Raw genomic sequence first — 56,976 nt, forward strand, 5'->3', positions numbered from 1 at the left:
CGGGATGGCGGCAGTTTCACCACGCGCCGGGTGGTTGCCATCCAGCACGGGGAGGCAATCTTCTCCATGGCAGCCTCCTTCCAGGTTTGGGAAGAGGGGCTGGAACACCAGAGCGACATGCCCGATGTGCCAACGCCGGACGAACTGCCGAGCGAGCAGGACCTGAAGGAAAAATTCCTCGCCCATGCACCGGAGAATATTCGCCGCTACTGGGAGCGTGAACGGCCCATCGAGATGCGCCCGGTCGACATGACCCATTATTTCAGCAAGAAACCTCTGCCGCCGCAGCAATATGTCTGGGTGCGTGCTTCCGGCCCCTTGCCGGATGACGAGCGCATCCACCAGTGCGTTCTGGCCTATGCCTCCGACATGACGCTTCTGGACACGTCTCTTTTTCCGCATGGCACGTCTGTGTTCAGCCCGAAAATCCAGGCGGCAAGCCTCGATCATGCCATGTGGTTCCACCGGCCGTTCCGGGCCGATGACTGGCTGCTTTACGCCACCGACAGCACCTCAAGTTCGGGATCGCGCGGCATGAATCGCGGTTCGCTGTTCACACGAGACGGGACCCTGATTGCCTCCACCGCCCAGGAGGGCCTGATCCGGCTGCGCAAGGAAAAGTGAAGGTTCCTGCCAATTCTTGCGGAACCAGCTCAAGACACAGCGCCCTCCTGAGGTGGGCCGCAAGGCCCGTCTCGAAGGATCTGCGACAAGACGCTGTCGATCCTTCAAGTCAGCGCTCCTTGCTTAATCAGGATGAGCTTTTAGTTGCGGATTGGCCGGTAAATCATCGCAAGGGACTGGTGAAGCCCGACACCGCCAGAGGATTGTCGGTGAGCGCCTGATGATCCGGCGTATCCGGCAAGAGTGCACCTGAGAAAGCTTCGAACATCCGGCGCACGAAGCCTTCCGGCAGGTCCTTGGTAATGAACACCATGCGCGTGCGCCGGTCGTCATCCGGCCAGGCTTCCAGGGTTGCCGGCGGGTGGAACACGTGCTGCACACCGTGGATCACGACCGGACGCTCGGGATCTTCGGCCAGCTGGACAATGCCCTTCACGCGCAGCAGTTTCGGACCGTGTGCGGAACGCAGCAGATCCAGAAACATCTCCAGCGCCGAAGCCGGAACCGGACGGTCGGTCGCCAGGGTGAAGGCGCGAATGGCATCACTGTGCCGGTTCACGTCATGTGCATGGTCGTGATCGTGATGCCCATGGTGGTGGCCATGCCCGTGGTGATGCCCGTCATGACCGTGGCCGTGATGATGGCTGTCTTCATAAGCTTCCGCATTCAGCCAGGCTGCCACATCAGGGATCTTGCTGGTCGGATCGTAAAGTCCCGCATTGAACAGATTAGCCGGCGTCGCGTCACTCGACCGGGCTTCCAGGCGCCTTGCACCGGGATTGAGCTGGTGAAGTCGCTCCTGCAACGCACCGAATGCCGATTGTGCATCTTCGCCATCGAGAAGGTCCGTTTTTGTGAAAACGATCCGATCCGCGACAGCGGCCTGCTTGCGCGCTTCCTCGTGTTCTGCAAGCGTCGAGAGGCCGTTCACGGCATCGACCAGCGTGATCACGCTGTCCAGCCGGTAGCGCATCACCAGATAGGGATGCAGCATCACCGTGTGCAGGATCGGGGCAGGGTCGGCAAGACCCGTCGTCTCGATGATCACGCGGCTGAGTTTTTCCGATTTACCGCTGTCCAGCCGGCGCAGAAGATTCTCAAGCGTCGTCACCAGATCACCGCGGATGGTGCAGCACAGGCAGCCGGAGGCCAGTTCGATGATGCCGTCGCCGGCCTGATCGACAAACAGGTGATCGAGGCCGATCTCGCCAAATTCGTTGATGATGACGGCCGTGTCCGCCATGGCCGGGTCCTTCAGGATCCGGTTGAGCAGCGTTGTTTTACCAGAGCCCAGAAAGCCGGTCAGCACCGACAGCGGAATGGGAGGTTTCGGACCCTTGCTCAGGGGAGACTCGGAAGGTGATGTTGCTGACGCCATGATTCTGCTCCAGATCCCGCAACTGCCGCTCTTGTGAGCAGTTGCGTGGTTCGCAGAGACATAGGCAGAATGGCACGCCAACGCAATCCGGCGGCACGCATCCTTCAAAGGTCGAAAAAGTGAAAGTTGGACTTAACCGGCGTTCAGGACAGGTTCTTCGGCGTCTTCAGCTGCTTCCGCCTTGGCCTGCTCCTTGTCGAGCGCGACAATCTTGCTGTCGGCTTCTTCTTCAGACAGATCCATCGGTGTCAGGTCCTGGACAATGTCGGTCTCTTCAGCTTCGGCTTCTGAACTCGCTTCAGCTTCCAGGTCCACCTCGATATCGAGATCAACGTCCGCGTCCAACATGGCCGCTTCGTCCGTGTCGACCACGAGCCTGACTGCCTCCGCAGCTTTTCGAAGGGTTGCGACAACCTCTTCTACCGAAACGCCATCTTCCAACTGGTTGGCGGAAAGTTCTGCAAGGCTTGCAAGCGCCCGGATAGTGGCGGTTGATCTCGGTTCAATCATATGGCGATCTCTCGCGTTACAAGGTTCGGCACGTCCTATGCCCAAGATGACGCTGCGGGCGTCACCGCGTTTTCATGCCAACCAGGCGGTTTTCATGAAAATGCTTACGACAGTGTTAAGGAGTAGCGTAAACAAACGGTTAATGAGCCCTTTTCCCGGTTCGGATGTTGACGTACTTAAAGACCTGCAACCTTACGGAACAGGTGCCGGAATCGATCGGACCTGATCTTGCCGAAGATGAAAACGCTAAGACTTATTGCTTGCGTGGACTTGGAGCGGGCACGGGGACCGTGAAATCCAGGCCCTGCCGGAAAATCGAACCGGGCGCGGCCGGTGCAGGATCCGTCGCGGCACCGGGACGGGCTGCCGCCGTTTGCGGAATGCCGCCAGCCACACTGGCTTCCGCAGTTTTCTGCAGTTTCTGCCGCATTTCGATCTGCGCCCGGCGCAGCGGGTTTGCCGTAGGCAGGGGCACATCCTCGGCCGGAATGTCAGGCGCGGCAACCGCGACAGCCGTGCCACTGGCCTTCGGTGCACCCGTGGGATTGCCCAGGCTCACCTGGATCGGGCGATAGGCGATCCGGCGCGGGCCCAGGGTCCGATCCAGGATCTTGGCCCAGTCCGGTTTGCCATTGGCCAAGGTGAAACCGGCCTCATCAACCTTCGCGTTGTTTTTCTGGTTGGCCTTGAAGAACAGGAAGCCGCCTTTTTTCTCCGCTTCCATGTCATAACGCGCCATATAGGCCTTGGCGCCCGGGCTCTTGTTGCGCCGGCAATACCCATTGGCCGGAGGATTGCCGGAAGTCCCGCGCAGGCTGGCAATGTTCTGGCCGCCGCGCTTCTTGAAGCCCTGATCGAACATCTGCCGGGCAAACGCAGTCCGTTCCAACCCGGAGCCGGCCCCCAAGATTACGCCAATAAGGGTTTTTCCGCCCCGGGTAACGGACGAAGCAACATTGTAACCGGAGTTGCAGATATAGCCGGTCTTGATCCCATTGGCGCCGGGAACACGCAGCAGAAACTCGCGGTTGGCGGACCGGAGTGTCTTCTTGCCGAACCGGATGCCCGGGTGTTTGTAATAGTCACGGGACTCGGGGAAATCGCGCCGCAACGCCATGGCCAGGATCGCCATGTCGCGCGCGGTCGTCACCATCCGATTGTCCGGCAGACCATGCGGATTGGTGAAATAGGTGTTGGTCATGCCCAACCGTTTGGCTTCCGCATTCATCATCGCAAGGAATGCCTCTTCCGAACCGGCAATCGCTTCGCCCAGGGCAACGGCGACGTCATTGGCCGACTTGATGATGATGATCTTGAGCGCCGTATCGACCGTGAATTTGGTGCCGACCTTGAACCCCATCTTGCTCGGCGGTTCCGACAAGGAATTCTTGGACTGCACCACGGTTGAGTTCAGGGTCGCCCGGCCCTCCCGGATCGCCTTGAAGGTCACATAGGCGGTCATCATCTTGGTCAGCGAGGCAGGATACCATTTTCGGGTGGCGTTCTTCTGATCGATGATGGCGCCCGTCTTCGCATTGATCAGGACATAAGCGCCGATATCCGCTTTCGCCGGTGCCACTGAAGCGAGCAACCCGAACGCACATACTGCGAAAATCATGGATGTCAGGCGGCCGGTCTGGCTTGCAAACACAGGGATCCCTCGCATGTCATCCCGTGGACAGGGAAATGCACAAACAGAAGATACAGCTCTTGCGACTACTTCCCCCTAAAAAACCGGAACATGTCCATCAGGGCAACCCTTTCCTGGAAACAGTCCCGCGCCGATTTATGCGCCAGCTGCATAATTTTTGTGCAACTGCACAGATAGCGTGCCGTTAAGTTCCGAAAAAATCGAGGCTTTTTCCCGCTGATACACGCGAATGCAGGAAGCTTCGGCCTTGGCCCGGCTCTTGCTAAGATTGCCGAGGTCAACTTGCCGCTTGCGTCAAACCCTTTTCCGGGAGCACCCTGACGGCAACACGAACCAAGAGAACGAGAACGTCGGTGCCGGGGAGGCAAACCAGTCATGTATGATGCTGGCACAGCATCCGTTTCCGGCCCGGCTGCGCTGGCGATGCAACGCGTCAACGGTGTTGCGCGTGTCCGTTTCAAGCAATCTGACGGCAAGAGCAGGCTTGCTGATCTTTATCAGCATGGTGCTGCCAAGATCCGGTTTCCGAAAGTCTATGATGCCCCGCCGACAGCTGTTTTGATCAACACGGCCGGCGGATTGACCGGCGGCGACAGGGTGTCGCTCACATTTGAAGCCGACCGGGACACACACGCGATTGTGACCAGTCAGACGGCAGAGCGCGCCTACCGCAGCGCGCATGGCTCCGCAGAAGTGACAGGTGACTTCACGCTTGGCGAAGGCGCCTTCCTCGAATGGCTACCCCAGGAAACGATCCTGTTTGATGCCTCCGGCCTGAAGCGCCGTCTGAGCGCGGATCTGGCGAAGGACGCCCGGCTGATGCTGGTTGAATCGATCGTTCTTGGCCGCAAGGCCATGGGGGAGGCGGTCCGGTCCGTTCTATTCCGGGACAGCTGGCGCATCCGGCGGGACGGCAGGCTGATCTTTGCCGACGACATCCGACTTGAGGGCGATCCGTCCACCGCCCTGTCCGGACCGGCGACAGCATCCGGCGGACTGGCGCTTGCAAGTTTTCTGGATTGCGCCATCGATGCCGAGGACCGGCTGCCTTTGGCCCGGTCCCTTCTTGAAACCGCATCCGACGGCAGCCTCAAAGCGGCCGCCAGTGCCTGGAACGGTTGTCTGACCGCCCGTTTCGTTGCCCCGGACAGTCAAGTCCTGCGCGCAGCCCTCACACGATTTCTGACCGGATACCGCGGCAGCAACCTGCCGCGTGTCTGGTACTGCTGAACACCAAGGAGCTTTCTTCATGAACCTGACGCCCCGCGAGAAGGACAAGTTGCTGATTTCCATGGCGGCCATGGTCGCCCGGCGCCGGCTGGAGCGGGGTGTGAAGCTGAACCACCCGGAAGCCATCGCGCTGATCACCGATTTTGTGGTCGAGGGCGCGCGCGACGGCCGCAGCGTTGCTGACCTGATGGCCGCCGGTGCCAATGTCCTGACCCGTGATCAGGTCATGGAAGGCGTTGCCGAGATGATCCACGATGTTCAGGTCGAAGCGACCTTTCCGGACGGCACCAAGCTTGTCACCGTGCATGAACCAATCCGCTGAGGCGCAAAAGGAGAAACCCATGATCCCCGGAGAATTGTTTCCCGCCGACGGCGAGATTGAACTGAACGCCGGACTGGAAACGGTCACGCTGGATGTCGCCAATACCGGCGACCGCCCGATCCAGGTCGGCAGTCATTACCACTTCTATGAAACCAACGAAGGCCTTTCCTTTGACCGGGACAATGCCCGCGGCATGCGCCTCGACATACCCTCCGGCACCGCTGTGCGCTTCGAGCCGGGCCAGAGCCGCACTGTCACCCTGGTGCCTTACCGCGGCGACGAAACGGTTTTCGGCTTCAACCAGAAAGTCATGGGCAAGCTCTGAAAAGGCAGCTTCTAAGATGTACCGACTGTTACCCGGTTTGATACTGGCGGTCCTGGCTTTCTCCGGCGCGCAGGCGCAGGACGGGCCCGACTGCAACAACGCCATGACGCAACTGGAGATGAACCAGTGCGCCAACATGGATTTTCAGGCGGCCGATGCGGAGCTGAACGCGGTCTACAAGAAGGCCATGGCGAAAATGCGCGACACCGACAGTTACCTACCGGACGACCTGAAAGGCGCCGCCGACACGCTGCGCGAAGCCCAGCGCGCCTGGATCCCCTATCGCGACAAGGCGTGTGAGGCATACGGCTTTCTTGCCAAGGGCGGCTCGATGGAGCCGATGCTCTATTCCAACTGCCTGACCGACCTCACCAATCAGCGGGTGAAGGAACTTCAGGAGCTTGTGGAGGGCCTGGGCAATTGACCTGTTTCCGGACCCTGGCATTTGCTGCGCTTTGCGCAACCAGTGGCGTGCTCGTCCTGGCGGCAAAGTCGTCCGCCCAGGAAAATATCGACTGCGGTTATCCGCTCAACAACAACGAGCGCACCTATTGTGCCGAAAAGGCCCTGAAAGAGGCCGAGGCACGCATGGCAGCCGCTTACGTCAAACTGCACGCACGCGTCGTCGAACTGGACAACGCCCTGCCGGAACATCTCAAGGGAAGCCCGAAGGCACTGGAAGAGGCGCAGGCCGCCTGGACGGATTATGCCGACAAGGACTGCAAGGCCTATGCCTTTCCGTTCATGGGCGGCACCCGCGGGCAGGATCTTTACCGAAATTGCAAGATCGTCCTGACGATGAAACGCACGGAAGACCTGACCGCCACGCTGGAAGATTACGCAGATTAACAAGACAGATTTCTGATCGCCGATTGGAGACACAATGGCTTACAAGATGCCCCGCGCCGCATATGCGGACATGTTTGGCCCCACAACAGGTGACCGCCTGCGCCTTGCCGACACCGACCTGATCATCGAGGTCGAACGGGATTTCACCACCTATGGCGAAGAGGTAAAATTCGGCGGCGGCAAGGTCATCCGCGACGGCATGGGCCAGTCCCAGGCACCGCGCTCGGCCGGCGCCGTCGACACGGTGATCACCAACGCGCTGATCGTCGACCACTGGGGCATCGTCAAGGCCGATGTCGGCCTGAAAGACGGCCGCATCGCCGGGATCGGCAAGGCCGGCAATCCGGACGTGCAGCCGAATGTCGACATCGTTGTCGGGCCGGGCACGGAAGCAATCGCGGGCGAGGGCAAGATCCTCACCGCCGGCGCGCTCGACGTTCATATCCATTTCATCTGTCCCCAGCAGATCGACGACGCGCTGATGTCGGGTGTCACCACCATGCTTGGCGGCGGTACCGGTCCGGCGACGGGCACCAACGCCACGACCTGCACACCAGGCCCCTGGCACATCACGCGCATGCTGCAATCAGCCGACAGTTTCCCGATGAACCTTGCCTTTGCCGGCAAGGGCAACGCGTCCCTGCCGGCAGCACTGGAAGAGCAGATCCTCGCAGGCGCTTCCGCCCTGAAACTGCATGAGGACTGGGGAACGACGCCCGCGGCCATCGATACCTGCCTGGCGGTTGCCGACGAATATGACGTCCAGGTGATGATCCATACCGACACGCTCAATGAAAGCGGCTTTGTCGAGAACACCACGGCAGCTTTCAAGAACCGCACCATCCACGCCTTCCACACGGAAGGCGCCGGCGGCGGCCACGCCCCCGACATCATCAAGGTCTGCGGCGAACTGAACGTGCTGCCGTCCTCGACCAACCCGACCCGGCCCTACACGGTCAACACGCTGGAAGAGCATCTCGACATGCTCATGGTCTGCCACCATCTGGACAATTCGATCCCGGAAGACGTGGCCTTCGCAGAAAGCCGGATCCGCAAGGAAACCATCGCAGCAGAAGACATTCTGCATGACATGGGCGCGTTCTCGATCATCGCCTCGGACAGCCAGGCCATGGGCCGGGTCGGCGAAGTGGTCATCCGCACCTTGCAGACCGCCCACAAGATGAAGGTTCAGCGCGGGCGGCTGCCGGAAGAAACCGGCGAGAACGACAATCTGCGCGTCAGGCGCTACATGGCCAAGTTCACCATCAATCCGGCGATTGCCCATGGGCTGGATGAACATATCGGCTCGGTCGAAATGGGTAAGCTGGCCGACCTGGTGCTCTGGGATCCGAAATTTTTCGGCGTCAAACCCGACATGGTCCTGAAACTCGGCACGATTGCCGCCGCTCCCATGGGCGATCCCAATGCCTCGATCCCGACGCCGCAGCCGGTCCATTACCGGCCGATGTTCGGCGCTTTCGGCAAGGCCATGACCGAAAGCCGGGTCACCTTTGTCTCCCAGGCCGCCTATGACACCGGGGTCAAGGACAAGGCCGGGCTTGCCAGCCTGGTGCTGCCGGTGAAAAACACACGCGGCGGCATCTCCAAGAAATCGATGGTCCTGAACGACGCCACGCCGGAGATCGAGGTCCACCCGGAAACCTACGAAGTCCGCGCCAATGGCGAACTCCTGACCTGCGAACCGGCGGAAGTGCTGCCGATGGCGCAGCGCTACTTCCTGTTCTAGGCTCCGCGCAAAGACAAACAGGGAGTTCAGGACATGTACAAGATCATCGGCTTTCCGCGCACCCGCGCGATGCGCGTGATGTGGCTGCTGGAAGAGCTGGGCGAAACCTATGACGTCGACCCGGCCTTGCCGCAGTCGGACGCCGCGCGGGCCCTCAACCCGAGCGGCAAGGTGCCGATCCTGTTGGAGGGTGACACGGCGATCACAGAATCCGTCGCCATCTGCACCTATCTTGCAGACAAACACGGACGTTTCACCTTTCCGGCCGGCACGCTGGACCGGGCGAAACAGGACAGTTTCACCCAGTTCGGTGTCGATGTTCTGGAAGGGGCCCTCTGGACGGCTGCCAAGAACACCTTCATCAACCCGGAAGACCAGCGTGCGCCGGCGGTCAAGGACGTCTGCCGCTACGAATTCGCCCGCGGGCTTGAAACCCTGGAAGCACGGCTCGGCGACGGGCCCTATGTCATGGGTGAGGCTTTCACGATTGCCGATATCATCATCGGTCACTGCTCCGGTTGGGCGGTTGCCGCCAAGTTCGACCTGCCCAAGGAGGGCCCCGTCTACGACTATTTCAAACGTTTGCGGAACCGGCCCGCTTTCAAGGCCATGATGGCCAGAGTGAACGAGGGTGCATGATCCGGGTTGAAACCATATTGAGAGCCGGAACCTGGCAGGCGGCGGCTGCCGACCGGATCACTCTTGACCGGGAAGATCGCCATCGCCGCCGGGCGGTTCTGACAGGCGAAGGTGGCCTGACCTTTCTGCTGGACGAGCCGTCCGCCGTGCATTTGCACCATGGTGACGGCCTGGAACTGGAAGATGGCCGCATCGTTGAAGTGCTTGCCGAACCGGAAGACCTGGTGGAGATCGGGGCGCGGGACGGAGCCCATCTGGTCCGGATCGCCTGGCACCTGGGCAACCGGCATCTGCCGACCCAGCTGATGGGCGACACACTCCGGATCCGCCGGGATCACGTGATCGAGGACATGGTCAGGAAGCTTGGCGGCACGCTGACACCCCTGACCGCTCCCTTCGATCCGGAAGGCGGCGCCTATGGACACGGTCAGACACATGGCCACGACCACTCCCATGAGCATGGCCATGCTCATGATCATTCCCACGGGCATTCCCACAGCCATGACTGACCAGGCTTCCCTCTCGGCGCTTTATCGGCTGATGACGTTCCTGTCGCCGGGTTTTCCCGTCGGCGCCTTCACCTATAGCCATGGCCTGGAGCAGATGGTTGAGGACGGCAGCGTTGCCGATACCGCCGGACTGACATCCTGGCTGGAGGACCTCTTGCGCCATGGCGGCGCGCGCGGCGATGCGATCCTCCTGAAGGACACCCTCCATGCGGCGCATCTCGGCAACGCAGCCGCCTTGCAGGATTTGCGCGACCTGGGGCTCGCCCTGCAGCCCTCGAAGGAACGGCACCTGGAAACAAGCGCGCAAGGCACCGCCTTTGTCGCAACCATTCAAACCAGCTGGCTGCCAAAGGGCGACACGCCGGCGGCCGGCCTGTGCCGCTCGATGTTTCAAGGCGATGATCAGGATTGGCCGTATCCGGTCGCTGTCGGGCTTGCCTGCGCGGCACATGCTGTCCCCGAAGCCGCCGCACTGACCGCCTATCTACAGGCCTTCACGGCCAATCTGGTCTCCGCTGCCATTCGCACCGTGCCGCTCGGCCAGAATGAAGGTCAGTCCATCCTTGCAAAGCTGGAGCCCGTGATTTTCGAGGTTGTCGAAGAGGCCAGGGCTGCAAGCCTCAACGATCTCGGCAGTTCGACCTTCCTGGCCGATATCGCCTCCATGGCCCATGAAACCCAGTATTCGAGGTTGTTTCGTTCATGACATCCAAAAACGGCCCCTTGCGCGTCGGTATCGGTGGCCCGGTCGGCGCCGGCAAAACCACGCTGACCGATCGCCTGTGCAAGGCCATGCGGGACAGCTTTTCGCTCGCGGTGATCACCAATGACATCTACACGAGCGAGGACGCGGAAGCTCTGATGCGCTCCCAGGCACTGACCAGCGACCGCATTCGGGGCGTTGAAACCGGCGGCTGCCCGCACACCGCCATCCGCGAGGATGCCTCCATCAATCTGGCCGCGGTGGCAGACCTCACCAGATCGATCCCGGACCTGGACCTGATCCTGATCGAATCCGGTGGCGACAACCTGGCGGCAACCTTTTCGCCGGAACTGGCCGACCTGACACTTTATCTGATTGATGTTGCCGCGGGCGAGGAAATCCCGCGCAAGGGTGGCCCGGGCATCACCCGGTCCGACCTTCTGATCATCAACAAGACGGACTTGGCCCCGCATGTCGGCGCCGATCTTGAGGTCATGGATCGGGACGCCACGAAGATGCGCAAGCAAAGACCATTTGTCTTTGCCAACATGAAAGCGGGCGAGGGCATCGAATCCGTGGTAGAGTTCATCGTCCAAAAGGGTGGGCTGAACGGATAGATCTCAAGTAGTTGCTTCAATGATTGCTGGTAAACAGGACGCCTGCGCGCATAACAACGCGCTTTGGTGTGATGCGGTTCTGAAAGCCGCGGGGGCCAAAACCGAATTTCTGAGCGGCTTCTGGATCGCACGGGAGAAATCCCTGCCGCTTTATCCGAACATCGTCACCTACTCCGGAAAGCCCGGGGCCGATCTCAACGCAGCGCTCGCCTCCCTGCCGAAGGAAACGGCCGTCAAGGACAGCTACGGCAATCTCGACCTTGGCCCCATGGGCTTCAAGAAGCTGTTTTCCGGCACCTGGCTGTTCCGGCCTCCGCAGTCCTCCAAAAAACCGCCGCTTCAATCCGACTGGCACAAGGCCAAGCATCCCGAGGCCCTGAAAAAATGGCTGGCCGGATGGAACTCCAACGAGAGCCTGCACAGCGTGTTCTCACCGAAGCTGCTCGACCTCGGTGCCATTGATTTTGCCAGTGTCGCCAAGGACGAAACCATCCGGGCCGGGGCGGTCTTCAACCGCGGACCGAAGCTGGATGGCAAGGAAGTTGTCGGCCTGTCCAACCTGTTCTGTCGTCGAAGCTGGCGCTACAGCGCCATGCACGACCTGCTGGAACCCTTTGCCCAGATGCCGGTCTGCACCTATGAAACCGACGACGAACTCCTGCCGGTCTATCACCAGCTCGGGTTCGAGGATTGCGGTCAGCTTGCCGTCTGGCTGAAGGCCTGACGCCGCTTGGCAAACAATGAACCCGTTGCGAAATTTGGCTGAGCGTCACCTGTATGAAAACGATCAACGTAGGTGCAGCCCTATCAGGGAATTGCAGGCAAGCCCTCTTCAAAATTGCTTCCACAGCAAGTCTACCGATCCATTTTGCTGCAACCCGGGAAAGCCGGACCGCAAGGGTAATCTTTCTGGATTCATCCAAGCTAACCGACTGGCCGGGGCTGGTCGAAACAATCGGCTCGAAACTTGATTTCCAGAACACCAGTGCCAGAGGATACGATTTTGGGCTCGACGCCTTTCTCGATTGCCTGCGGGATGCAATCGACGGATCTCCGGATGGACTGATATTGGTGTTTCGAAACGCCGATCAGGTTTTGAGACGTGATCGAAAATATCGGTTCTCCCAGTTGATTTCTGTCTTTGAAGACTCCGCTCGTTATTCGTCTCAATTGATTCAGGACGGAGAATGGTGGGATCGCGGTCCGGTCTATTTCAGAGTGATCTTTGAAACCTCAGGCAAATTGCCATTGCCGCAAATCGCGTTTGCTTGAGTTCGCTCTTCAAGAAAGCAAACGCTTTGAAAAACGCAATGTCCGCCTAGTCGCACAACTCATTTGGTAGACAGTTCCGCCTTGATCTTTGCCTCAAATCCACTCACCTTACCCCCTTAAAAATGCGGAGGGATGAGCCATGATGTTTGACGGTGTGAACCTGGTTGCGGTGGCGGCGGCCGCCATTGCTTCCTTCGTCTTCGGGTCCGTCTGGTACGGTCTTCTCGGCAAGGCCTGGATGCGCGCAGCCAGCCTGACAGAAGCACAGACACGGCCCGACCCGGTGACGCTCGGCCTTGCCTTTTTCTGTCAGCTCGTCATGGCTTTCGTCTTTGCCGGCATCATCTACCACACCAGCGAGACCAATATCCGCGCCGGCATCATCTCGGCCCTGATGATCTGGATCGGCGTTGTCATGACCACGCAGATCATCAATCACCGGTTTCAGGGCAAACCCTGGTCGCTGACGTTCATCGATGGCGGTCATTGGCTGGGCGTCTTTGTGGTACAGGGCATCGTGATCGGCTGGCTTAGCTGACGCAAACGTAATTCCCTACGTATTTGAACGCATTAGACCAAGGAATCGGCGACTAAAGCACTAACGTTCGGTTCTGGACGCTAAGGGGGCCCGTAAGCATAATGGCCCCCGGCAAACAGGCCGCGGCACAATCCCTATCTGCCGCTGGTCCCATTGTTGTTTCTGGGAGGTTTCATATGACAGAGTCCGTTTTTCCCGTTCCCGCGGAAGTTGCCGCGCGGGCGCATGTCGACAATGCCAAATATCTGGAAATGTATCAGCGCTCCGTGGAGGACCCGGATGGCTTCTGGGGTGAGCACGGCAAGCGCGTCGACTGGATCAAGCCTTACACCAAGGTGAAGAACACCTCCTACGACTACCACAACGTCTCGATCAAATGGTTCGAGGACGGCACGCTGAACGTCTCGGCCAACTGCGTTGACCGGCACCTGGAAAAACGCGGCGACCAGCCGGCGATCATCTGGGAGGGAGACGACCCGAGCGAATCCAAGGTCATCACCTACAAGGAACTGCATGCGGAAGTAAACAGGTTCGCCAACGTGCTGCATGCCCAGGGCGTGAAGAAGGGGGACCGTGTCACGCTCTACCTGCCGATGATCCCGGAGGCAGCCTACGCAATGCTGGCCTGTGCCCGCATCGGCGCCATTCACTCGATCGTCTTTGGCGGCTTCTCTCCGGACAGCCTGGCGCAGCGCATTGAGGGCTGCAAATCCGAGTGTATCGTTACTGCCGACGAAGGTCTGCGCGGTGGCCGCAAGGTGCCGCTGAAGGCCAATGTCGACAAGGCCTGCGAAAAAGCGCCGGTCAAATCCGTCATCGTGGTCAAGCGCACCGGCGGCGACATCAGCATGCAGGACGGCCGAGACGTCTGGTATCACGATGAAGCCGAACGCGTGTCCGACCATTGTGAGCCGGTGGAAATGAACGCGGAAGATCCGCTGTTCATTCTCTACACGTCCGGCTCGACAGGTCAGCCGAAGGGTGTGCTGCACACGACCGGCGGTTACCTCGTTTATGCTTCCATGACCCATCAGTATGTCTTCGACTATCATGACGGCGACATCTACTGGTGTACGGCCGATGTGGGCTGGGTCACCGGTCACAGCTACATCGTCTATGGTCCGCTCGCCAACGGTGCGACCACGCTGATGTTCGAAGGTGTGCCGACCTATCCGGGGCCCGGCCGCTTCTGGGAAGTCTGCGACAAGCACAATGTCAACATCTTCTACACCGCTCCGACCGCCATCCGCGCCCTGATGGGCGCCGGCGACGAGCATGTCACCAAGACCTCCCGCAAATCCCTCCGCCTGCTGGGCTCGGTCGGTGAGCCGATCAACCCGGAAGCCTGGACCTGGTACTACAACGTGGTTGGCGATCAGCGCTGCCCGATTGTCGACACCTGGTGGCAGACAGAGACCGGCGGCATCCTGATCACGCCACTGCCGGGCGCGACGGAGCTGAAGCCGGGCTCCGCGACACGGCCCTTCTTTGGAGTCCAGCCAGCTGTGGTGGATGCGGAAGGCAAGTTCCTGGAAGGGGCAACCGAGGGCAACCTGGTCATCAAGGACAGCTGGCCGGGTCAGATGCGCACGGTCTATGGTGACCATGACCGTTTCGTGCAGACCTATTTTGCCACCTACAAGGGTCTCTACTTTACCGGTGACGGCTGCCGCCGCGACGAGGACGGCTATTACTGGATCACCGGCCGTGTCGATGACGTCATCAACGTTTCCGGTCACCGCATGGGGACGGCGGAAGTGGAAAGCGCACTGGTGGCCCATCCGCAGGTATCCGAGGCGGCCGTTGTCGGCTATCCGCACGACATCAAGGGGCAGGGCATCTATGCCTATGTCACCCTGATGGAAGGCGAAGAACCGACCGACGAGCTGAAGAAGGAGCTGGTGAAACACGTTCGCGCCGAAATCGGCCCGATCGCATCTCCTGACCTCATTCAGTTTTCACCGGGACTGCCCAAGACCCGCTCGGGCAAGATCATGCGCCGCATTCTGCGCAAGATCGCCGAGGACAGCTTCGATAATCTCGGTGACACCTCAACACTGGCCGATCCGGCAGTCGTCGACGACCTGATCGACAATCGGCAAAATCGCGCCTGACCAACTGGTGCGAAGGAAACTGAAAGGCCCGCCAAATCGGCGGGCCTTTTGTCATTTCGACAGATAGATCGACTGGATCTTCTTCGCAATGTTGCTGAAAGCCGCAATCAGTTCTTCTCTGGAGTCGGCCTCGTAATAGTTGTCGTCATCGGTCGCGCAATCCTCCATGAGCGCATCGCCGAAACCGGAGCCGCCCGTATCGAAATAGACCGCATAGATTTCAATATCTTCTGCCTTCATCGCATCACAGAGCGCCATGGCACGCGTCGGCGACGGATCGCTTATACTCGGATAACGCTGGTAACGTTCGACCCAATAGTCGTCGGTCGTGCAGCTTCTGCGACCGCAGGTCGTGTATTCTTCCATGCCGTATTCGGCATTGAACGCCCCATCGGTCATGATCAGCGCAAATTTCAGGACATCGTCATTCGTATAGGCCTCCGGATCGCTGTCGGCCGGCCAAAGCGACGTCCAGTTTGGCGAAAGCGTGTACCAGCCCCAGGCAATTCCGACCTGTCCGCCGGTGCCTCCACCATCAACGAGATCCTCAATGGCGTCCACCAGAGTCTCCCGGTCCGCAGTTAGAGGCACGATTTCGTTGTCGGGGCAAGCGTCGGATCCGGACCGCCAGCTTTCGCTGCTGCCATAATCCCAGACAAAGTAATCCGGTCTGCCATGGAAAAATTCCGAGCTCGACCCGTCATAATTGTAAACCGCGTCGGTAAGTCTTTCGTCACCCTGCCGTTCGTTGACACAATTGTTTGACGTGGCATCACCGTTGGTGACTGTCGCCGCGTAGCTGCCCAGATTGACGCCCTGCGAATAGGGCACCAGGGAAATCTTGACCTTGCTCTCGTCGGCATCGGTTCCAGAAGGGATCAGGATGTTTACGACGGATTCCGCCGCATCGCGCAGGGTCCCCATATTGCTGGACATCGACCCTGTGACGTCGACAACCATGGCCATTTCCACATCGAACCGAGAATAAGTGACTTGTGCACTGGTCCCGAATGTAAAGGTTTCCGGCCCGATATGCTCCATCATGTATCCGCCGAAATCGAGGAAATAGTTGTTGAGGGTCGCAGAGGAGGAAACGGTCACGAGACCACTGTCGCTGTCGACGGTAAATTCAAGATTTTCGATCGCCGCATCAACAAACTCGGTGTTGCTCAGGTTGGCACGAAAGGAATCCGCAAGAGCTTCTTCGATTTCGGCGTTGCTCATGAAGGTTGTCGAAAGTTCCGCTGCCAGGGCCAGCGCTGCGGCATCCAGCGCATAAGACAGTTTCTCCCGGGCATTGACCGTTCGCGACACATCAAACGCCGCACCGGCAATGACGACCATCATGATCACCATGACCCCGAAAATCGGCAGGATGGAGCCCTGTTTGTCACGGCAGAGCCGTTTCAAAAGTGAAGTGGAAAAATGACACTGGGATTTACGCATACGAACCTCGTCTGGAGAGGACGTATCTAATGGATAAAAGTACCTAATTGCTTAAGGTTGTAACTGCAATTCTCTTCAGCTTTACCGCTACAGGCGCCGATGGATGCTCGGACTGGAGTTCCGCTTCACGTAGAGCCAATGTCACAGCAGGCCCAAGCGCCCGGCCCCAACAGGGCTGGGCACTCAGAAATCGCGTTGTCTGGGCTGTTATTGGGAGACGTAGATCTGCTGGATCTTCTTCGCAATGTTGGCGAATGCCGCGATCAGTTCGGACGCGCTGGTTGCCTGATAGTAGTTTCCATCGCTTGCACAGGACTGCATGTTGCGTGACCCGGCGGAACTGTTGCTCGTACCAAAATAGACACCGAAGATCTCGATGCCGGCGTCCTTCATGGCTTCGCAAAGGGCGCGCTGGTCGGTTGACGAGGTGTTGGTGTAGCTTTCGCTTTCACCTTCTTCGTCCCATTCGTTCACCTCAACTTCCGCGTAACGTCTGCAGCGGCCGCGGCGCCAGCGCGTGCAGACCGTTTCTGTCTCGATGAACTCGTAATACCGGTTGTTGTCGCCATCTGTCATGATGATCGCGAATTTGAGCACATCATCATTGTCGTAGGATTCCGGCTCGCTGTCAGAAGGCCAGACGCTTGCGTAATTCGGTGACAAGGCATTCCAGCCCCAGACCACCCCGGTCTGGCCCGCCGTGCCCCCATTGTCATCAAGGGCGGCAATCGCAGTAACAAGCGTATCTCTGTCAGACGTCAACGGGATCATTTCGGAATCAGATGAGCAGTTGGTGCTGCCGCCGCCATAGAAGGTTGCCTTGGGTGGCGGATTTGTCTCGTCGTAATAGTCGTAGGCGTCGTCGGTGTATTTCACCTCATAGGTATCTGATCCGTCGTTGTAGTCCTGCCGTTCAGTGACACAGTCGCTGCCATCGGAATATCCATATGCATCCCCCTTGACGGTGTCAGCGTAGGACCCGAGATTGACCCCCTGGCTGTAGGGCACCAGAGAAATCCGCACCTTGCTGTCGTTCTCGGACGTTCCCTCCGGGATCAGGATATCCACCAGCCCGTCGGACGCTTCGCGCAGCGTGTCCATGTCATTGCGCATTGAACCGGTCACATCGACAACAAGTGCCAACTCCACGTCGAAGCGGGAGTAGGTGACCTGGGCGCTTGTACCGAAAGCCAGCATGTCCGGACCAAGAGTGGATTTCCCATAGCCGCCGATATCGATGAAATAGGTGTCAAGCATCGCCGAAGAGGACACCCGGATGGTGCCGTTGTCGCTGTCCACCTCAAAATCAAGGTTCTCGATGGCCTCGTCGAGGAACTCGGCCCCTTCGAGGTTCGCCCGGAAGGAATCGGCAATCGCCTCAGTGATTTCGTCATTCGTCATGACGCTGGTCGACAGGTCGGCGGCGACAGAAAGAGCAGCTGCATCAATGGCATAGGAGAGTTTTTCGCGCGCATTGACCGTGCGCGAAACATCGAATGCTGCGCCGGCGATCACAACCATGATGATAACCATCACGCCGAATATAGGTAAAATTGACGCCGATTCATCTACTCTGAATTGGTGTCTCTTTCGCCAAATATACTTAAGATTGCGCATAACTGCCTCAACGTTTTTCAGACAGTTACTACAGAAAGGTACCTAATTTATTAAATGAACCTTGGGGTATTGGTTAGCAAATTGTTGCGATACGTGAAGATTTTTACTGTAAATTTTACGCATGATGCATGCGACCAGACCGCGAAGGCCTTCCCATTCCGCGGAAGGGTCGGGGGCCGCCGCGTAAAACGCCGGAAAAACACACCCTGAATCAGGGCTCCAGTTCGGTATCCCAGTACAGGAAATCCATCCAGCTTTCATGCAGATAGTTGGGCGGAAAACCCCGCCCGTTGTTGTGCAGATCCTGGATGGTCGGCTGGAAGGGCATGTGCATCGGCCACATGTTCAACTGTTCGCAAGACTTGTTGGACTTGCGCAGGTTGCAGGGAGAACAGGCGGTGATGACATTGTCCCAGGTGGTGAGGCCACCTTTGGAGCGGGGAATGAGGTGATCGAAGGTCAGCTCGTCCTTGGAGCCGCAATATTGACACTGAAATCGGTCGCGGAGAAATACGTTGAAGCGGGTAAAGGCAGGGTAACGGCTGGGTTTGACAAAGGTCTTGAGCGAAACAACGCTCGGCAATCGGAATTCGAAGCTCGGACTTCGGACCGCCGCGTCATATTCCGCAACGATGTTCACCCGGTCCAGAAACACGGCCTTGATGGTGTCCTGCCAACTCCACAAGGACAAAGGGTAGTAGCTCAAGGGCCTGTAATCCGCATTGAGCACCAATGCCGGATGGGCCCCGGGCGAAACCGCTATCGTCACCTTCCGCTCCTCACGCCTGTTCAGATCGTCCGGTGTCCGGTCAATCGGACAGCGGAACTGGTCCTTTTTAGACGGGAGTATTGTAGTGCCGAGGTGACAGTCTTGTGAAGCCCGGTAAATTCATTTCTGCGCACAGTTGTTGACAGGCGTTTTCTGGCAAAGGAATTTTCCTAAATCCATGAATCATTTGCGCAAAAACAAACTCCCCTGCGGTATTGTGACAGTTTTACGATTTTCACGAAAAAGGGCGCCCGAAAGCGCCCTCTGAACACTAATTCGTCAATCGAATCAATTTGCCGTCCAGTCCCGGATGTCGACAAAATGACCGGCAATGGCCGCCGCCGCCGCCATGGCCGGCGAGACCAGATGGGTGCGGCCCTTGTGGCCCTGACGGCCCTCGAAATTGCGGTTCGAGGTCGAGGCACAGCGCTCACCCGGAGCCAGCTTGTCGGCATTCATGGCAAGACACATGGAGCAACCCGGCTCGCGCCATTCAAAACCGGCTTCCTTGAAGATCAGGTCCAGGCCTTCTTCCTCGGCCTGCTCCTTCACCAGACCGGAGCCCGGCACCACCATGGCGCTCACATGAGAGGCCACCTTGTGATTGCCGATTACCGCTGCCGCGGCGCGCAGGTCCTCGATGCGGCCATTGGTGCAGGACCCGATGAACGCCCGGTCGATCTTGATGTCGGTGATTTTGGTGCCCGGCTCCAGGCCCATATATTCCAGAGCGCGCTTCTTGGAATCGCGGCGGTTCTCATCATCGATCTCGTCCGGGTTCGGCACAACGCCTTCAACGGAAACGACGTCCTCAGGGGAGGAGCCCCAGGACACGATCGGTGGCAGGTTGGCGGCGTCGAGTTCGATCACCTTGTCGAAATAGGCGTCCGCATCGGTGTGCAGCGTCTTCCAGTAGGCAAGAGCCATATCCCAGGCTTCGCCTTTTGGTGCCTTCGGGCGGCCTTCGATATAGTCAAATGTGGCCTGGTCCGGCGCGATCAGGCCGGCACGTGCTCCTGCCTCGATCGACATGTTGCAGACCGTCATGCGGCCTTCCATGGACAAGGAACGGATCGCTTCGCCGGCATATTCGATCACGTAGCCCGTACCACCGGCCGTGCCGATCTTGCCGATAATCGCCAGAACGATGTCCTTAGCGGTGACGCCGGCCGGGATCTTGCCCTCGACCTTCACCAGCATGTTCTTGGCTTTTTTCTGGATCAGGGTCTGCGTGGCCAGCACGTGTTCGACTTCGGACGTGCCGATGCCGTGCGCCAGCGAGCCGAAGGCGCCATGGGTCGACGTGTGGCTGTCGCCGCAGACGATGGTCATGCCGGGCAGGGTAAAGCCCTGCTCCGGACCGACGATATGAACAACGCCCTGGCGCATATCGAGCTCGGAATAATACTCAATGCCGAACTCGGTGGCGTTTTTGGCCAGCGTTTCCACCTGCAGCGCCGACTCCGGATCGTCGATGCCATGACGGCGGTCGGTGGTCGGAACGTTGTGATCGACAACAGCCAGGGTTTTCTGCGGCTGGCGCACCTTGCGGCCATGCATGCGCAGACCTTCAAACGCCTGCGGGCTGGTGACCTCGTGCACCAGGTGTCTGTCGATATAGAGCAGGCCGGTGCCGTCCGGCTGCATGTCGACCGCGTGGTCGTCCCAGATCTTGTCGTAAAGCGTGCGCGCCTTGGCCATGGGTCTCTCCTCGTTCGAACCGGTTCCCGCCGCGCTGATCGCGTCCTGCGCCGACGTCCGGACTGTTCTTTTGATGCGCATGCGCGCCGTCAAAGAGTGCCTAGTAATTGTGACGCTAGTGAATGACGCAGCAAGGCCTCAAGGTCAAGCATTGCCGAGTTGAGCTGAATTCAACTGCGATTGACCGGTGGAGGGGAAAGGGGCCGGAAGCCGGCCTTAAGACGTGAGCAAACTCTCCGCCAGCACGGTTCTAGAGCACTTCCCGGTTAGATTGGCTCACTCTGCCGAGGCTGGTTTGGTTCAAGGTCAAGGAGTTTGACGAAGAGCGTGCTGGCCGCACGGTCGAGGCAAAATCCGCAGGCATTGGGGCAAACCAGCCCGGCCCTCCGGGTTTGTGTCTGGCGGACACCTGCTTTGTCGAGACGCTTGCCCATAGCCCCGCTATGGACTTCACGCCCCTTCGCGCAGATCGTCTCGCCAGACCTCAAACAGAGTGAGCCAATCTAACCGGGAAGTGCTCTAGCCCTCTCCTTGTCATCCCGGGCAAGCGAAGCGCGACCCGGGACCCAATCATATCCAGGGAACTGAACATCTTGCTGCATTTCTTCGGCAAAATCGGCAACCGCATCCGCAACTGGCACAGCGAGTAGGCCCCGGCTCAGCGCTACGCTTGTCCGGGGTGACTCCGGTTGCGCTTCCTTTTCATGAATAAAGTCTTCGTCAATTCAAGAGTTTGGCAAAAAGGTACCCCAAACAAAAAAGGCGGCCCGAAGACCGCCTTTTCGAAAATCGCAAGAACCGGAACGGCTTATTCAGCTGCGGTCTCGGCTGCTTCCGCTTCTGCCTTCTTGGCTTCGGCCTTGGCGGCCTTGGCAGCGGCAGCTTCCGCGCGCTGCTCTTCGTTGAGACGCTTGGAGCGGACGTTGGTGTTCTCGGTGATACGGGCGGACTTACCGCGACGGTCGCGCAGGTAGTAGAGTTTCGCACGGCGGACTTTACCGCGGCGGACAACCTCTACACCTTCCAGCATCGGGGAGTAAATCGGGAAGACACGCTCAACGCCTTCGCCGTAAGAAATCTTGCGCACCGTGAAGCTTTCGTTGATGCCGCCGCCGGAACGGGCGATGCAGACACCTTCGTAAGCCTGGGTACGGGTGCGATTGCCTTCAGTGACCTTCACGTTGACGCGAACGGTGTCACCCGGAGAAAATTCCGGCAGCTTGCGCTGCTCTTCGATTTTCGCCATTTCCTCAGCATTGAGCTGCTTGATGATATCCATGGCATATTTCCCTTTTCAATTACAAAGCGGTCAGAGCGTTGTCCGGTTTTAAGGCCGGAAACGGGTTCACCGACTTTGGGCCATGCTTGCAGTATCCACCGGATTTCCTTGACACTTTCCTGACGTTGGACCGTGTACCCGGAAGCCGTTCTTCCAAGAGGAAGACGCAGCTTCATCCAGCTTCGGCGCGCGTATACAGGATTTTCGGCGGAATGTCATGCGGATTCTGCGAGAAGGCTGCGCAGACCATTGATTTCTTTGTCATCCCGGTTTGGCAACGCCAAGACCGGGATCCAGTAAACCCATGCGGCAATTTCCTCCAGCACCGGGACTACTGGATCCCGGATCTACGCTTCGCTTCGTCCGGGAAGACAAATCTGGGTGTGTCGGTGGTCAATCCACATCATCCTCGTCGGCCATATAGGCCCGCCAGAGATCCGGGCGGCGCTCGCGGGTCAGCTTTTCGGCCTCCGACATGCGCCATTCGTGGATCTTTTTGTGATTGCCGGAGGTCAGCACCTCGGGGATGGTCATTCCCTCAAACTCGGCAGGCCGCGTGTAATGGGGGTGCTCCAGAAGCCCGGTCTCGAAGCTTTCGGTATCGGCGCTTTCCATGTTGCCCATCACACCGGGGATCAGCCGGACGATGGCATCCAGCATCGTGATGGCACCGATTTCGCCGCCGGAGAGGATGTAATCGCCAATGGAAACTTCTTCCAGCTTCCGCGCGTCGATCACGCGTTGGTCGATACCTTCAAAGCGGCCGCAAACGATCACCGCACCAGGGCCGTCCGCCAGGTCATGCGCGCGTTTTTGCGTGAAGGGCCGTCCCCGCGGGCTCATCAGAAGCCGTGGGCGCGGGTCGTCTTCCGGCGCTGCCGCATCGATCGCCTTGCCCAGGATATCCGCACGAAGCACCATGCCCGCACCGCCGCCGGCCGGCGTGTCGTCGACAGAACGGTGCTTATCCGTTGCAAAATCGCGGATCTGGCTGGTCTCCAGCTGCCACAGGCCCTTGTCCAGCGCCCGGCCGGACAGGCTGTGACCGAGAGGCCCCGGAAACATGTCCGGGTAAAGCGTCAATATGGTCGCCTTGAAAGCCATGACCCTGCTGAAAACTCCCTAAGAGACTGATTTTTGTCCCGAAACGGCCGCTTGGTTAAAGCTTCGTTTACCCAGTTCGACGAATTCCGGCGAATTTCGCAAGATACGCTTCAAAGGGAAAGCTCTGATTAAGGCCCCACACATAGTGTGGCAAGAGCGTCTCAACCGGATCTTTCCTCGTGCCCCGATTTCCAGTCTTTCGTTTGAAACTACCCGGCTTCATCCAGACCTATGTCGACCGGCATTATCTCGACATTTCATTGAGCCGCGTGCTGCCGCTCGTGATCCTGATGACCTTCGGCATACTTGTCGGGCTGGTCTTCAACACCGGCGTCGGCCATCCCTATGACAAGGTCATTCATATCGGTTTCTTCGCACTGCTGACGCTGTCGATCCACGCGCTTTTCTGCTGCCGTCTGCGCATCTCCGCGGTCGTGGCCTTCGGCATGGGGCTCGGCGGCGAGGTGATGCAGGGCTTTCTGCCACATCACGAAATGTCCTTGCCGGACGCGGTTGCCAACGGTATCGGCGTCGCGCTCATCGTTGCCCTGATCGCCCTGATCCGCTCCGAAGCACGTCAGGCGGTGCAGGATGTTGAGGAAACAGAGGATCTCAATCTGGGCCAGATGGGGCTGGAACCGGTGCGCACCCGTTATCTGTCGGGCGAGGTTTCCGACGGCTCCGGGTCTCCGTCGGAGAAGTAATCCTCCGGCAGGTCGACGCGAACCAGGCCTCCATCGAGGCTGATCTCCGGCACAAAATCCTTCGTGAACGGGATGTAGAACGTGCGGCCACGTGTCGGCCGGATCTCCAGAAGGTCGCCGGCTCCAAAATCCTGTACGGCCACGATCCTGCCGAGCGTTTCATCGCTCTGGTCAATCACGCTGAGGCCGGTCAGGTCGGAATAGTAGAATTCGTCTTCTTCAGGCTCGGGCAGCTGCTCACGGCTGACATAGAGTTCAACACCGTTCAGCTCTTCGGCCTGGTTGCGGTCGGTGACACCCTTGAACCTGGTCACGACAACCGTCTTTTGCACCCGCGCCTTTTCCACCTCGAACGAGCGTTTGCCGTCCTTCGTGGTCAGGATACCGTAATCGGCAAAGGAGAGCGGATCGTCACCAAATGGTTTGACCCGCACTTCCCCGCGAATGCCGTGGGCCGCACCGATCTTGGCCAGGAGCACCTTCTGATCGTCTGTCGACATGTCACAAGATCTCCGCAGCTAGTACCGGTGCGTCCAACATCATCTGCTTATTCAGCAGCGGCTTCTTCAGCCGGTGCTTCGGAAGCTTCAGCGGCAGCGGCAGCTGCTTCTTCTTCAGCCAGACGCTTGGCTTCCAGGCGTTCCTTGGCTTTTGCGCCCGGCTCTGCCTTTTTCGGGTTGTTGCGGGCTTCACGCTTCATCAGGCCTGCAGCGTCCAGGAAACGGAGTACGCGGTCGGTCGGCTTGGCGCCGGTCTCGAGCCAGTACTGAATGCGCTCGACATTCAGCTTCACGCGCTCTTCGGATTCTTTCGGCAGCATCGGGTCGTAGGAACCGACCTTCTCGATGAAACGGCCATCGCGCGGGGAGCGGATGTCAGCAACAACGATGCGGTAATACGGGCGTTTCTTGGAACCGCCGCGTGCCAGGCGAATTTTCGTAGCCATTTTCTTTCTCCAGTTTCTTCAGTTGCCGGCTTCAGCGGCAATGGCTTCGTGGTGCCGGATGACTTCCCGAACGATGAAGTTCAGGAATTTCTCGGCAAAGTCAGGATCGAGATGAGCGTCGCTTGCGAGCTGACGCAGCCGTTCGATCTGAATCTTTTCCCGCGCCGGATCGGCCGGCGGCAGGTCGTTGGTGGCTTTCAGGACACCCACTTTCTGGGTGCACTTGAACCGTTCGGCGAGCATGTGGACGAGCGCCGCATCGATGTTGTCGATCGAGGAGCGCAGGGCCTTCAACTCGTTGAGCGCCTCGCTCTCACCCAGCCGGGTTTCCGCTTCGCTCATCGTTTTTTGCCCTTGCCCATGCCCGGCAGGCCGGGAAGTTTCGGTCCGCCAAGGCCCGGAAGACCCGGCATTCCCATGCCTGGAGGCAATCCGCCGCCGCCAAGACCTCCGGGCAGACCTTTCGGCAGCTCCATGCCACCCGGCAGCTGGCCGGACTTGGCCATTTCCTCAAGCTGCTTCGGATCGACATCCGGCATACCGCCGCCCATGCCGCCCATCAGCTTGCCGAGCATGCCTTTGCCCTTGCCCATCTTTTTCATCATGTCCGCCATCTGGCGGTGCATCTTCAAAAGCTTGTTGACGTCAGCCACCTGCACACCGGACCCGGCCGCGATCCGCTTCTTGCGGCTGGCTTTCAGCAGATCGGGCTTCTTGCGCTCGGTCGGCGTCATCGACTGGATTATGGCGACCTGGCGCTTGAACATCTTGTCGTCGATGTTGGCAGCCTCGATCTGCTTCTTCATCTTTCCGACACCCGGCAACATGCCCATCATGCCGGACATTCCGCCCAGCTTTTCCATCTGCTTCAGCTGCTCGGCCAGATCATCCAGGTCGAAGTGACCCTTCTGCATCTTCTTGGCCATCTTGGCGGCCTGTTCGGCGTCGATCGCCTCGGCGGCTTTCTCAACCAGCGAAACGATGTCGCCCATGCCGAGGATCCGGTCGGCGATCCGTTTCGGATGGAAATCTTCCAGCGCGTCGGATTTTTCACCGGTACCGATCAGCTTGACCGGCTTGCCGGTCACCGCCTGCATGGAAAGCGCCGCACCACCGCGGCCGTCACCGTCCATACGGGTCAGGGCAATACCGGTGATACCGACGCGTTCGTCAAAACTCTTGGCCAGATTGACCGCGTCCTGACCGGTCAGACTGTCGGCCACCAGCAGGATTTCATGGGGCTGAGCAGCGGATTTGACTTCCGCCATTTCCACCATCAGCGGCTCATCGATATGGATCCGGCCGGCGGTGTCCAGCATGACCACGTCATAGCCGCCGAGCTTGGCAGCAGACATCGCCCGCTTGGCAATCTCGACGGGCCCCTGGCCTTCAACGATCGGCAGCGTGTCAACGTCGTTCTGTTCGCCCAGGACCTTCAGCTGCTCCTGCGCCGCCGGACGGCGGGTATCGAGCGAGGCCATCAGCACCTTGCGCTTGTCGCGCTGGGTCATGCGGCGGGCGATCTTGGCGGTGGTGGTCGTTTTACCGGAACCCTGCAGACCGACCATCATGATCGCCACCGGTGCCGGAGCGTTCAGATCGATCGGCTGAGCTTCCTCGCCCAGCATTTCCACGAGCTGGTCATGGACGATCTTGACGACCATCTGGCCCGGCGTCACCGACTTGACGACTTCCGCGCCAACGGCGCGGTTGCGGACCTTGTCGGTAAAGGACCTTACGATCGGCAGGGCAACGTCGGCTTCGATCAGCGCGCGGCGGATTTCGCGCAGCGCTTCGTTGACGTCGTTCTCCGACAGCGCACCACGGCCGGTGAGCTTGTCGAAAATACCGCTTAGTCGATCTGACAGGCTTTCAAACATCAGGCGTCCTTGAACAGTCACGTTTCGGGAAAACTCCCGAACCATATGGGCAGCCTCCGCTCAAATCCAACCGAAAGGCCAAGGCCCAAAGCAGTTTGGCACCCGAGGGCGCATCGCGCTGTCGGGTGGTGACCTCCGGGCGCTCTTTATACCTTTGCGGGTCCCGGTCGGCGGATCAGATTGTCAGTCACTCATATGGAGTTCGCGGGGATATGCCTGAAAGACGCGATGGAGTCAAGGAAAGCAATACCCGCCGAATAGCGAAGCGCGGATCTTTGAAACAACTTTCCCTTTTTCGTCATCCCATGGCTTGACCATGGGATCCATGCCTTTGCCAGGGCTTGCGGGCAATACGCAGCATGGATTGCAGGGTCGAGCCCTGCAATGACGAAGAACGGAATAGGCCCGAGAGCTTTCACCCGTTGTGCGCTTTCGACGACGCGAACCAAACGAGACTGCCATTTCCCAGCGTTCTGAGTAGCGGCTCTCCGCTGGGCTTCGGCCAGGATGACAGTGTTATTTCGAGCATGCCTTCAGCGCTCTAATAAGCATCTTTCCAGCCTTTATGCTCAGGCCATCATGGCGTTTGTGCTGATTGCGATCGAAGTCAGGATGGCCGCGGTGAGCAGCACCGCGAACAGACCCATCAAAAGGCCAAGAATGACCACCAGACCGTCGCGTTCAACAATACCGACGCCGGCAATGAAGAGTGCCGTTGCCGGGAACCAGCCGCTTAGCGGCACGGGCAGAAACAGCGTGAAGGCGATCACGAAGAGTGCAAGTCCGAGCGGGCGTTCGTTCCTTGCGGCAAAAAGCCATTCATAGCGCTGCTCCAGCATACGTTCCAGCCGGCGCGTGACGGGGCGCATGCGCGCCAAAGTACGCCGTAGCTTCGTGTGATTGAGCGACAACCGCGCCAGCGGGCCAGGCAGTTTCACGTGCGGAAAACCGAGCACCATCTGGAACGTGGTGACCAGAACCGGCAATCCGGTGATAAGCGAGGAACCCGGCGGCAAAGGCAGCAGCGTCAGCAGGGAAAACAGGACAATTGCCCAGCCAAACGACGTCTCGCCCAGCGCGGACAACAGGTTGCCGAGCGTTAGTGTGCCGTCCCGATGCTGGTCGCGCGATGTCCGCAGGATCGGCAGCGACAGCGAAGGTCTTCGGCGTCTCTCGCCCTGCATTCAAGTCTTCCGTTTCAGCTTCAAAGTCGCGCAGGGTCTATCATTCCGACTGGAAGAAAGCCAACGCCAAATTTCGCGATGCGAAGCATATCACCGGCCGGCAGATCGATCTCGACCCGGGCGAATTTGTCCCGTCAGCTCCGCTTCGAGGTCTCGTAACGTGCCGAAACCTCATAATAGGTGTTGAAGCCGATCCGGTCCCGCAATTCCCTGAAATCCATCAGGTCGGGCGACCGGTCCTCATCCGATTTCAGCTGCTCCAGCGTTTTCACCATCGCCTTCATGGCACTTGCCATCAGGGTCAAAGGATAGGCAGCGATGGCGTAGCCGATGTCTTTCAACTCCTTGTGCGACAAGTCAGGTGTCTCGCCGCCTTCAACGATGTTGGCCATTTTCGGCCCCGGAAGTTCCCGGCAGATCTCCTGCATTTCGGCAACCGTTTTTGGGGCTTCGACGAACAGGATATCGGCACCGAGCTCCTTGAATTTTGCCGCCCTTTCAATGGCTTCGGTAAGACCTTGCTCATGGCGGGCATCGGTACGCGCCAAGATGAGAATATCAGCACCCGCCTCTCTGGCATCCACCGCCGCCCTGATCCGGTCAAAGGCCTCCTCGCGGCCGACCACAGCCTTGCCAGGCGTATGACCGCAGCGTTTGGGAGCGACCTGATCCTCGATCATCACCGCCGCGGCCCCTGCGCGCGCCAGACCACTGACGGTTCGCCGGACATTCATGGCATTGCCGTAGCCCGTATCGCCATCGGCAATCAGCGGAATGGCCAGCGTTTCGGTAATGTTGCGCGCCTGATCGAGCACTTCTGCATAGGACATCAGTCCCAGATCCGGCTGACCGATCCGGGAGGCCGACGCGGCAAAACCCGACATGAAGGTCAGCTCGAACCCGGCCTGTTCGATCAGTTTGGCGGACAGCGCGTCATAACAGCAGGGCATCACGTGAAGCTTGTCTTGCGCCAGCAGCGCGCGGAGCAGGTCAGCCGGAGACGGCATGATGTCAGAACCTCAGAGTTTGAAGGGGATATAGAGCGCCAGATCGGTCCAGACATAAAGGATCACGACCGACAGCAGCATCAGGAACAGGAACGGCAGAACCCCGCGTGACACTTCCGTCAGCTTCGCCTTGGCGACCGATTGGATGACATAGAGATTGAGCCCGACCGGCGGTGTGATCAGGGCGCATTCGACCATCACCACCATGTAGACACCGAACCAGATGGGATCGATGCCCAGGATGAGGGCCGCCGGCAGCAGCACCGGTGTCATGATCAGCACCATGGACAGGGCCTCGAACACAAGACCCATCACCAGGAGCACCAGCGACACGACCACAATGAAGGCAAGCGGCGAGTCGATCGTCTGGCTGATCAGGGTCGAGATGTCCTGCGGGATACGATAGAGCGTGATGGCCTTGCCGAAGACCTTGGCCCCGGCAACGATCAGCAGGATGGCGATCGTTGTCACCATGCTGTCGAAGATCGCCTCCTTGAACGACGCCCAGGTGAGACGCCCCATGGCGAGCGTGATCACCAGCGCACCGGTCAGGCCCAGCGCCGCCGCCTCGGTGGGCGTTGCCGCGCCCGTATAGATCACCCCGATGACATAAGCCGCCAGCAACACGGCCGGCAGTGCATAAAGCGAAGCCCAGAAGCGTTCTTCCCAGCTCGCGGCCGGTTCCGGCTGATAACCACCGAACCAGCGCGCGTAGATCATCGAAAACGCTATGAAGAGTGCAACAAGCATCAGGCCGGGTCCGATCCCGGCCAGAAACAGGTCGAGAACCGATTGTTCGGTGACGAAGCCATAAACGATCATCGGAATGGATGGCGGGATCAGGATACCCAGCGTTCCGCCAGCCGCCAGCAGGCCATAGACAAAATGCTTCTGATAGCCGCGGCTGATCATTTCCGGGATGGCTACGGTGCCGATCGTCGCCGCCGTCGCAACGGACGATCCGGAAATCGCGGCAAAGATGCCGCAGGACAGGATGGTCGCAACCGCCAGTCCTCCGGGCCAATGGCCGACCCAGGCGTGAACGGCTGCAAAAAGGTCACGCCCGACGCCCCCTTTCAGGAGAATGTTCGACATTAGCAGGAACAGCGGCACGGCCAGAAGAATGAAACCGTCCAGCGTCGACAGGATCGCCTGGGGTGCCATCAGCGGCGAAAATCCGCCGAAAATCAGCATGGCGAGGCCAAGACCGCCAAGCGCAAAAGCCACGGGCACCCGGATCAGGAGAAGGGCAAACAAGGCCGCAAGGATCAGAACCACGGTCATGAGGCAGCCCCTTCACCCGGACCGGCAGCCTCAGAACCTTTGCCCAACAAGGCCTTGCCCAGCTCGATCAGCGCCTGCAGGAACAGAAGAGCAAATCCGACGGGCACCGCCAGTTCGGACACCCATGTTGGCAGATCCAGCATGGACCCCGTTGTGCGGCCCCTTTCGAACGAATCAAAGAAAATGCCGTACCCCTTCCAGGCCACAACCGCACTGAACGCTGCAATCGCAGCCATGGAAACAATCTGGCAAACACGCCGAAGCGTCGGTCCAAGCCGTTCTGTCAACACATCCACGGCGATGTGCCGGTTGGCCGAAAGCAGCCAGGGCATGGCGATCAGCGTGCCCCAGATCAGGCAGAGCTGGGAGAGCTCCGCTGCCCAAATGGTCGGCGCAACAAACAGATAGCGCGCGGCGACCTCGTAACTGAGCATGCCGCCGGCCAGGCAAAACAACATCGCCGCGATCCAGCCCAGGGACTTGAGAAAAAATGAGAATGCATTCATGGGCACACCCGGAACCGGAACCGCTGCAAACGCAAACGTTTTTCGGGAAAAAACAGAAAGACAGCAGCCGAGCATCTCCCGGCCGCTGCCTGCATCATATTTGAGGGCGTCAGAGTTTCTGCGCCGCGTCCATCACCTGCTTGCCCAGGTCGCCAGTCTTTTCGACATAGGCGTCATAGACCGGCTGGCTGACCGCTTTCCAGGCGGAAAGTTCTTCCGCAGTCGGCTTGTAGACCGTCATGCCGTTTTCTTCCGCAGCCGCATAGGCATCGGCTTCGATCTGGGACATGCGATCCCTGACATCAGCTTCCGCTTTCAGGGCCGCGGCTTCGATAATGGCCTTGTGCGCATCGGACAGGCCGTTCCAGAAATCCGTGTTGACCACCACGATGAACTCGATATCAGCATTGTTCGTGACGGTAATGGTGTCCATCACATCCCAGAGCTTGCGCGATTTCACGCCGGAGACGCCGGTCATGCCGATATCGACCGTGCCGCGCTGATAGGCAAGATACTGCTCGGAGCCGGAAATCAGCGTCGGCGCACCGCCGGCAGCGGTCACGAAATCACCGAGCGTCTTGCCGAACACACGCACCTTCTTGCCTTTCATGTCCTCCGGCGTCTTCACCGGCGCACCGTTCGACAACATGATCGCGCCGCCATAAGCCTGCCACCACAGCACGGTCGACCCGGTGTCCTTGATGGCCTCATCGAGCGGGCCGCGCACAGGTGAGCCGGGCGCCACGGCTGCCCGAACCTTTTCTTCCGTATCGAACAGGAACGGCTGATAGAAGATGTCCACGGCCGGGACATCGCCCACATACCGTGTCAGAGAGGCAACGCCCATCTCGATCGAGCCGGAACCGACCGCCGCCGGCACTTCCTTGTCCTTGTAGAGCTGGGCGGAATCGTAGATCTCGACGGCGATCTCGCCATTTGAGTTTTTCTCCACCTCTTCCTTGAACAGCTGGAGGTTCTGACCGAGATGGCTGGTCAGCGGCAATTGCAGTGAAATGCGCAGGGTCGTGTCTGCGGCCAGTGCGGAACCTGCCGCCAGCCCGACGGCCAGGGCAGCGCCAAGCGCCCAGGAAAATACTTTCATGATGTCCTCCCTTAGAATGCGAGCAGTCTGGCAAACGGCAACCAGAGGGTCAACATAGATCACAGCTAGGGATATTTGATATTTTCTCAATCATGGTGCGTTCGAAGCCTCGCACCCGCCCCCCGCCACGGTCTCGATCCTTGCTTTTTGCACTGCACAGGCAGATAACAACAAGAGTTTCAGCTATCGCCTGCCGCCTTCCGGCAGTCCGTTTCGGACGATCGCCAGATGAATTTTCGTGCCATTGCGCTGCCAATCGGACGCCTGCTCATCCTGATCTCGCTGCTGATGATCCTGCCTGCCATTGCCGATATCTTTGCAAAAAATCCGGATTGGCAGATCTTCCTGATCTCCGCATTGGTTCTGTCCACCGCGGGCGTGCTGACGACCTTCGCCTTTCACGGCCACAGGCCACCAGGAAACTTTCGCGAAGCCATCATATTCGTAAACGCTGCCTGGTTCGTATTTTCCCTTGCAGGCGCAGTGCCGCTTTACGCCAGCGAACTGAATATCAGTTTCACCGACGCCTTTTTTGAAACGGCTTCCGGTCTGACCACGACAGGTTCAACGGTCCTGACCGGGCTTGACCAGATGCCTCCCGGTATCCTGTTGTGGCGCGCCTTGCTGCAATGGGTTGGCGGCATTGGCGTCATCGCGATCGGCGTTTGGCTCCTGCCGGGTCTGAGGGTTGGCGGCAGCCAGCTCTTTGCGCTGGAGACCTCCGAAACCACACACAAGCCCTATGGCCATGTCAGCCCCTTCCTCTTTAGGCTGCTCGGGCTTTATGGCGGCCTCAGCCTGGTCTGCGCTGCACTTTATCTTCTCTGCGGAATGACTTTGTTCGAGGCGATCATTCACGCCATGACCACGGTCTCGACCGGCGGATTTTCAACCTCGGATCAGTCCTTCGGCCAGTTTCCGGGGGTAACGGTCTATTGGGTGGCCATCCTGTTCATGCTCACCTCCAGCGTTCCCTTTCTTTATCTCATCCGCAGCATCGAGCGTCGCCGCGCGAGCTTTGACGTTCAAATTGTCCTGTTGCTCTCAATCGTTCTCGTGGCCGCCTTCAGCGTCTTCTACTTTGAACGTTACATCGTTCATGACACGCCGTTTCACATGTTCACGCTGGCGGTGTTCAACGTCGCCTCGGTGATTTCGACCACCGGTTACGCCGCCAACGATTATCTGCAATTCGGGCCGGCCGTGATCGCGATCTTCTTCATGCTGACCTTTTTCGGGGGCTGTGCCGGATCAACGTCCGGCGGCTTCAAGATGTTCCGCATCGCCATTCTGCACAGCCATTTCCGCGGACTCCTGAAACGCATGGTCCGTCCGCACCGGGTTGTCGAGACGACATACCAGGGTCGGGCCGTCTCCAATCCCATTCTGGAAGGCGTATTTGTGTTTGCGGTGGTCTATGCCGCCGCTTTTGCCGGCTTTTCGATGATCTACCTGGCGCTTGGTCTGGATCTCGAAACATCGTTGAGTGCCTCGATCACCGCGCTTGCCAATGTTGGCCCGGGTGTCGGCGACACGATTGGCCCCTCGGGCACGTTCCAGACCCTGCCCGATGCCGCCAAATGGGTGCTGGCGATCGAAATGATCCTCGGCCGGCTTGAAATTCTCGGCGGCATCCTGCTGCTGACGCCCGACTTCTGGTGCGACTGAGGCCATCACAAAAGAAAACCACCGCCGGCGTGACCTCCGACGGTGGTTCTCATGCTTCCGTTCACATCGGGCATTCGAGCCGCCGAGACGGCTCAAGGGGGGTACTGCCCGATGCCCGTTGTTACGGCTGAACGGTCGCAAACTCTTCCGGATCCAGGAGGTTGTCCTGGTTGGCATCGGCTGCCTTGAACAGATCTTCCGACATGGTCGGGACCGCGGCGGTGATCTCTTCAAAGCTCACGAAGCCGTCCTGGTCGCTGTCGACCGCCTGAAAGGACATGCCCTGGGCATATGCTGCGGAAGACGCGGCGAAGGCGCCGATAAGAAGAGCAGCCGTAAGACGTTTGGACATGATGTGACCTCCAATTGTTTGGGTCATTGCCGGACCGTTCCCACTTGAGCCGCCGCAATGCGGCGGATCGGCCCGTTGTTCCGTCGATCCGCCGGGCCCCTGCGACCCGCCGAACCGGAACGGCACGGACTGTGCAAAGCGATCGGGACCGTCAAAGGGCCGCTCTTGGGTTCCTTAAGGGCATTGTTGTGTCTGACTATTACGATCAGCCTCAGGTCGGTCAAATTCCTGTCATTTTTGACGATTTCAGGCAGTTCTGGGGCTGCTGAAATTTTTTCGTTTTTCTAACCAGTTGTAACTGTTGATAAAATTGGTTTACCAGCATTGCGCGTCTGCCAGGTTGCAAACGCCCCCGCCATTGCCCGCCTTGAATCAGCCCTCGCCGTCAGGCGCTCGGCTCCGACCCAGGATCAGTCTGAAGTGAACGGGTGCACAGCTCAGGTGTAATCGCGCGCGCCGAAAATTGCCGAACCAACCCGGACGTGGGTGGCTCCAAAACCGACGGCAACCGGATAGTCGGCCGACATGCCCATGGAGAGTTGAGCCAGTCCGTTGCGGTCAGCGATCTTTTCCAGGAGGGCAAAATGCTCACCTGGCGCCTCGTCCACCGGTGGAATGCACATCAGGCCGATGATGGTCAGGCCAATCTCGTCCCGGCATTGGCTGATGAAAGCATCGACTTCCCTGGGTGGAATGCCGGCTTTCTGAGGTTCTTCGCCGGTGTTGACCTGAATGAAACAGGGCAGTTGCCGGTCCTGCCTGTCCATCTCGCTCTTCAGGGCCCTGGCGATTTTGGGCCGGTCCACCGTGTGGATCACGTCAAAGGTCTGAACAGCCTCTTTTGCCTTGTTCGACTGCAACGGGCCAATCAGATGCAGTTCAATCTCGGCATAGTCACCCCGCAGTTCAGGCCACTTGCCCATTGCCTCCTGCACGCGGTTCTCACCAAAAACCTTCTGACCCGCATCAAGAACGGGCCGGATGTCATTTGCCTCGAATGTCTTGGAGACGGCGATCAAGGTAACGCTTCCCGCCTCGCGACCAAATTCGGCTTCCGCTGCCTGAATATCGGATTGAACGGCGGCAAGTCGGTTTGCAGCGGAGCTCATACATCTGTCCTTGGCTTGATCGGAATTCGGGCAAGAGTTACGCGATCTGGCAGCACAAGCAAAAGGAATTTTTCGGCTTGCTTCAGCACGACCCATATCGATCCGCAGACCCGCTGATGCCCGGCCGAAACAAGCACGTTCTCTCCACCGGTTTCTTGAATGTTGCCCTCCAGCGGGCTTTAGTGCAGCGCCCTGGCAACCATCGTCAGCATATCAACGCGGCACGACGCCGTCCGATCATCGTGTGATGTGGTCCATCACGTAAATTTTGTTTGAGATTATTCAATGTCTACGAAACTTCTAATAATCAAAAGGTCTAAACGAAATATATTATCTAACCTTTTTCAATTTTACTTATATGAACTAGCCCGTGTTTCTAAGTTTCCCGTTTCCGAGGCAGGAGATTTTGCTTTTGACCACAGTCTCATCGATGGTTATTTCGAGAAAATTTCTCATTTTCCATATTTTTCATGAAGAGAATCTCGCTGGTTTTGCCCTTGTAAGGCATGACCCTTTTGAAGAGTCAGTCATCGATATGGGACAGTTTTTTGTCCTCGGATGCCTCGCCCGCAAAGGCGTTGGAAAGACGGCTTTTCGTCTCTGCCTCGACCGGCACCACGGCGACTGGCAAATTCGGGTGCTGCCGGAAAACAAACAGGCACTCGGCTTTTGGCGATCCTGTATTTCGGAAAACAACCCGGAAGACATCACCGAATACGAATCTTCCTATCAGGGAAAAGCGATGAAGTACTTCAGGTTCAGCGTCAGGAAGTAGCCTCACAACACCAGTCCCGCCAAAATGAGACACGCGCTGTACAAGAAAGTCCGTTGATTCTGTCGCTGGCCGGTCAACTGGGTACTGCGTCTTTTTTCGAAAGTTCACCGGAGAAACTATCGAAACATTCACTTCTGTTCTGTAGCATCTGGAAATCGTCTTTTAAACGCGGCGCGGGTTCTGAAATGATTGGTAGAAATGCCATCGCGGGCATTCTGACTGCTCTCTGTCTTCTTCCCGGAACGACTGCCTCCGCCGACGACTTCGCGTTCGCGATCGGCGAATGGCCCCCGTTTATTTCCAAAGGCGCTCCGGACTATGGCCTTCATTCCAAACGTGTTTCAGACGTCTTTCAGGCGCAGGGGCACACGGTGCGATTTGAATTTCTGCCGTGGAGACGTTCCCTTGAGCTCACCAAGAACGGAAGTCTGCCCGCAACGTTTTCCTGGTCCTTCGTCAGGTCACGAACAGATGACTTCCTGTACCCGGACGTCCCGGTCGATCTGGTGGATGATGTCTATTTCTTCCGGAAAGACCGATTTCCCGGCGGCCTTGGCATCAAAAGTTTTGAAGACATTCGAGACCGGAAACTGACCGTGGTCGGCATCGCTGATTATTGGTACCAGGAGCCACTGCAAGACGCCGGTGTCTCTTTCCAGACGGTTGCGACGGAGGAAGAGGCCTGGACAATGCTTTTGTATGGCAGGGCCGATCTGTACATTGAGAACGATGTCGTTGGCCAGGTCCACAGCCGCAGCTTTCTGGGAGACAACGCCGCGTTGATTGGCATGTCCGAGCCGCTGCGCAGCGTCGAACTCTTTATACTGTTCAGCAAGATCCACCCTGACGGTGCCCGTATGGCCGAGATCTGGGACAAGGGTGCAGCCCTGCTTTCGCAATCAGACACCGGGCCTGCCGTTCGCTGAGCGTTGAGTGAAGCAGATTCCGTCTCCAAAACCGTCGGTTCTTGCCTTTCGACAGCTTTACGAATGCGGCATTGCGACATAAACAGGCTCTTGCAAGATCAATCGTCTCTCACATGTTGACCCCGGCCCCTATTTCTGGTGACAGTCCGGCAGTCAATCATTCAGAAAATCCGCCGGGTCCGGCGGCAAGAACAAACGGCACATTTGATGGCAACGGAACGGTATAACGCGCGCGAAGTGGAAGCGCGCTGGCAGAAGATCTGGAACGACAAGGACGTCTTCGTCACTCATAATGACGACCCGCGCGACAAGTATTACGTCCTTGAAATGTTTCCCTATCCGTCCGGCCGCATTCACATGGGCCATGTGCGCAACTACGCCATGGGCGACGTCGTCGCCCGATACAAGCGTGCAAAGGGCTTCAATGTTCTGCACCCGATGGGCTGGGACGCCTTCGGCATGCCGGCGGAAAACGCGGCGATGCAGAACAAGGTCCATCCCAAGGACTGGACCTATGAGAACATCGCCACCATGCGCGACCAGCTCAAGATTATGGGCCTGTCGCTCGACTGGAGCCGGGAATTCGCCACCTGCGATGTCGGCTACTACACACAACAGCAGCGCCTGTTCCTGAAGTTCCTGGAAGCCGGCCTCGTCTACCGCAAGAACGCCAAGGTCAACTGGGACCCGGTCGACATGACGGTGCTTGCCAACGAGCAGGTCATCGACGGCCGGGGCTGGCGTTCCGGCGCGCTGGTCGAACAGCGCGAACTGACCCAGTGGTTCTTCAAGATCTCCGATTATTCGGAAGACCTGCTGGACGCGATCGACACGCTCGACCGCTGGCCGGACAAGGTCCGGCTGATGCAGAAAAACTGGATCGGCCGCTCTGAAGGTCTGCGCGTGCGTTTTGAGTTCACGGAGGCCGCTCCAACCGGTGACAAGACGCTGGAAATCTTTACCACGCGGCCGGACACGCTGTTCGGCGCGTCCTTCATGGGCCTGTCTCCGGATCATCCGATCTCGCTGAAGCTGGCGGAAGACAATCCGGAACTGAAGGCCTTCATCGAGGAATGCCGCCGGGTTGGTACCTCTGAAGAAGCCATTGAAAAGGCAGAGAAAAAGGGTATCGATACCGGTCTGCGCGTCAAGCATCCGCTCGACGCCTCGCTGGAGCTGCCGGTCTATGTCGCCAACTTCATCCTGATGGATTACGGCACCGGCGCTATCTTCGCCTGTCCGGCCCATGACCAGCGCGACCTGGATTTTGCCCGCAAATACGGCCTGGCCGTAAAGCCGGTCGTCCTGCCGAAGGACGCCGACGCGGCAACGTTTGAAGTCGGCACCGAGGCCTATACGGATGACGGCACGATCTTCAATTCCGATTTCATGGACGGCCTGTCCATTCCGGACGCCAAGGAGGCGATTGCCAAGAAGCTCGAAGGTCTTAGGGTTGACGGTGCGCCGCAGGGCGAGCGCCAGGTGAATTACCGCCTGCGCGACTGGGGCATCTCGCGCCAGCGCTATTGGGGCTGTCCGATCCCGGTGATCCACTGCGATACATGTGGCGTGGTGCCGGAGAAGGATGAAAACCTGCCGGTCCAGCTGCCGGACGACATCAATTTCGACAAGCCGGGCAACCCGCTCGACCGCCACCCGACCTGGCGCGACACGACCTGCCCGAATTGCGGCAAGCCGGCAAAACGCGAAACCGACACCATGGACACGTTCGTGGACAGTTCCTGGTATTTCGCGCGCTTCACCGCGCCGGACTGCGACCAGCCAACCGATCCGGACGCCGCCAATGGCTGGCTGCCGGTCGACCAGTATATCGGCGGCATCGAACACGCGATCCTGCACCTGCTCTATTCCCGCTTCTTCACGCGGGCGATGCAGAAGGTCGGTTCGCTGGATCTGAAAGAACCGTTCAAGGGCCTGTTCACACAGGGCATGGTCACGCACGAGACCTATCGTGTGGGCGAAGGCGCTGGTGCCCGATGGGTCGCTCCGGCCGATATCCGCATTGAGGACATTGACGGCAAGCGCCGCGCGACCTTGCTGGAAACCGGCGAAGACGTCGCTATCGGCTCGATCGAGAAGATGTCGAAGTCGAAAAGAAACACCGTCGACCCGACCGACATCATCGACACCTACGGCGCCGACACGGCCCGCTGGTTCATGCTGTCCGACAGCCCGCCTGAGCGCGACGTCATCTGGACCGAAGATGGTGTCCAGGGCGCCTGGCGCTTTGTGCAGCGTGTCTGGCGCCTGATCGGCGACATTGCCGAAAAGACCGAGCCGCGCGGTGGCCGGGCTCCGGAATGCGCTGGCAAGGCCTTGGATCTGCGCCGGGCCAGCCACAAGACCCTCGAAGCCGTGTCAAACGATCTGGAAGGCCTCGGCTTCAACCGGGCCGTTGCCCGGCTCTACGAGCTGGTCAACACGATCAGCAAGGTCTTCAACGAAGGTGTTAGCGATGACGTCACCGAATATGCCGTGCGCGAAGCGGCCGATTTCCTTGTTCAGATGATGGCACCCATGATGCCGCACCTGGCCGAGGAATGCTGGTCAGCCCTCGGCCACGACAACCTGATCTCCGAGGCGGATTGGCCGGTGGCGGATGCCGCATTGCTGGTCGAGGATTCCATCACCTATCCGATCCAGATCAACGGCAAGAAACGCGGCGAGCTCACCATTGCAAAAGAGGCTTCCAAAGAGGAGGTCGAAGCGGCTACGTTGGAGCTCGATTTCGTCAAGAAGGCGCTGAGCGGAAATCCGCCGAAAAAACTAATCGTGGTACCGCAAAGGATCGTGAATGTCGTTGTTTGACAACCTCTTCAAAACCGGTAGCAAGGCGCACCGGCGCCTTGCCCTTTGCGTCGGCGTTGTGGCCGCTCTGACCTTGAGCGGCTGCCAGGTCAAACCGCTCTACGGCACCAGTGCCGGCGATTTCGGGTCGACACCGTCTCCCGTCGCTACCGAAATGGCCGCCATCGACCTGGAATCGATCAACAGCCAGTATGCCAATGACGATGCCGCCCGGGTCCTCTACAACGAGCTGACCTACCGGTTTGAACGCGGCGCGGGATCACCTGCTAAAAAATACCGGCTTAAGGTACTGATGGATGTCAGCAGTGCGGAAGTTGGTGTTGAGCGGTTTGCTGACGTGCCGTCCGCCTTTACAACGACCATGAACAGCACCTTTGTTCTCAGCGACATCAATACCAATGAGACGCTGATGACCGGCCGGGCCTTCAAGTCCGCGTCCTATGACTTCTCCGACCAGCGTTTCGCCAACAAGCGCGCCTACCGGGATGCGCAGGAACGCGTGGCAAAATCCGTCGCCGAGGACATTGCTGCCCGCGTCGCCGGCTATTTCGCCAGCCAGTCCTGACCTCTGACAGGAGCCGATCGGCGTGACCGTTCTCAAAGCTGCGGAGATCGACCGGTTCATCGCCAATCCACCCGAGGCCGGCGGTGTTGTGCTTGTCTTCGGGCCGGACACGGGCCTGGTCTCGGAACGGGCAACCAAGCTGGTCTCGAAGGCCTCCGAAGGCGACAGCGACCCTTTCAATCTCATCAAGATCGACGCCTCGGAAATCAGCTCGGATCCGAATCGGTTGATCGACGAAGTCCTGACCGTCCCGCTCTTTGGCGGACGCCGGATCGTCTGGGTCAAGGATGCGTCCGGCAAGAACCTGACCCCGGCGGTCGACCCGGTTCTGAAACTGGACGACTGGCAGACACTGGTTGTTCTGGAAGCCGGCGATATCAAGAAGGGCGTTGGCCTTCGCAAGCTCATCGAAGGCCACAAATGCGCCATCGCACTGCCCTGCTACGCCGACAATGACCGGGGCATCGACCAGCTGATCGACGAGGAAACGAGGGAAGCCGGGCTTACGATTACACGCGAAGCCCGCGCGGCCCTGCACAGCCTTCTGGGCGGCGACCGCATGGCCAGCCGCGGCGAACTGAAAAAGCTCTGTCTTTACGCCCTCAACAAGGGTCGTATCGAGAGTGAGGACATCGAGGCCGTGATCGGCGACGCTTCAGCCTTCGAGATGTCCGAACTGATCGACGCGGCAGCGACCGGCGATCTCGCTACGCTCGATCATGGCCTGGAACGCTTGGCCGATGCCGGCTCCAAGGCTTCGGTGATCGCCAACCAGACCCTCAAGCATTTCCAGCATTTGCATCGGATGCGAATCGATGTGGATCTGGGCAAACCGGCCCAGGCCGTCATCGATGGCCAGCGTCCACCGATCTTCTTCACCCGAAAGCCGAAATTCTCTCTGCAGCTCCGGATCTGGGCGCTGAAGGACCTGGAACGGGCCATGCAGATCCTGAGCGAAGCCACGCGTGTATCCCGGCTTAACGACGCTCTCGGCGTACCGGTCCTGTCTGAAGCTCTGCTAACCCTCGGCCGTGTTGCCAGGGCGCGGAACCAGCGGCGCTAGGTTGCCTGAAGAGCGAATTTCCGTTCTGTTTCGCGGTGCCAACGACACCCACCAGTGTCATCCTGAAGAGCGCGCTTGGGCACGTCTCGAAGGATCGGCTACATCCACCTGACAAGCGGCCCATCCTTCGAGACAGTGCTACGCCCCTCCTCAGGACCACGCACCACATTGGGTGTTTGGGCTGTAGGGGAAACAAACAAAAGCCGGAGACCACATAGTAGCTCCGGCTCTTAAAACTCTTTTACGACAGCAAGTTACCGCGTTTCGACGCCCAGTTTCTTGCACAGCTCGTCCAGCTGTTCCAGCGAAGTGTACTTGATCTTCAGGTCGCCTGCCTCCTTGCCCGGCTTGTGCCCGACGGTCACCTTCAGGCCTAGGGAGTCGGTCAGGCGCTTTTCCAGAGACTTGGTGTCGGCATCTTTTTCGGCCTTGGCGACCGGGGGCTTTTCACCCTTCAGTTTCGCAAGTGCATCCGGATCCTGGGAGATCTTCTCAGCATCGCGAACGGTCAGCCCCTTCTCGACGATCAGCTCTGCAAGGGCAGCGGGATCGTCGACCGTGATCAAGGCCCTTGCATGTCCTGCCGTCAGCAGACCTTCTGCCAGGTAATCCTTAACCGAATTGGGCAGCTTCAGAAGCCGCATGGTGTTGGCGACATGGCTGCGGCTCTTGCCGATCACCTTGGCCAGTTCGCCCTGGCTGTAGCTGAATTCCGCTGTCAGCTGCTCATAGCCCATCGCCTCTTCGATCGGATTGAGATCCGCGCGCTGGACATTTTCAATGATGGCAAGCTCGAGAGCCTCCTGATCGGTGACGTCGCGAATGATAATCGGCGCTTCGTGCAGTCCTGCCCGTTGTGCGGCCCGCCAGCGGCGCTCACCAGCAATGATCTCGAAGCGATCCCGCTTGCCGGCTGCCGGACGCACCAGAATGGGCTGTACGATGCCCTTGGCTTTCAGGGACTCCGCCAGATCTGCCAGATCTTTCTCGGTGAAAGTCTTGCGCGGGTTGCGCGGGTTCGGCTCCAGGTGTTCGATCGGCACCTTGCGGCTGTCACGAACGATCTTTTCGGGTGGTGCGGCAGCCTCAGGTGCCGAATCTCCGATCAGAGCCGCCAGACCCCGTCCCAAACGTTTGTTCTTGACGTCCTTTTCCGCCATGCCGCACCTTTTTCTTTTTATATTTCAATAAGATAGACCGTGACAGAGAGTGGCCCAGCCGTCACGGTCGCAAAATGTCAGTTCGGATCCGAATCCAACGTCGTTGCTTAGGCCGCAACCTTGCGCAATTCCCGCTCACGCTGGATGATCTCGGATGCCAGCCGCAGGTAAGCCTGGCTGCCGGCACATTTCAGATCATAGAGCAGAGCCGGTTTGCCATAAGATGGCGCTTCCGAGATACGCACATTGCGCGGAATGATCGTGTCGTAGACCGCGTCGCCCATGGTCTCCCGAACATCGGCAACCACCTGGCTGGAGAGATTGTTGCGGCTGTCATACATGGTCAGGACGATGCCATGGATGCTGAGCTCGGCATTGAGTGCGTTCTTGACCTGCTCCACCGTGCTGAGCAGCTGGCTCAGACCTTCAAGCGCGAAGAACTCGCATTGCAGCGGTACAAGGATAGAATGCGACGCGGACAGCGCGTTGATGGTCAGAAGGTTCAGGGACGGCGGGCAATCGACCAGAACATAGGTGAAGCCGATTTCCTGGAACAGACGCGAATGCGTGAGCTGCTGGATCGCGTTGCGCAGCCGGAAGGCGCGATCGCTTGTCGACGCGATTTCCAGTTCCAGGCCCAGAAGGTCCATGGTGGAAGGCGCGACCCAGAGACGCTGCACGGCGGTTTCCCGAACAGCTTCGGCCAGGGAACAGTCGCCGCTCAGAATTTCATAGGTCGACAGACCACGGTCGCGATGTTCAATGCCAAGACCGGTAGACGCGTTGCCCTGCGGGTCGAGATCGATCACCAGCACCTTTTCGCCAATGGCGGCAAGCGCAGTGCCGAGATTGATGGCGGTCGTGGTTTTCCCCACCCCGCCTTTCTGGTTCGCCAGCGCGAGCACGCGCGGCGTTTCGGGAAGCATGCTCATTGCCACAAGACCTTCCTGGGCTACACCGGCCGGGCTGAAATGTCTGAAAGAAGAAGCATCCGGCTCATAGGATCAACAAGACTGGTCTTTTCTACCATGTCGAACTGCCAACGGGCAGAGGCTTCGTTAACTTCTCTCTGAAAATCCTGACCTTTGTGGAAAACGGCCTTTGCACCGGTCACTGTAAACGGCTCTGACAGCTGCAAAAGCAAGTCAAGCGAAGCCAGGGCCCGGGCGGAGACAGCATCCAACGGGCCATGGGACCACTCTTTCGCAACCGATTCGATCCGGCCCGGATGCACAGTTCCCTTCGAACCGGTTTCCCGCAAGGCTGTCCTCAGGAAGGCGACTTTGCGCTGATTGCTTTCAATCATGTGGACATGCGCATCCGGCGTTTCAGCCAGTAGGATGGCGGTGACTATACCCGGAAACCCGCCCCCGCTGCCGATATCCACCTAGGTCCGGGCCTCTGGATAACTCCATTGGGTCTGCAGACTGTCCGCCACATGCCGGGTCCAGATGTCGGGGATTGTCGACGGCGCAATGAGGTTTTGTGCAGGTTGCCACTTCAAAACCAGGTCCACATAGATCTGCAGACGCTCCAACGTTTCACGTGAAACATCCCCATACTTATGCACAACCTGTCCAGAACTGTTCAACACAACGGGACGGCCCATCAGGCAGCGCCCCGCTGGCTCTGGCGTTTCAGATGCGACAGGATCAATGTCAGTGCCGCAGGAGTCATACCGTCCATGCGCGAGGCCTGGCCAAGGGTCGCCGGCCGTATATCGACAAGCTTCTGTTTGACCTCATTGGACAGACCGACAATCGCTTCGTAGTCGAAACCATCGGGGATCTGCAAGGCTTCGTCGCGCTTCAGAGCTTCGATATCTGCCTGCTGCCGGTCCAGATAGACCGCATAAAGCGCGTCGGTTGCCACCTGCTCCGCAATGGCCGGGTCAATGTCCTGCAACTCCGGCCAGACAGCCGTCAGCCCCTCATAGCTCACATTCGGATAGGACAGCAGATCGAAGGCCGAGCGGCGGACGCCATCCTGGTTGACCGGCAGACCCTTCTTCTGAGCTTCCGACGGTGTCACGGTCAGTGACTTCAGCAACTCCCGCGCCTCGGCGATCCTGGCCATCTTGTCTTCGAACGCCTGACGCCGTTCATCCGATACAAAACCCGCTTCGATACCGAGCGGCGTCAGTCTTTGATCGGCATTGTCTGCCCGCAGCGACAAACGGTATTCGGCGCGCGAGGTGAACATGCGATAGGGCTCGGTGATCCCGCGCGTGATCAGATCATCGATCATCACGCCGATATAGCCTTCCGATCGGTCGACGACAAAGGGCTCCTTACCGGCGGTCTTGAAAGCAGCATTCAGACCAGCGACCAGCCCCTGCGCGCCCGCTTCTTCATAACCCGTCGTGCCGTTGATCTGTCCGGCCAGATAAAGACCGTTACAACGCTTGGCTTCTAGCGTCGGTCGAAGTTCGCGCGGGTCCACATGGTCATATTCGATCGCATAGCCCGGTTGCAGCACTTCGACATCCTCCAGGCCCGGAATGGTCCTGAGGAAGGCGATCTGCGCATCTTCCGGAAGCGAGGTCGAAATGCCGTTCGGATAGACCGTGTGATCGTCCAGGCCTTCCGGCTCCAGAAAAATCTGGTGCCCGTCGCGATCGCCGAAACGAACGATCTTGTCTTCGATCGACGGACAATACCGCGGGCCGCGACCCTTGATCTCGCCGGAATACATCGCAGACCGGGAGAGATTGTCCCGAATGATCTGATGGGTCTCAGGCGTTGTCCGGGTAATGTGACACGGGATCTGCGGGGTCTCGATTTTCTCTGTCAGCGCCGAGAACGGGATCGGATCCTCATCGCCCGGCTGCTCATCCAGCCTGTCCCAGTGGATCGTCCGGCCATCCAGGCGTGCCGGCGTACCCGTCTTCAGCCGACCCAGCTCAAAACCGATCTCTTCCAGCGACTCCGACAGACCCATGGCCGGTGCTTCCCCCGAGCGGCCCGCCGGGATTTTCTGATCACCAATATGGATCAGGCCACGCAGAAAAGTGCCGCTTGTCAGGACGATCGACTTGCAGTGAACCATTCGTCCATCGGCAAGCTCGAGACCAGCAACAGCACGGGTATCTTCTGTCACTTCAAAACGGATCTTGTGGGCTTCCCCTTCCACGACCGAGAGACCGTCAATCGCGGCGATCTCACGCTGCATCGCTTCACGGTAGAGCTTGCGATCGGCCTGGGCCCGCGGACCACGAACGGCCGGCCCCTTGCGCCGGTTGAGCATACGGAACTGGATCCCGCCCTGATCAGCGACACGGCCCATCAGCCCGTCGAGCGCATCGATCTCGCGCACCAGATGCCCTTTCCCCAGGCCGCCAATGGCCGGGTTGCAGGACATCACCCCGATGGTTTCGAAGCGATGTGTCACAAGCGCCGTCCTGGCGCCTGCCCGCGCAGCGGCACTCGCGGCCTCGCAGCCCGCATGGCCACCGCCAATCACCACAACATCGAATGTCAGTTCCTGATCGTTCATAGTCTCTACCGTTCACAGAGCCCGAGGAGTCATTTACCTGGGGCCCGGCACCATCCGGATCGGTTGTTGAGGATCAATGTCCGGCGCAATCGCCAGACTAACACAGGCCGGTCTGACCGGCACTTGGTCGCAGGGACTTATAGTCCGAGAGCCCTTTTGGGTCAAAGCGGAATTCGAAGACGCATAGCCGACCCTCATCTCAAGCGGATCAAAGACTACGAAACCGATGCCAGCGGATTCACGTGAAACACATTCCGGTTCAGAATCGACCGGCAGATACCTTCAAATGATTCACGTGAAACAGGTTACTTGCCGATACAGAAATCCCGGAAGATCACATCCAGCAGGTCTTCCACATCGATCCGGCCCGTAATCCGCCCGAGCGCATCAGCCGCCCTGCGCAGGTCTTCGGCCCGAAGTTCGCCAGGCAGATGCTCTGACTCGACTGCGGTCCGCAACCCGGCCAGGCATTCTGTCAGATAATGGCGATGCCGTTCCCGCGTAGCCAGAGGCGCTTCACCAAGTGAAATCGTTTCCTCTGCAAAACGTGTCAGGCGGGTAAACAAGGGCGTCATACCGTCCGCGCTTTTGCTGGAACAAGCAATCTCCTGGATCGTTCCGGAAGAGTCTTGTTCCGGAAGAGTCTCAAGATCGCTCTTCGTGCGCACGGTCCAGACCGGCACATGGCTGCGCAGGTCCTCCGGCAAGCCTGCGGCCGGGTCATTCTGTTCAACACCATCCGGCTCCACAGCCCATAAGATCAGATCGGCGGACCGTCCCTTTTCCTCCGCGCGTCGGATGCCCTCCCGTTCCACGATACCATCGGTCTGGCGCAGGCCCGCCGTGTCGACCAGGGTCACCGGGTACCCGCCGAGATCCAGATGCACCTCGATCACGTCCCGCGTTGTGCCGGCTTCCTCCGTCACGATGGCAACATCCCGCCCGGCAATGGCGTTCAGCAGGCTCGACTTGCCGGCATTTGGCGCACCCATCAAGACGACCTGCAAACCGGAGCGAAGCCGTTCGCCGCTTTTTGACCTGACCAGGTGATCCGCAATCTCTTCGTGAAGCCCACCCGCTTCTTTCCAGACCTCGTCGGCGACACTGCCGGGAACATCCTCTTCATCGGCAAAATCGAAATCCGCCTCGATCATCGCCCGCATATGGATGAGCCGTTTGCGCCAATCCTCGTAAAGAGTTCCGAGCGCGCCCCCCATCTGGCGCAGGGCCTGACGGCGTTGGCTTTCGGTCTCGGCGGCGATCAGATCGCCCAGACCCTCGACCTCGGTCAGATCCATCCGTCCCCGGTCAAAGGCGCGCCGGGTGAACTCCCCTGCCTCCGCGGGACGACAGGCTTCGAACCCGCTCAGCACAGACAGAAGGCCGGCGACAACAGCCCGGCCGCCATGGCACTGGAATTCGGCGACATCCTCGCCGGTGAAACTTGCCGGGCCTTCGAAATAAAGAACCAGCGCCTCATCCAAAACATCGCCGGTATGGGGATGGGCAAGCCGTGACAGCATCGCCTTGCGCGGCTCCGGCAGGCGCCCGCACAGGCATTCGACGATCTCCCGGGTTCGAGGTCCGGACACCCGGATCACCGCAACGCCGGACGGCACCGCGCCGCTGGAAAGCGCAAAGATCGTGTCTGCCATGTGTTCTCTTTCAACCGGTCCTGCAGGTGTGGACCGCTTCTTTAACAAGTCTTGCCACCAACCGGAAGATCGCCCGCCTTCCGTTCCGCGGGCGAATCGATGTCAGGGCCGGTTTCTGATTTTCGGATGCCGTTGTTTCACGTGAATCAATGACAGCGCTATCGGATAAGCAAATTGCTGCTCTGGCCCAGCACCATCAACTGACCAGGGTCGACAGAACCGTCTCAAGGGTGCACCAGGAATTCGACAGAGCTTGTTACCGGTCTATCCAGGCGAGACCCCATGCACCTCTTTGGAATGACATTCTTGAGTTCGCAGTGCCTACCCCCATCTTGGCTGTTCCCCGTATCGGAGCCGATTCAAAATCACGGATTCACGTGAAACACCTTGCCTCTGTCGATGTCCCTCGCTTCTTTGTTTCACGTGAATCGGAGATCCACCGACGGTCTCCCTATCCGGATTGGTCTCCCCACTCTTCCCTGGACAGGCGATAGAGCACATGAACCGAGCATGGGTGATCCTTCGGAATTGCCGGGAGCCGGAAATCTCCTGAAACATCCCGCGTCATTCCGATCCGCTCCATAACCCGCCGCGAAGGGCTGTTGCCCGGGATCGTAAAAGAGAGGATCTCCTCATATCCCTTCGTCTCGAACCCGAATCGAAGCCAGGCCCTGGCAGCCTCACTTGCATACCCCTTCCCCCAGGCGCTTTGCTTCAAACGCCAGCCGATATCGACACAGGGAGCGAAAGACAAGGAACCGGCTGAATGGACATCGAGACCAGCAAAGCCGATGAATTCTCCTGTCGACTTGATTTCCAACGGTGAATAGAAAACGCCGTGCTTATCGAAACAATCGCTACCCATGGAAATCAGCTTCGCCGTTTTTTCCCTGGTCAGACAGTTCGGGAAGAACCGCATCACCGCCGGGTCAGCACAGATGGCAGCAAAGGCGTCCAGATCGGCCTCCCGCCACATTCGAAGTCTGAGCCGATCTGTTTCAAGTTCAAAGTCGGTCGGCACTGTCTTCATCCGCCTTTCAGGGTTTGAAACCTGATCTCACGTCCATCGCTGAGGATGTCCGAAAGCGTTTCACGTGAATCTGCCGCCGGGCCAGCTTCAATATCCATCACACCTGCTGTGCCAACCAATTTGTCTTGCTCAACCGATAAAGCACATGCTCGGAAATCGGATGATCCTGCGGAAGACTAGGATGGCGGAAATCACCGTCGAAATCGCGGGTCATGCCAATCCGCTCCATGACTTTTTGCGACGGCAGATTGGCCGGGATGGTAAAGGCAACGATTTCCTCAAGACCAACAGTTTCAAAACCGAATCGAAGCCAGGCCCTGGCCGCTTCGCTTGCATATCCCTTTCCCCAGGATGACTTGCTCAATCGCCAGCCGATTTCAACACATGGATCGAACGGCAATGGTGCAGCGTAGGTTGGAACATTCAGACCCACGAAGCCAAGGAATTCTCCGGTCTTTCTGATTTCGACAGGGGCAATGGAGAAACCGTCCTTCTCCTGCTTTTCCTTCGCCCGCGCAATCAGTTGTTCCGATTTCTCCCGGGTCAATGGTTCAGGGAAATGGCGCATGACCTCCGGATCAGCACACAGGGCCGCAAAAGGTTCAACGTCGTCTTCCTGCCACGCGCGCAGGAGCAATCTGTCTGTTTCCAGAAAAACAGTCTTGGTCATGAAACGGATCCGAATCAAAAGGTGGGTGGATTCACGTGAAACAGGGAGTGTTAACAAAAAGTAAAGGCGCGAACTCTTGCGAGTCGCGCCTCTGGATAGTGGGAGATCCGGATGGGATCAAGTGTTCATGCTGTCGAAGAAGTCGTCGTTGGACTTGGTCTGTTTCAGCTTGTCGAGCAGGAACTCGACCGCATCGACCGTGCCCATCGGGTTGAGGATCCGGCGCAGAACAAAGGTCTTCTTGAGCCGCTCGTGCGGAACCAGAAGCTCTTCCTTGCGTGTCCCGGAGCGCTGGATGTCGATCGCAGGATAAACGCGCTTGTCGGATATCTTCCGGTCCAGGATGATTTCGGAGTTACCCGTCCCCTTGAACTCTTCGAAGATGACTTCGTCCATGCGGCTGCCGGTGTCGATCAGCGCGGTCGCGATGATGGTCAGCGAACCGCCCTCTTCGATGTTACGGGCAGCACCGAAGAAACGCTTCGGCCGCTGCAGCGCATTGGCGTCGACACCACCGGTCAGGACCTTGCCTGAGGACGGCACAACGGTGTTGTAGGCACGGCCGAGGCGGGTGATGGAATCGAGCAGGATGACAACGTCGCGACCATGCTCGGTCAGGCGCTTGGCCTTTTCGATCACCATCTCGGCAACCTGCACGTGGCGGGAGGCCGGTTCGTCGAAGGTCGACGACACCACTTCCCCGTTCACGGTGCGCTGCATGTCAGTCACTTCTTCCGGACGCTCATCGATCAGAAGAACGATCAGATAACACTCCGGGTGATTGTTGGTGATCGACTTGGCAATGTTCTGAAGGAAGACGGTCTTACCCGTGCGCGGCGGTGCGGTGATCAGGGCGCGCTGGCCCTTTCCGAGCGGCGCAACCAGGTCGATGACCCGGGAAGAGAGATCCTTGATCGTCGGATCTTCGATCTCCATCCGGAAACGTTCGTCCGGATAAAGAGGTGTCAGGTTGTCGAAGTGAACCTTGTGCCGGGCTTTTTCCGGATCTTCGAAATTGATTGTGTTCACTTTCAGAAGGGCGAAGTAGCGTTCGCCTTCTTTCGGGCTGCGAATCTGCCCTTCGACGGTGTCCCCTGTCCGCAGGGAAAAACGGCGGATCTGCGAGGGTGAGACGTAAATATCGTCCGGGCCCGGCAGGTAGTTCGCATCGGGAGACCGGAGGAAGCCGAAGCCGTCCTGCAGGACCTCGACGACGCCTTCGCCGATAATTTCCACATCCTGGGCCGCGAGGTTCTTCAGGATGGCGAACATCAGCTCCTGCTTGCGCATGGTGCTGGCGTTTTCGACTTCAAGCTCCTCGGCAAATTGGAGCAGCTCTGTCGGTGTTTTTTCTTTTAGGTCTTTGAGTTTCATTTCCCGCATCGAGTTGGGGTTTGAATTGTTGTTTTGGATGAGATTTGGAAGGTCGTTCTGAGCCGGAAGTGATGGGTCGGCCAGAAGATATCTGAGAGACTTTTAGACGTGTCCAGATTGTCCGGCATCTGCGGTGCGACTGAAAACGTGCACTGCGCCGTTAGAAGATGGCCGGAAGATACGTCGTTTTATGGTAAAGCGCAAGCCGGGAAAACTGCCAGTTTTTTAGGCTACCGACATGTCCGGCCATTTGTGAAATGGGCAGCCGCTGTCCAGCTGCCGCCCATAGCTCCCGTTGAGGCAATTCAGAACGGTTTGACGATCACGAAAATGACGATGCCGATCATCAGGACCGTCGGTACTTCGTTGAGGATCCGGTAGTAACGCGCCGGCTTCGTGTTCTCGTCCCTGGCGAACTTTTTCACGCAGCTGCTCAGGTGACCGTGAACCCCGGACATCAAGAGAACGAACAGGAACTTGGCGTGGAACCAGCCGTCCTGCCAGGCCTGCAGTTCCCAGGCCAGCCAGAGACCGAACAGCCAGGAGGCGATCATGGCCGGATTGATGATGGCCTTCAGAAGCCGGCGCTCCATCACCTTGAAGGTTTCGGACTGAACGGAGCCTGATTCGGCATCGACATGATAAACGAAGAGCCGGGGCAGGTAGAGCATGCCCGCCATCCAGGCGATGATCGAAATGACGTGAAGCGCCTTGATCCAGAGAAAGAGATCCACGGCTCAGCCTTTCCTGACCAGTTCGACCATGCGGGCCACATTCTCCGGATCCGCATCCGGTGTCACGCCGTGACCGAGATTGAAAACCAGGGGACCCTTATCGAAGGTTTTCAGGATGTGATCGACCCCGTCTTCCAGCGCCTTTCCGCCGGCGACCAGCCGCATCGGATCGAGATTGCCCTGGATCGGCACTTTCTTCTGGATATTCAGGGCCACCTCATCCGGCGCCGTCCAGTCAAAGCCGACCGCATCCACTCCCGTGCCCTCCACATAGGCTGCCATGCGGGCGGAAGAGGCCTTTGGAAATCCGATGATCTTCGCGTCGGGACGTTGCTTGCGCACACCGTCGACAATCCGCCGTGTCGGTTCGATCGACCAGCGCTTGAAGCCGGCCTCATCGAGAACACCAGCCCAGGTGTCGAAGATCTGCACCGCGTCGGCACCTGCATCGAGCTGGCGGATCAGATAGCGGATCGAAGCCGTTACCAGCTGGTCGATGAACCGCTGCATCAGATCGGGGTTCCGATAAGCGCCAACGCGTGCGGCAACCTGATCCTGCGTGGTATGGCCGGCGACGGAATAACAAGCAACGGTCCAGGGAGCGCCACAGAAGCCCAACAGGGTCGTTTCCGTGGGCAGCTCGGTGCGAAGCCGCGAAACCGTCTCTATGACCGGTTTAAGATGATCCTCGGCTCTGTCCTGCTCCAGACGATCCAGGAGGTCGGATGAGAGAGGTTCCAGAACGGGACCCCGTCCTTCTTCAAAACGAACCGGGTACCCGATGGCGTCCGGTACGACGAAGATGTCGGAAAACAGAATGCTTGCATCAAAGCCATACCGGCGGATCGGCTGGAGAGTGACTTCGGTTGCAAGGTCGGGCGTGTAGCAGAACTCCAGGAAGTTGGCTGCCTGGGATCGAACCTTGCGATATTCGGGAAGGTAGCGTCCTGCCTGACGCATCATCCAGATGGGGGGCGGCCAGAGTTTTTCTCCTGAGAGAACCCGCATCACTGCCCTGTCTTTGGATTGCATGAGGTTGCGCCTTTCCCACATTTCAAATCAATAAAGATTCTTATTTTGAATCTGTTTTTTCTATTTGTGCGTGGATTACCGGGATCATTTTCTGTCCACAATCCATGCGGCTGATTTTCTTGGCGGGAAAAATCGGCGCGATTGTGCAGCAGATTTCCTCCCCAGGAGTCGATAACAGAATAAGCGCAGATATTCCAATCGCTTGCTCGTGTGTTTACGTTTCGTTAAGGATTTGGGCGTCAGTGGACAGTCTGTCGATATGTCACAGCGGACATGTTAATCCACATCCATGCACATCCGTTTCGGCATCGGTTTGCGCGCGTTTAAGCATTGTTAATAATTTCGGCTGAGCGGGCATAAACTTCGTGATAGGCACAAGGCTGAAACCGATCTGCCCAAATCATCAACAGGCCTGGGGATGACACCGTGAACAAGTCGAGACACTACTTTCACCTGCATCTTGTGTCCGACTCCACCGGTGAAACCCTGATGACCGTGGCGCGCGCTGCAACGGTTCAATACGAAAATGTCCAGGAAATCGAGCATGTCTATCCGCTCGTGCGATCGCAAAAGCAGCTTGATCGGGTCATCAGCGAAATCAGCAAGGCGCCGGGGATAGTTCTCTATACGCTTGTCGACGAGGAAATCGCCAAGCGGCTGGAAATGAAGTGCCGCGAACTTGGTGTTCCCTTTGTCAATATTCTGGATCCGGTCTTTGCGGTCTTCCAGTCCTATCTGAATGTGACCCAGACCCACCGGATTGGTGGCCAGCACGAGCTGGACGCGGAATATTTCCAGCGCATGGAAGCGCTGAACTACACGATGATGCATGACGATGGCCAGATCTGGGACGATCTGGAATCCGCGGATATTGTACTGCTCGGCATTTCGCGAACGTCGAAGACGCCGACCTGCATCTATCTGGCTAACCGCGGTATCAAGGCCGCGAATGTCCCGCTGGTGCCCGGTATTCCCCTTCCCGACCATGTGAAAAAGCTGAAAACACCGATGATCGTCGGTTTGATTGCCTCGGCCGAGCGCATTCAGCAGATCCGCCGGAACCGGGTGCTGTCGCTGAATTCGGAAGGTTATAACGACACTTATGTGGATCGGAAGGAAATCTCGCAGGAGATCAACATGACCCGGCGCCTGTGCTCCGAACAGGGCTGGCCGTTGATTGATGTGACACGCCGGTCTGTGGAAGAAACGGCGGCGGAGATCCTAACATTGTTCAAGGATTACAAGGAAAAACGGGAAGATGCCGGCGAAGACAATCTTTGAGCGCGGCACCAGACTGAAGGGATGGCAATGACACTGGTTTTGGCGAGCGGCAGCAAAATCCGCGCGGAACTTCTGAAAAATGCAGGGCTCGCAATCGAGATTGACCCGGCGGATGTCGACGAGCGTGCTGTTGAAGCGCCGCTGCTGGAAGCCGGGTTCCCGCCGGAGGATCTTGCCAGCGTTCTGGCGGAAGCCAAGGCAAATGACGTTAGCGCGCGGCGGCCGGCGGACCTTGTCATCGGTGCGGATCAGATCCTGGCCTTTGAAGGAGAACGCCGCACCAAGCCTGAGGATATGGAAGCGGCGCGCAGGCAATTGCTGGCCTTTTCGGGCAAAACCCATGAGCTGCATTCCGCAGTGGTGATTTCCAGGGATGGCGAAGCAATCTGGCGGCAGGTTTCGACCGCCCGTCTGACGATGCGCGACCTGACACCGGAATTCATCGGTCACTATCTGGCAAATGCAGGCGAAGCGGTTCTTTCGAGTGTTGGCGCCTATCAGCTGGAAAGCCTTGGTGTGCAGTTGTTTGAAAAGATTGACGGCGATTATTTCACCATTCTGGGGCTGCCGTTACTGCCTCTGCTGGGTGAATTGCGCGCCCTGGAGGTGATCGAGACATGAGCGCCCTTCGAAGAGCGGCCATCACAGGTCACCCGGTGGCCCATTCCCGTTCGCCTCTGGTGCATGGCTACTGGCTGAAAAAACACGGAATTTCAGGAAGTTACGACAGAGTAGACGTTGCCCCGGAACAGGCCGGCGACTTTTATCGCAATTTCGCGCGCTCTGGTCTCAATGGTGCCAACGTCACGGTGCCGCACAAGGAAGTGGCGGCCGGAAGCTGTGATTGGCTTGACGAGGCAGCGGAGGCGATGGGCGCGGCCAATACGCTCTGGCTTGATGAGGACGGCCGGCTTTGCGGCGCCAATACCGACGGGCTCGGCTTTCTCGGAAATCTCGACCAGCTTGCGCCTGGCTGGGACGTTTCACGTGAATCGGCCGTTGTGCTGGGAGCCGGCGGCGCGGCGCGCGCCATTGTCTGGGCGTTGCTCTCCCGAAACTTCACAGCGGTGCATATTGTCAACCGGACTTACGAAAAAGCCACAGCGCTTGTCGAGGAGTTTGGTTCCGGAACGGTTGCTCATACCTGGGACAAGCTGGGGACAGTTCTTGGAGAAGCGGATCTGCTGGTCAACACGACCGCTCTTGGCATGACTGGCAAGGCACCCCTTGAAATCGATCTGCAACCCTTGCCGGAAAGCGCGCTGGTGACGGATATCGTCTATGCGCCTCTCGAAACAGACCTGTTGAAACAGGCAGCACAGCGTGGCCACCAGACAGTGGATGGGCTCGGCATGTTGCTGCACCAGGCGGTGCCCGGTTTCGAGCGCTGGTTCGGTGTTCGCCCGGAGGTGGATGACGACCTGCGCAATCTCGTTCTTGCCGATCTTGGAGTGACCGCGTGATCCGGATCGGCCTTACCGGCTCCATCGGCATGGGCAAATCGACAACGGCGAAGATGTTTGCCGCTGAAGGTGTGCCCGTTCATGACGCCGATGCAACGGTGCATATGCTGTATGCCGGTCGGGCGGCTCCCCTCGTGGAAGCTGCATTCCCGGGAACGGTTCGGGACGGCAGGGTCGACCGCCAGCTGCTCTCCCCGCATGTGCTGGGCAAACCGGAGGCGATGAAAAAGCTGGAAAGCATCGTGCACCCGCTGGTGCGCGAGGAAGAGCAGGCCTTTCTTGCCAAGGCCCGCGCGGACCGCCGCCGCCTTGTGATGATGGATATCCCGCTCCTGTTTGAAACAGGCGGTGAAAAGCGCGTCGACGTGATTGTGGTGGTGACGGCGGACGCCGAGATCCAGCGACAGCGTGTGCTCGCCCGGACCGACATGACGGCTGACCGCTTTGAGGCAATTATGTCGAAACAGATCCCGGACACTGAAAAGCGTCGGCGGGCGCATTTTCTGGTCGATACGGGCCTCGGCATGGAACCGGCCAAGCGGCAGGTCAGCGCGGTTTTGAAGGCGCTGGCGGGAAGTGGTTAAGAGGGCGTTGGCCGGATGTTGTCTCAACTCGGCCGCGTTTCACCCACAAACGTCATCCTGAGGAGGACCGCCAGGTCCGTCTCGAAGGATCTGCGGCAAGCAACGGAGTAAGTGGCCCATCCTTCGAGACAGCACTGCGTGCTTCCTCAGGATGACGTTGCACGTATGTAGCAGCTCCCATTGATTGTCCCGAACGTTCCAGAACACCGGGGAAAACCGGCTCATCCCCTTGTCTCCTCACGGCCAACCTGCACAGTAAATCGAAGAGGCAAAAGGCTGAACAAATGCGCGAAATTTCTTTCGATACGGAAACAACAGGACTGAATCCGCGCGGCGGCGACCGGCTGGTGGAAATCGGCGGCGTGGAGCTGATCAATCATATTCCGACCGGAAATGTCTATCACGTCTATATCAACCCGCAGCGCGACATGCCGGAAGAGGCCTTCAAGGTGCACGGTCTTTCGGAGGAGTTTCTGAGGGACAAGCCGCTGTTTGAGCAGGTTGCCGATGAATTTCTCGAATTTGTCGGTGATGCGACACTGGTCATCCACAATGCCGCCTTTGACATGGGCTTCATCAACATGGAGCTGGAACGGGCGGGTCGTCGCACCATTTCCAACGACCAGGTGCTTGATACCCTGGACATGGCCCGGCGCAAGCGGCCAAGCGGACCCAATTCCCTCGATGCGCTGTGTTCGCGCTATGGCATCGACAATTCCAAGCGTGTCAAACACGGCGCGTTGCTCGATGCGGAAATTCTGGCAGAAGTCTACCTGGAGCTGATCGGCGGACGGCAAAGGGGTCTTGGCCTGATGCCGGAGGAAGAGGACACGACTTCGGCAAGCGGTTCGACCGAACCCGGCGAACTCGGCACCTTCAACGCCCGCCCGCGGCCGACACCGCTGAAACGGCCGGTCCTTGAAAGCGAATTCGAGGCCCACAAGGCCTTCCTTGAAGGCATGGGCGAGAAGGCGCTTTGGGGGAAATACGGTGGTTAAGGCCTGACGCCTTTACAGCCCATCTTCCAAGCTTGGCATTAGACGGCCTCATCCCGTGGAGGCGTGCTCACTCAGGATGACCATTTTTGGCTACGAGCTGAATCCAGCAACCACCGCGTCGTCTCGAAATGCCGCTCGGAATAGTCGCTGGAAAAGGCCCAGGCCATGGTCTGGGCAATGGTCCAGTGCCGTGCCCGTTCGCGGTCAAGGCCAAGCTCTTCCGAAAGTCTGTTCAGCCGGTAAAGCGCTGCGTTTTTACTGTGTCCGAATTCGAAGCTTCTGACGATCGGGCTTAAGGAAAAGGCCGGGTCGCCGACCAGGGGCTTCGGATCGATCGCAAGCCAGCCACTCCGTTCTGAGGACAGGACATTGTGACCGTGGAGATCCTGGTGGAGCAGCACCTGGTCTGTTTCGTCTTTCGGCAGGTCCGAGACCGCCGTCATGGCAGCGTCTACCAGACGACGCTCACAGGGCCTTCCCGCATCTTCCCAGTCGCTTTCCAGGTTGTTTCGCCAGTGCGCTGCTTCTTCTGAAAGGCGCGTAAAGGGTGGGCCGGCCGGTTTCAGCAAGTTTTTCAGCAGCCCGGAGAGAACGGCCATAGGATCGACGTCAGGATCATCGGCCAGAAAGTGCCCGGGCCGGCAACGTTCCAGAAG

At 58.7% G+C, this 56,976-nt stretch carries 57 protein-coding genes and 1 pseudogene (2 of these 58 only partly in view); 27 read left to right on the forward strand and 31 right to left on the reverse strand.

Annotation, left to right across the window (positions count from 1 at the left end; genetic code table 11):
* Positions 1-624, forward strand: the 3' portion of a protein-coding gene (tesB, locus tag ACO6TG_RS14685) for an acyl-CoA thioesterase II (RefSeq protein WP_422373886.1). The gene continues 243 nt to the left of window position 1, outside the view; only the last 624 of its 867 coding nucleotides appear in the window; its start codon lies off the left edge, out of view; its stop codon occupies positions 622-624.
* A gap of 163 nt (positions 625-787) precedes the next feature.
* On the opposite strand, the gene ACO6TG_RS14690 is transcribed toward tesB, so the two are convergent.
* The 3 genes from ACO6TG_RS14690 to ACO6TG_RS14700 form a co-directional block, all read right to left on the reverse strand.
* Complete coding sequence (locus tag ACO6TG_RS14690) at positions 788-2,002, reverse strand: CobW family GTP-binding protein (RefSeq protein ID WP_422373887.1); 1,215 nt, start codon at positions 2,000-2,002, stop codon at positions 788-790.
* Between the two features lie 132 nt (positions 2,003-2,134).
* Positions 2,135-2,512, reverse strand: coding sequence for a hypothetical protein (locus ACO6TG_RS14695; protein WP_422373888.1), 378 nt, complete (start codon positions 2,510-2,512; stop codon positions 2,135-2,137).
* Positions 2,513-2,765: 253 nt separating this feature from the next.
* Positions 2,766-4,091, reverse strand: a complete 1,326-nt coding sequence (locus ACO6TG_RS14700; protein WP_422373889.1) for a D-alanyl-D-alanine carboxypeptidase family protein — start codon at positions 4,089-4,091, stop codon at positions 2,766-2,768.
* 447 nt (positions 4,092-4,538) lie between these two features.
* Here ACO6TG_RS14700 and ACO6TG_RS14705 point away from each other — a divergent pair, with 447 nt between their 5' ends.
* The 14 genes from ACO6TG_RS14705 (at position 4,539) to acs (ending at position 15,028) form a co-directional block, all read left to right on the forward strand.
* Positions 4,539-5,393, forward strand: coding sequence for an urease accessory protein UreD (locus ACO6TG_RS14705; protein ID WP_422373890.1), 855 nt, complete (start codon positions 4,539-4,541; stop codon positions 5,391-5,393).
* Between the two features lie 19 nt (positions 5,394-5,412).
* Positions 5,413-5,715, forward strand: coding sequence for an urease subunit gamma (locus ACO6TG_RS14710; protein WP_422373891.1), 303 nt, complete (start codon positions 5,413-5,415; stop codon positions 5,713-5,715).
* 19 nt (positions 5,716-5,734) lie between these two features.
* Complete coding sequence (locus ACO6TG_RS14715) at positions 5,735-6,040, forward strand: urease subunit beta (RefSeq protein ID WP_422373892.1); 306 nt, start codon at positions 5,735-5,737, stop codon at positions 6,038-6,040.
* Positions 6,041-6,056: 16 nt separating this feature from the next.
* On the forward strand, positions 6,057-6,464 hold the full coding sequence (locus tag ACO6TG_RS14720; protein ID WP_422373893.1) for a lysozyme inhibitor LprI family protein: 408 nt from the start codon (positions 6,057-6,059) through the stop codon (positions 6,462-6,464).
* Positions 6,461-6,889 (forward strand): lysozyme inhibitor LprI family protein, encoded by a 429-nt coding sequence (locus ACO6TG_RS14725; RefSeq protein WP_422373894.1) that lies wholly within the window; start codon positions 6,461-6,463, stop codon positions 6,887-6,889. The genes ACO6TG_RS14720 and ACO6TG_RS14725 overlap by 4 nt, the downstream gene beginning before the upstream one ends.
* Before the next feature lie 34 nt (positions 6,890-6,923).
* On the forward strand, positions 6,924-8,636 hold the full coding sequence (ureC, locus tag ACO6TG_RS14730; RefSeq protein WP_422373895.1) for an urease subunit alpha: 1,713 nt from the start codon (positions 6,924-6,926) through the stop codon (positions 8,634-8,636).
* A 33-nt stretch (positions 8,637-8,669) separates the two neighbouring features.
* On the forward strand, positions 8,670-9,275 hold the full coding sequence (locus ACO6TG_RS14735; protein WP_422373896.1) for a glutathione S-transferase family protein: 606 nt from the start codon (positions 8,670-8,672) through the stop codon (positions 9,273-9,275).
* Positions 9,272-9,784, forward strand: a complete 513-nt coding sequence (locus ACO6TG_RS14740) for an urease accessory protein UreE (protein WP_422373897.1) — start codon at positions 9,272-9,274, stop codon at positions 9,782-9,784. The genes ACO6TG_RS14735 and ACO6TG_RS14740 overlap by 4 nt, the downstream gene beginning before the upstream one ends.
* The gene (locus ACO6TG_RS14745) at positions 9,711-10,490 is read left to right on the forward strand and encodes an urease accessory protein UreF (RefSeq protein ID WP_422373898.1); all 780 of its coding nucleotides are present in this window, start codon (positions 9,711-9,713) and stop codon (positions 10,488-10,490) included. The genes ACO6TG_RS14740 and ACO6TG_RS14745 overlap by 74 nt, the downstream gene beginning before the upstream one ends.
* Entirely contained in the window at positions 10,487-11,104 is a 618-nt protein-coding gene (ureG, locus tag ACO6TG_RS14750; protein ID WP_422373899.1) for an urease accessory protein UreG, read from the forward strand. Before ACO6TG_RS14745 ends, ureG begins: the two co-directional genes overlap by 4 nt.
* A gap of 19 nt (positions 11,105-11,123) precedes the next feature.
* Positions 11,124-11,828: a hypothetical protein gene (locus ACO6TG_RS14755; protein ID WP_422373900.1), complete on the forward strand. Its 705-nt coding sequence runs from the start codon at positions 11,124-11,126 to the stop codon at positions 11,826-11,828.
* Between the two features lie 53 nt (positions 11,829-11,881).
* Positions 11,882-12,376, forward strand: coding sequence for a barstar family protein (locus ACO6TG_RS14760; protein WP_422373901.1), 495 nt, complete (start codon positions 11,882-11,884; stop codon positions 12,374-12,376).
* A 139-nt stretch (positions 12,377-12,515) separates the two neighbouring features.
* Positions 12,516-12,914, forward strand: coding sequence for a DUF1761 domain-containing protein (locus tag ACO6TG_RS14765; protein WP_422373902.1), 399 nt, complete (start codon positions 12,516-12,518; stop codon positions 12,912-12,914).
* Between the two features lie 176 nt (positions 12,915-13,090).
* The gene (gene acs, locus ACO6TG_RS14770) at positions 13,091-15,028 is read left to right on the forward strand and encodes an acetate--CoA ligase (protein ID WP_422373903.1); all 1,938 of its coding nucleotides are present in this window, start codon (positions 13,091-13,093) and stop codon (positions 15,026-15,028) included.
* A gap of 51 nt (positions 15,029-15,079) precedes the next feature.
* Here the strand turns inward: acs and ACO6TG_RS14775 are convergent, their stop codons facing one another.
* The 6 genes from ACO6TG_RS14775 to trmD all read right to left on the reverse strand — a co-directional run bounded on the left by ACO6TG_RS14775 (position 15,080) and on the right by trmD (position 22,944).
* Positions 15,080-16,474: a TadE/TadG family type IV pilus assembly protein gene (locus ACO6TG_RS14775; RefSeq protein ID WP_422373904.1), complete on the reverse strand. Its 1,395-nt coding sequence runs from the start codon at positions 16,472-16,474 to the stop codon at positions 15,080-15,082.
* 207 nt (positions 16,475-16,681) lie between these two features.
* Positions 16,682-17,995, reverse strand: coding sequence for a pilus assembly protein TadG-related protein (locus tag ACO6TG_RS14780; RefSeq protein ID WP_422373905.1), 1,314 nt, complete (start codon positions 17,993-17,995; stop codon positions 16,682-16,684).
* 307 nt (positions 17,996-18,302) lie between these two features.
* On the reverse strand, positions 18,303-18,860 hold the full coding sequence (locus tag ACO6TG_RS14785; protein ID WP_094073051.1) for an HNH endonuclease: 558 nt from the start codon (positions 18,858-18,860) through the stop codon (positions 18,303-18,305).
* A 288-nt stretch (positions 18,861-19,148) separates the two neighbouring features.
* Positions 19,149-20,561 carry a 3-isopropylmalate dehydratase large subunit gene (leuC, locus tag ACO6TG_RS14790; protein ID WP_422378884.1) on the reverse strand — a complete coding sequence of 471 codons (1,413 nt, stop codon included), beginning with the start codon at positions 20,559-20,561 and terminating at the stop codon, positions 19,149-19,151.
* A gap of 808 nt (positions 20,562-21,369) precedes the next feature.
* Positions 21,370-21,840 carry a 50S ribosomal protein L19 gene (gene rplS / locus ACO6TG_RS14795; RefSeq protein WP_422373906.1) on the reverse strand — a complete coding sequence of 157 codons (471 nt, stop codon included), beginning with the start codon at positions 21,838-21,840 and terminating at the stop codon, positions 21,370-21,372.
* 393 nt (positions 21,841-22,233) lie between these two features.
* On the reverse strand, positions 22,234-22,944 hold the full coding sequence (gene trmD / locus ACO6TG_RS14800) for a tRNA (guanosine(37)-N1)-methyltransferase TrmD (RefSeq protein WP_422373907.1): 711 nt from the start codon (positions 22,942-22,944) through the stop codon (positions 22,234-22,236).
* Between the two features lie 179 nt (positions 22,945-23,123).
* On the opposite strand from trmD, the gene ACO6TG_RS14805 reads away from it, so the two are divergent.
* Positions 23,124-23,648 (forward strand): antibiotic resistance protein VanZ, encoded by a 525-nt coding sequence (locus tag ACO6TG_RS14805; RefSeq protein ID WP_422373908.1) that lies wholly within the window; start codon positions 23,124-23,126, stop codon positions 23,646-23,648.
* On the opposite strand, the gene rimM is transcribed toward ACO6TG_RS14805, so the two are convergent.
* The 9 genes from rimM to dctP all read right to left on the reverse strand — a co-directional run bounded on the left by rimM (position 23,597) and on the right by dctP (position 31,557).
* The gene (gene rimM / locus ACO6TG_RS14810; RefSeq protein WP_422373909.1) at positions 23,597-24,148 is read right to left on the reverse strand and encodes a ribosome maturation factor RimM; all 552 of its coding nucleotides are present in this window, start codon (positions 24,146-24,148) and stop codon (positions 23,597-23,599) included. The genes ACO6TG_RS14805 and rimM overlap by 52 nt on opposite strands.
* A gap of 47 nt (positions 24,149-24,195) precedes the next feature.
* Positions 24,196-24,594, reverse strand: coding sequence for a 30S ribosomal protein S16 (rpsP, locus tag ACO6TG_RS14815; RefSeq protein ID WP_422373910.1), 399 nt, complete (start codon positions 24,592-24,594; stop codon positions 24,196-24,198).
* A gap of 18 nt (positions 24,595-24,612) precedes the next feature.
* Entirely contained in the window at positions 24,613-24,936 is a 324-nt protein-coding gene (locus ACO6TG_RS14820; protein ID WP_094073057.1) for a chorismate mutase, read from the reverse strand.
* A complete protein-coding gene (gene ffh, locus ACO6TG_RS14825) occupies positions 24,933-26,474 on the reverse strand; it encodes a signal recognition particle protein (RefSeq protein WP_422373911.1) in 1,542 nt (513 codons plus the stop codon). Before ffh ends, ACO6TG_RS14820 begins: the two co-directional genes overlap by 4 nt.
* Before the next feature lie 569 nt (positions 26,475-27,043).
* Positions 27,044-27,658: an exopolysaccharide biosynthesis protein gene (locus ACO6TG_RS14830; RefSeq protein WP_422373912.1), complete on the reverse strand. Its 615-nt coding sequence runs from the start codon at positions 27,656-27,658 to the stop codon at positions 27,044-27,046.
* 134 nt (positions 27,659-27,792) lie between these two features.
* Complete coding sequence (locus ACO6TG_RS14835; protein ID WP_422373913.1) at positions 27,793-28,665, reverse strand: isocitrate lyase/PEP mutase family protein; 873 nt, start codon at positions 28,663-28,665, stop codon at positions 27,793-27,795.
* Between the two features lie 12 nt (positions 28,666-28,677).
* Positions 28,678-29,949: a TRAP transporter large permease gene (locus tag ACO6TG_RS14840; RefSeq protein WP_422373914.1), complete on the reverse strand. Its 1,272-nt coding sequence runs from the start codon at positions 29,947-29,949 to the stop codon at positions 28,678-28,680.
* Positions 29,946-30,455 (reverse strand): TRAP transporter small permease, encoded by a 510-nt coding sequence (locus ACO6TG_RS14845; protein WP_422373915.1) that lies wholly within the window; start codon positions 30,453-30,455, stop codon positions 29,946-29,948. Before ACO6TG_RS14845 ends, ACO6TG_RS14840 begins: the two co-directional genes overlap by 4 nt.
* A 109-nt stretch (positions 30,456-30,564) precedes the next feature.
* A complete protein-coding gene (gene dctP / locus ACO6TG_RS14850) occupies positions 30,565-31,557 on the reverse strand; it encodes a TRAP transporter substrate-binding protein DctP (RefSeq protein WP_422373916.1) in 993 nt (330 codons plus the stop codon).
* A 228-nt stretch (positions 31,558-31,785) separates the two neighbouring features.
* Here dctP and ACO6TG_RS14855 point away from each other — a divergent pair, with 228 nt between their 5' ends.
* Positions 31,786-33,225, forward strand: a complete 1,440-nt coding sequence (locus tag ACO6TG_RS14855) for a TrkH family potassium uptake protein (RefSeq protein ID WP_422373917.1) — start codon at positions 31,786-31,788, stop codon at positions 33,223-33,225.
* A gap of 121 nt (positions 33,226-33,346) precedes the next feature.
* On the opposite strand, the gene ACO6TG_RS14860 is transcribed toward ACO6TG_RS14855, so the two are convergent.
* Both ACO6TG_RS14860 and ACO6TG_RS14865 read right to left on the reverse strand, forming a co-directional pair.
* Entirely contained in the window at positions 33,347-33,577 is a 231-nt protein-coding gene (locus ACO6TG_RS14860; protein ID WP_157738997.1) for a hypothetical protein, read from the reverse strand.
* Between the two features lie 437 nt (positions 33,578-34,014).
* On the reverse strand, positions 34,015-34,686 hold the full coding sequence (locus ACO6TG_RS14865) for a YggS family pyridoxal phosphate-dependent enzyme (protein ID WP_422373918.1): 672 nt from the start codon (positions 34,684-34,686) through the stop codon (positions 34,015-34,017).
* Between the two features lie 412 nt (positions 34,687-35,098).
* Between ACO6TG_RS14865 and ACO6TG_RS14870 the strand changes: the two genes are divergently transcribed.
* From ACO6TG_RS14870 to holA, 5 genes are all read left to right on the forward strand, one after another.
* The gene (locus ACO6TG_RS14870) at positions 35,099-35,461 is read left to right on the forward strand and encodes a GNAT family N-acetyltransferase (RefSeq protein WP_422373919.1); all 363 of its coding nucleotides are present in this window, start codon (positions 35,099-35,101) and stop codon (positions 35,459-35,461) included.
* A gap of 53 nt (positions 35,462-35,514) precedes the next feature.
* Positions 35,515-36,387, forward strand: a complete 873-nt coding sequence (locus ACO6TG_RS14875; protein ID WP_422373920.1) for a substrate-binding periplasmic protein — start codon at positions 35,515-35,517, stop codon at positions 36,385-36,387.
* A gap of 207 nt (positions 36,388-36,594) precedes the next feature.
* A complete protein-coding gene (gene leuS / locus ACO6TG_RS14880; RefSeq protein WP_422373921.1) occupies positions 36,595-39,216 on the forward strand; it encodes a leucine--tRNA ligase in 2,622 nt (873 codons plus the stop codon).
* Positions 39,203-39,781, forward strand: a complete 579-nt coding sequence (locus tag ACO6TG_RS14885) for a hypothetical protein (protein ID WP_422373922.1) — start codon at positions 39,203-39,205, stop codon at positions 39,779-39,781. Before leuS ends, ACO6TG_RS14885 begins: the two co-directional genes overlap by 14 nt.
* Positions 39,782-39,803: 22 nt before the next feature.
* Positions 39,804-40,844 (forward strand): DNA polymerase III subunit delta, encoded by a 1,041-nt coding sequence (gene holA / locus ACO6TG_RS14890; RefSeq protein ID WP_422373923.1) that lies wholly within the window; start codon positions 39,804-39,806, stop codon positions 40,842-40,844.
* 254 nt (positions 40,845-41,098) lie between these two features.
* On the opposite strand, the gene ACO6TG_RS14895 is transcribed toward holA, so the two are convergent.
* The 10 genes and pseudogenes from ACO6TG_RS14895 to hemE all read right to left on the reverse strand — a co-directional run bounded on the left by ACO6TG_RS14895 (position 41,099) and on the right by hemE (position 51,994).
* Positions 41,099-42,004: a ParB/RepB/Spo0J family partition protein gene (locus tag ACO6TG_RS14895; protein ID WP_094073069.1), complete on the reverse strand. Its 906-nt coding sequence runs from the start codon at positions 42,002-42,004 to the stop codon at positions 41,099-41,101.
* Between the two features lie 107 nt (positions 42,005-42,111).
* Positions 42,112-42,936, reverse strand: a complete 825-nt coding sequence (locus tag ACO6TG_RS14900; RefSeq protein WP_094074877.1) for a ParA family protein — start codon at positions 42,934-42,936, stop codon at positions 42,112-42,114.
* Between the two features lie 20 nt (positions 42,937-42,956).
* Positions 42,957-43,613, reverse strand: a pseudogene (gene rsmG, locus ACO6TG_RS14905) (16S rRNA (guanine(527)-N(7))-methyltransferase RsmG).
* Positions 43,613-45,499, reverse strand: a complete 1,887-nt coding sequence (mnmG, locus tag ACO6TG_RS14910; protein WP_422373924.1) for a tRNA uridine-5-carboxymethylaminomethyl(34) synthesis enzyme MnmG — start codon at positions 45,497-45,499, stop codon at positions 43,613-43,615. Before mnmG ends, rsmG begins: the two are co-directional and overlap by 1 nt.
* A gap of 305 nt (positions 45,500-45,804) precedes the next feature.
* Positions 45,805-47,154, reverse strand: coding sequence for a tRNA uridine-5-carboxymethylaminomethyl(34) synthesis GTPase MnmE (mnmE, locus tag ACO6TG_RS14915; protein ID WP_422373925.1), 1,350 nt, complete (start codon positions 47,152-47,154; stop codon positions 45,805-45,807).
* 451 nt (positions 47,155-47,605) lie between these two features.
* Positions 47,606-48,184, reverse strand: coding sequence for a GNAT family N-acetyltransferase (locus ACO6TG_RS14920; protein WP_422373926.1), 579 nt, complete (start codon positions 48,182-48,184; stop codon positions 47,606-47,608).
* 97 nt (positions 48,185-48,281) lie between these two features.
* Entirely contained in the window at positions 48,282-48,854 is a 573-nt protein-coding gene (locus ACO6TG_RS14925; RefSeq protein ID WP_422373927.1) for a GNAT family N-acetyltransferase, read from the reverse strand.
* Positions 48,855-48,971: 117 nt separating this feature from the next.
* The gene (rho, locus tag ACO6TG_RS14930) at positions 48,972-50,237 is read right to left on the reverse strand and encodes a transcription termination factor Rho (protein ID WP_094073074.1); all 1,266 of its coding nucleotides are present in this window, start codon (positions 50,235-50,237) and stop codon (positions 48,972-48,974) included.
* A gap of 296 nt (positions 50,238-50,533) precedes the next feature.
* On the reverse strand, positions 50,534-50,962 hold the full coding sequence (gene hemJ / locus ACO6TG_RS14935; RefSeq protein ID WP_422373928.1) for a protoporphyrinogen oxidase HemJ: 429 nt from the start codon (positions 50,960-50,962) through the stop codon (positions 50,534-50,536).
* A 3-nt stretch (positions 50,963-50,965) separates the two neighbouring features.
* On the reverse strand, positions 50,966-51,994 hold the full coding sequence (gene hemE, locus ACO6TG_RS14940; protein ID WP_422373929.1) for a uroporphyrinogen decarboxylase: 1,029 nt from the start codon (positions 51,992-51,994) through the stop codon (positions 50,966-50,968).
* A gap of 489 nt (positions 51,995-52,483) precedes the next feature.
* Here hemE and ACO6TG_RS14945 point away from each other — a divergent pair, with 489 nt between their 5' ends.
* From ACO6TG_RS14945 to dnaQ, 5 genes are all read left to right on the forward strand, one after another.
* Positions 52,484-53,275: a pyruvate, water dikinase regulatory protein gene (locus ACO6TG_RS14945; RefSeq protein WP_422378885.1), complete on the forward strand. Its 792-nt coding sequence runs from the start codon at positions 52,484-52,486 to the stop codon at positions 53,273-53,275.
* 21 nt (positions 53,276-53,296) lie between these two features.
* Positions 53,297-53,896 carry a Maf-like protein gene (locus tag ACO6TG_RS14950; RefSeq protein ID WP_422373930.1) on the forward strand — a complete coding sequence of 200 codons (600 nt, stop codon included), beginning with the start codon at positions 53,297-53,299 and terminating at the stop codon, positions 53,894-53,896.
* Positions 53,893-54,738, forward strand: coding sequence for a shikimate dehydrogenase (locus ACO6TG_RS14955; protein ID WP_422373931.1), 846 nt, complete (start codon positions 53,893-53,895; stop codon positions 54,736-54,738). Before ACO6TG_RS14950 ends, ACO6TG_RS14955 begins: the two co-directional genes overlap by 4 nt.
* Entirely contained in the window at positions 54,735-55,322 is a 588-nt protein-coding gene (coaE, locus tag ACO6TG_RS14960) for a dephospho-CoA kinase (RefSeq protein ID WP_422373932.1), read from the forward strand. Before ACO6TG_RS14955 ends, coaE begins: the two co-directional genes overlap by 4 nt.
* A 284-nt stretch (positions 55,323-55,606) precedes the next feature.
* Positions 55,607-56,320: a DNA polymerase III subunit epsilon gene (dnaQ, locus tag ACO6TG_RS14965; protein ID WP_422373933.1), complete on the forward strand. Its 714-nt coding sequence runs from the start codon at positions 55,607-55,609 to the stop codon at positions 56,318-56,320.
* Between the two features lie 71 nt (positions 56,321-56,391).
* On the opposite strand, the gene ACO6TG_RS14970 is transcribed toward dnaQ, so the two are convergent.
* Positions 56,392-56,976, reverse strand: the 3' portion of a protein-coding gene (locus ACO6TG_RS14970; RefSeq protein WP_422373934.1) for an aminoglycoside phosphotransferase family protein. Its footprint extends 327 nt past the window's final position; only the last 585 of its 912 coding nucleotides appear in the window; its start codon lies beyond the right edge, outside the window; the stop codon is at positions 56,392-56,394.

The organism is Roseibium sp. (assembly GCF_965233565.1).
GTDB lineage: Bacteria > Pseudomonadota > Alphaproteobacteria > Rhizobiales > Stappiaceae > Roseibium.

Coding starts and splice junctions, on each gene's coding strand:
- ACO6TG_RS14860 (WP_157738997.1), bottom strand. CDS start 33,577: ATGTCCAAACGTCTTACGGCTGCTCTTCTTATCGGCGCCTTCGCCGCG.
- ACO6TG_RS14865 (WP_422373918.1), bottom strand. CDS start 34,686: ATGAGCTCCGCTGCAAACCGACTTGCCGCCGTTCAATCCGATATTCAG.
- ACO6TG_RS14845 (WP_422373915.1), bottom strand. CDS start 30,455: ATGAATGCATTCTCATTTTTTCTCAAGTCCCTGGGCTGGATCGCGGCG.
- ACO6TG_RS14855 (WP_422373917.1), top strand. CDS start 31,786: ATGAATTTTCGTGCCATTGCGCTGCCAATCGGACGCCTGCTCATCCTG.
- ACO6TG_RS14760 (WP_422373901.1), top strand. CDS start 11,882: ATGAAAACGATCAACGTAGGTGCAGCCCTATCAGGGAATTGCAGGCAA.
- ffh (WP_422373911.1), bottom strand. CDS start 26,474: ATGTTTGAAAGCCTGTCAGATCGACTAAGCGGTATTTTCGACAAGCTC.
- ACO6TG_RS14720 (WP_422373893.1), top strand. CDS start 6,057: ATGTACCGACTGTTACCCGGTTTGATACTGGCGGTCCTGGCTTTCTCC.
- ACO6TG_RS14745 (WP_422373898.1), top strand. CDS start 9,711: ATGGCCACGACCACTCCCATGAGCATGGCCATGCTCATGATCATTCCC.
- ACO6TG_RS14775 (WP_422373904.1), bottom strand. CDS start 16,474: ATGCGTAAATCCCAGTGTCATTTTTCCACTTCACTTTTGAAACGGCTC.
- ACO6TG_RS14885 (WP_422373922.1), top strand. CDS start 39,203: ATGTCGTTGTTTGACAACCTCTTCAAAACCGGTAGCAAGGCGCACCGG.
- acs (WP_422373903.1), top strand. CDS start 13,091: ATGACAGAGTCCGTTTTTCCCGTTCCCGCGGAAGTTGCCGCGCGGGCG.
- ACO6TG_RS14740 (WP_422373897.1), top strand. CDS start 9,272: ATGATCCGGGTTGAAACCATATTGAGAGCCGGAACCTGGCAGGCGGCG.
- ACO6TG_RS14840 (WP_422373914.1), bottom strand. CDS start 29,949: ATGACCGTGGTTCTGATCCTTGCGGCCTTGTTTGCCCTTCTCCTGATC.
- ACO6TG_RS14765 (WP_422373902.1), top strand. CDS start 12,516: ATGATGTTTGACGGTGTGAACCTGGTTGCGGTGGCGGCGGCCGCCATT.
- ACO6TG_RS14895 (WP_094073069.1), bottom strand. CDS start 42,004: ATGGCGGAAAAGGACGTCAAGAACAAACGTTTGGGACGGGGTCTGGCG.
- trmD (WP_422373907.1), bottom strand. CDS start 22,944: ATGGCTTTCAAGGCGACCATATTGACGCTTTACCCGGACATGTTTCCG.
- ACO6TG_RS14690 (WP_422373887.1), bottom strand. CDS start 2,002: ATGGCGTCAGCAACATCACCTTCCGAGTCTCCCCTGAGCAAGGGTCCG.
- ACO6TG_RS14835 (WP_422373913.1), bottom strand. CDS start 28,665: ATGCCGTCTCCGGCTGACCTGCTCCGCGCGCTGCTGGCGCAAGACAAG.
- rho (WP_094073074.1), bottom strand. CDS start 50,237: ATGCGGGAAATGAAACTCAAAGACCTAAAAGAAAAAACACCGACAGAG.
- ACO6TG_RS14830 (WP_422373912.1), bottom strand. CDS start 27,658: ATGCAGGGCGAGAGACGCCGAAGACCTTCGCTGTCGCTGCCGATCCTG.
- ACO6TG_RS14920 (WP_422373926.1), bottom strand. CDS start 48,184: ATGAAGACAGTGCCGACCGACTTTGAACTTGAAACAGATCGGCTCAGA.
- ACO6TG_RS14715 (WP_422373892.1), top strand. CDS start 5,735: ATGATCCCCGGAGAATTGTTTCCCGCCGACGGCGAGATTGAACTGAAC.
- ACO6TG_RS14780 (WP_422373905.1), bottom strand. CDS start 17,995: ATGGTTGTGATCGCCGGCGCAGCATTCGATGTTTCGCGCACGGTCAAT.
- ureC (WP_422373895.1), top strand. CDS start 6,924: ATGGCTTACAAGATGCCCCGCGCCGCATATGCGGACATGTTTGGCCCC.
- dnaQ (WP_422373933.1), top strand. CDS start 55,607: ATGCGCGAAATTTCTTTCGATACGGAAACAACAGGACTGAATCCGCGC.
- ACO6TG_RS14950 (WP_422373930.1), top strand. CDS start 53,297: ATGGCAATGACACTGGTTTTGGCGAGCGGCAGCAAAATCCGCGCGGAA.
- ACO6TG_RS14900 (WP_094074877.1), bottom strand. CDS start 42,936: ATGAGCATGCTTCCCGAAACGCCGCGCGTGCTCGCGCTGGCGAACCAG.
- dctP (WP_422373916.1), bottom strand. CDS start 31,557: ATGAAAGTATTTTCCTGGGCGCTTGGCGCTGCCCTGGCCGTCGGGCTG.
- ACO6TG_RS14695 (WP_422373888.1), bottom strand. CDS start 2,512: ATGATTGAACCGAGATCAACCGCCACTATCCGGGCGCTTGCAAGCCTT.
- leuS (WP_422373921.1), top strand. CDS start 36,595: ATGGCAACGGAACGGTATAACGCGCGCGAAGTGGAAGCGCGCTGGCAG.
- rpsP (WP_422373910.1), bottom strand. CDS start 24,594: ATGGCTACGAAAATTCGCCTGGCACGCGGCGGTTCCAAGAAACGCCCG.
- ACO6TG_RS14820 (WP_094073057.1), bottom strand. CDS start 24,936: ATGAGCGAAGCGGAAACCCGGCTGGGTGAGAGCGAGGCGCTCAACGAG.
- ACO6TG_RS14735 (WP_422373896.1), top strand. CDS start 8,670: ATGTACAAGATCATCGGCTTTCCGCGCACCCGCGCGATGCGCGTGATG.
- ureG (WP_422373899.1), top strand. CDS start 10,487: ATGACATCCAAAAACGGCCCCTTGCGCGTCGGTATCGGTGGCCCGGTC.
- leuC (WP_422378884.1), bottom strand. CDS start 20,561: ATGGCCAAGGCGCGCACGCTTTACGACAAGATCTGGGACGACCACGCG.
- rplS (WP_422373906.1), bottom strand. CDS start 21,840: ATGGATATCATCAAGCAGCTCAATGCTGAGGAAATGGCGAAAATCGAA.
- ACO6TG_RS14710 (WP_422373891.1), top strand. CDS start 5,413: ATGAACCTGACGCCCCGCGAGAAGGACAAGTTGCTGATTTCCATGGCG.
- ACO6TG_RS14705 (WP_422373890.1), top strand. CDS start 4,539: ATGTATGATGCTGGCACAGCATCCGTTTCCGGCCCGGCTGCGCTGGCG.
- mnmG (WP_422373924.1), bottom strand. CDS start 45,499: ATGAACGATCAGGAACTGACATTCGATGTTGTGGTGATTGGCGGTGGC.
- rimM (WP_422373909.1), bottom strand. CDS start 24,148: ATGTCGACAGACGATCAGAAGGTGCTCCTGGCCAAGATCGGTGCGGCC.
- ACO6TG_RS14955 (WP_422373931.1), top strand. CDS start 53,893: ATGAGCGCCCTTCGAAGAGCGGCCATCACAGGTCACCCGGTGGCCCAT.
- hemE (WP_422373929.1), bottom strand. CDS start 51,994: ATGCAATCCAAAGACAGGGCAGTGATGCGGGTTCTCTCAGGAGAAAAA.
- ACO6TG_RS14925 (WP_422373927.1), bottom strand. CDS start 48,854: ATGACCAAGACTGTTTTTCTGGAAACAGACAGATTGCTCCTGCGCGCG.
- ACO6TG_RS14945 (WP_422378885.1), top strand. CDS start 52,484: ATGACCGTGGCGCGCGCTGCAACGGTTCAATACGAAAATGTCCAGGAA.
- ACO6TG_RS14755 (WP_422373900.1), top strand. CDS start 11,124: ATGATTGCTGGTAAACAGGACGCCTGCGCGCATAACAACGCGCTTTGG.
- mnmE (WP_422373925.1), bottom strand. CDS start 47,154: ATGGCAGACACGATCTTTGCGCTTTCCAGCGGCGCGGTGCCGTCCGGC.